The organism is Puniceibacterium confluentis, assembly GCF_007923445.1.
GTDB classification, from domain to species: Bacteria; Pseudomonadota; Alphaproteobacteria; order Rhodobacterales; family Rhodobacteraceae; genus Puniceibacterium; species Puniceibacterium confluentis.
This window is the reverse complement of record NZ_VOJI01000001.1, coordinates 286,506-340,201: the sequence shown is the minus strand read 5'-3', so window position 1 is coordinate 340,201 and position 53,696 is coordinate 286,506. Positions and strand designations below refer to the sequence as shown.

Annotated in this window: 67 protein-coding genes (2 of these 67 cut by a window edge); 41 read left to right on the top strand and 26 right to left on the bottom strand. The window is 64.3% G+C overall.

Annotated features, from left to right (window positions below; all coding sequences use genetic code 11):
- Positions 1 to 478, top strand: partial view of a tetratricopeptide repeat-containing sulfotransferase family protein gene (locus tag FOY53_RS01610; protein WP_146584995.1) — the final stretch only. The gene continues 992 nt to the left of window position 1, outside the view; the window shows 478 of its 1,470 coding nt (coding positions 993-1,470); its start codon lies beyond the left edge, outside the window; its stop codon occupies positions 476 to 478.
- Complete coding sequence (locus FOY53_RS01605; protein ID WP_146584993.1) at positions 469 to 1,122, top strand: YggS family pyridoxal phosphate-dependent enzyme; 654 nt, start codon at positions 469 to 471, stop codon at positions 1,120 to 1,122. The genes FOY53_RS01610 and FOY53_RS01605 overlap by 10 nt, the downstream gene beginning before the upstream one ends.
- A gap of 136 nt (positions 1,123 to 1,258) precedes the next feature.
- Here the strand turns inward: FOY53_RS01605 and FOY53_RS01600 are convergent, their stop codons facing one another.
- From FOY53_RS01600 to FOY53_RS01575, 6 genes are all read right to left on the bottom strand, one after another.
- Complete coding sequence (locus tag FOY53_RS01600; RefSeq protein ID WP_146584991.1) at positions 1,259 to 1,825, bottom strand: F0F1 ATP synthase subunit B; 567 nt, start codon at positions 1,823 to 1,825, stop codon at positions 1,259 to 1,261.
- A 4-nt stretch (positions 1,826 to 1,829) separates the two neighbouring features.
- Positions 1,830 to 2,402 (bottom strand): F0F1 ATP synthase subunit B', encoded by a 573-nt coding sequence (locus FOY53_RS01595; protein ID WP_146584989.1) that lies wholly within the window; start codon positions 2,400 to 2,402, stop codon positions 1,830 to 1,832.
- Between the two features lie 87 nt (positions 2,403 to 2,489).
- A complete protein-coding gene (locus tag FOY53_RS01590; protein ID WP_089271940.1) occupies positions 2,490 to 2,714 on the bottom strand; it encodes a F0F1 ATP synthase subunit C in 225 nt (74 codons plus the stop codon).
- A 79-nt stretch (positions 2,715 to 2,793) separates the two neighbouring features.
- Positions 2,794 to 3,552: a F0F1 ATP synthase subunit A gene (locus FOY53_RS01585; RefSeq protein WP_146584987.1), complete on the bottom strand. Its 759-nt coding sequence runs from the start codon at positions 3,550 to 3,552 to the stop codon at positions 2,794 to 2,796.
- The gene (locus FOY53_RS01580; RefSeq protein WP_146584985.1) at positions 3,542 to 3,886 is read right to left on the bottom strand and encodes an AtpZ/AtpI family protein; all 345 of its coding nucleotides are present in this window, start codon (positions 3,884 to 3,886) and stop codon (positions 3,542 to 3,544) included. Before FOY53_RS01580 ends, FOY53_RS01585 begins: the two co-directional genes overlap by 11 nt.
- A gap of 359 nt (positions 3,887 to 4,245) precedes the next feature.
- A complete protein-coding gene (locus tag FOY53_RS01575; RefSeq protein WP_246107239.1) occupies positions 4,246 to 4,776 on the bottom strand; it encodes an OmpA family protein in 531 nt (176 codons plus the stop codon).
- 288 nt (positions 4,777 to 5,064) lie between these two features.
- Here FOY53_RS01575 and FOY53_RS01570 point away from each other — a divergent pair, with 288 nt between their 5' ends.
- Positions 5,065 to 5,415 carry an ArsR/SmtB family transcription factor gene (locus FOY53_RS01570; RefSeq protein WP_146584983.1) on the top strand — a complete coding sequence of 117 codons (351 nt, stop codon included), beginning with the start codon at positions 5,065 to 5,067 and terminating at the stop codon, positions 5,413 to 5,415.
- 10 nt (positions 5,416 to 5,425) lie between these two features.
- On the opposite strand, the gene FOY53_RS01565 is transcribed toward FOY53_RS01570, so the two are convergent.
- Together FOY53_RS01565 and FOY53_RS01560 are read right to left on the bottom strand one after the other, a co-directional pair.
- Entirely contained in the window at positions 5,426 to 6,325 is a 900-nt protein-coding gene (locus FOY53_RS01565; RefSeq protein ID WP_281289542.1) for a DMT family transporter, read from the bottom strand.
- Positions 6,313 to 7,194 carry a LysR family transcriptional regulator gene (locus tag FOY53_RS01560; RefSeq protein WP_146584981.1) on the bottom strand — a complete coding sequence of 294 codons (882 nt, stop codon included), beginning with the start codon at positions 7,192 to 7,194 and terminating at the stop codon, positions 6,313 to 6,315. The genes FOY53_RS01565 and FOY53_RS01560 overlap by 13 nt, the downstream gene beginning before the upstream one ends.
- 129 nt (positions 7,195 to 7,323) lie before the next feature.
- Here FOY53_RS01560 and FOY53_RS01555 point away from each other — a divergent pair, with 129 nt between their 5' ends.
- Positions 7,324 to 7,905, top strand: coding sequence for an FMN-dependent NADH-azoreductase (locus FOY53_RS01555; RefSeq protein ID WP_146584979.1), 582 nt, complete (start codon positions 7,324 to 7,326; stop codon positions 7,903 to 7,905).
- 98 nt (positions 7,906 to 8,003) lie between these two features.
- Here the strand turns inward: FOY53_RS01555 and FOY53_RS01550 are convergent, their stop codons facing one another.
- The gene (locus FOY53_RS01550; RefSeq protein WP_146584977.1) at positions 8,004 to 8,426 is read right to left on the bottom strand and encodes a hypothetical protein; all 423 of its coding nucleotides are present in this window, start codon (positions 8,424 to 8,426) and stop codon (positions 8,004 to 8,006) included.
- Positions 8,427 to 8,728: 302 nt separating this feature from the next.
- On the opposite strand from FOY53_RS01550, the gene ffh reads away from it, so the two are divergent.
- The 13 genes from ffh (at position 8,729) to rpmE (ending at position 18,901) form a co-directional block, all read left to right on the top strand.
- Complete coding sequence (gene ffh / locus FOY53_RS01545) at positions 8,729 to 10,234, top strand: signal recognition particle protein (protein WP_146584975.1); 1,506 nt, start codon at positions 8,729 to 8,731, stop codon at positions 10,232 to 10,234.
- 211 nt (positions 10,235 to 10,445) lie between these two features.
- Positions 10,446 to 10,973: a GNAT family N-acetyltransferase gene (locus tag FOY53_RS01540; protein ID WP_146584973.1), complete on the top strand. Its 528-nt coding sequence runs from the start codon at positions 10,446 to 10,448 to the stop codon at positions 10,971 to 10,973.
- Positions 10,970 to 11,551 carry a GNAT family N-acetyltransferase gene (locus FOY53_RS01535; protein ID WP_146584971.1) on the top strand — a complete coding sequence of 194 codons (582 nt, stop codon included), beginning with the start codon at positions 10,970 to 10,972 and terminating at the stop codon, positions 11,549 to 11,551. Before FOY53_RS01540 ends, FOY53_RS01535 begins: the two co-directional genes overlap by 4 nt.
- Positions 11,548 to 12,147, top strand: a complete 600-nt coding sequence (locus FOY53_RS01530) for a GNAT family N-acetyltransferase (protein WP_146584969.1) — start codon at positions 11,548 to 11,550, stop codon at positions 12,145 to 12,147. The genes FOY53_RS01535 and FOY53_RS01530 overlap by 4 nt, the downstream gene beginning before the upstream one ends.
- Position 12,148: 1 nt before the next feature.
- Positions 12,149 to 12,451 (top strand): chorismate mutase, encoded by a 303-nt coding sequence (locus tag FOY53_RS01525; protein WP_146585416.1) that lies wholly within the window; start codon positions 12,149 to 12,151, stop codon positions 12,449 to 12,451.
- 50 nt (positions 12,452 to 12,501) lie between these two features.
- Positions 12,502 to 12,882, top strand: a complete 381-nt coding sequence (gene rpsP, locus FOY53_RS01520; protein WP_146584967.1) for a 30S ribosomal protein S16 — start codon at positions 12,502 to 12,504, stop codon at positions 12,880 to 12,882.
- A gap of 404 nt (positions 12,883 to 13,286) precedes the next feature.
- Entirely contained in the window at positions 13,287 to 14,111 is an 825-nt protein-coding gene (locus FOY53_RS01515; protein ID WP_146584965.1) for a MipA/OmpV family protein, read from the top strand.
- A 224-nt stretch (positions 14,112 to 14,335) separates the two neighbouring features.
- Positions 14,336 to 14,842 (top strand): ribosome maturation factor RimM, encoded by a 507-nt coding sequence (gene rimM / locus FOY53_RS01510; protein WP_146584963.1) that lies wholly within the window; start codon positions 14,336 to 14,338, stop codon positions 14,840 to 14,842.
- Positions 14,842 to 15,660, top strand: coding sequence for a hypothetical protein (locus tag FOY53_RS01505; RefSeq protein ID WP_146584961.1), 819 nt, complete (start codon positions 14,842 to 14,844; stop codon positions 15,658 to 15,660). The genes rimM and FOY53_RS01505 overlap by 1 nt, the downstream gene beginning before the upstream one ends.
- Positions 15,661 to 15,824: 164 nt before the next feature.
- Positions 15,825 to 16,982: a hypothetical protein gene (locus tag FOY53_RS01500; protein ID WP_146584959.1), complete on the top strand. Its 1,158-nt coding sequence runs from the start codon at positions 15,825 to 15,827 to the stop codon at positions 16,980 to 16,982.
- A 105-nt stretch (positions 16,983 to 17,087) separates the two neighbouring features.
- Entirely contained in the window at positions 17,088 to 17,888 is an 801-nt protein-coding gene (trmD, locus tag FOY53_RS01495; protein WP_146584957.1) for a tRNA (guanosine(37)-N1)-methyltransferase TrmD, read from the top strand.
- A gap of 396 nt (positions 17,889 to 18,284) precedes the next feature.
- A complete protein-coding gene (gene rplS, locus FOY53_RS01490; protein ID WP_146584955.1) occupies positions 18,285 to 18,668 on the top strand; it encodes a 50S ribosomal protein L19 in 384 nt (127 codons plus the stop codon).
- 11 nt (positions 18,669 to 18,679) lie between these two features.
- Positions 18,680 to 18,901: a 50S ribosomal protein L31 gene (rpmE, locus tag FOY53_RS01485; RefSeq protein WP_146584953.1), complete on the top strand. Its 222-nt coding sequence runs from the start codon at positions 18,680 to 18,682 to the stop codon at positions 18,899 to 18,901.
- A gap of 70 nt (positions 18,902 to 18,971) precedes the next feature.
- Here rpmE and FOY53_RS01480 read toward each other — a convergent pair whose 3' ends face one another.
- Positions 18,972 to 20,090 carry an aminodeoxychorismate synthase component I gene (locus FOY53_RS01480; protein ID WP_146584951.1) on the bottom strand — a complete coding sequence of 373 codons (1,119 nt, stop codon included), beginning with the start codon at positions 20,088 to 20,090 and terminating at the stop codon, positions 18,972 to 18,974.
- A 31-nt stretch (positions 20,091 to 20,121) separates the two neighbouring features.
- Positions 20,122 to 20,415 carry a Dabb family protein gene (locus FOY53_RS01475; protein WP_146584949.1) on the bottom strand — a complete coding sequence of 98 codons (294 nt, stop codon included), beginning with the start codon at positions 20,413 to 20,415 and terminating at the stop codon, positions 20,122 to 20,124.
- A gap of 447 nt (positions 20,416 to 20,862) precedes the next feature.
- Here FOY53_RS01475 and FOY53_RS01470 point away from each other — a divergent pair, with 447 nt between their 5' ends.
- The 3 genes from FOY53_RS01470 to FOY53_RS01460 all read left to right on the top strand — a co-directional run bounded on the left by FOY53_RS01470 (position 20,863) and on the right by FOY53_RS01460 (position 22,962).
- A complete protein-coding gene (locus FOY53_RS01470; RefSeq protein ID WP_146584947.1) occupies positions 20,863 to 21,672 on the top strand; it encodes a division plane positioning ATPase MipZ in 810 nt (269 codons plus the stop codon).
- Between the two features lie 62 nt (positions 21,673 to 21,734).
- Complete coding sequence (locus FOY53_RS01465) at positions 21,735 to 22,508, top strand: aldolase/citrate lyase family protein (protein ID WP_146584945.1); 774 nt, start codon at positions 21,735 to 21,737, stop codon at positions 22,506 to 22,508.
- A 49-nt stretch (positions 22,509 to 22,557) separates the two neighbouring features.
- Positions 22,558 to 22,962, top strand: a complete 405-nt coding sequence (locus FOY53_RS01460) for a hypothetical protein (RefSeq protein ID WP_146584943.1) — start codon at positions 22,558 to 22,560, stop codon at positions 22,960 to 22,962.
- Here the strand turns inward: FOY53_RS01460 and FOY53_RS01455 are convergent.
- Positions 22,950 to 23,663, bottom strand: coding sequence for a GNAT family N-acetyltransferase (locus FOY53_RS01455; RefSeq protein ID WP_342783935.1), 714 nt, complete (start codon positions 23,661 to 23,663; stop codon positions 22,950 to 22,952). The two genes, FOY53_RS01460 and FOY53_RS01455, sit on opposite strands and share 13 nt — an antisense overlap.
- Here FOY53_RS01455 and smc point away from each other — a divergent pair.
- Positions 23,599 to 27,054 (top strand): chromosome segregation protein SMC, encoded by a 3,456-nt coding sequence (smc, locus tag FOY53_RS01450; RefSeq protein ID WP_146584940.1) that lies wholly within the window; start codon positions 23,599 to 23,601, stop codon positions 27,052 to 27,054. The two genes, FOY53_RS01455 and smc, sit on opposite strands and share 65 nt — an antisense overlap.
- 133 nt (positions 27,055 to 27,187) lie before the next feature.
- Complete coding sequence (locus FOY53_RS01445) at positions 27,188 to 28,789, top strand: DUF1217 domain-containing protein (protein ID WP_146584938.1); 1,602 nt, start codon at positions 27,188 to 27,190, stop codon at positions 28,787 to 28,789.
- Positions 28,790 to 28,795: 6 nt separating this feature from the next.
- On the opposite strand, the gene FOY53_RS01440 is transcribed toward FOY53_RS01445, so the two are convergent.
- On the bottom strand, positions 28,796 to 29,968 hold the full coding sequence (locus tag FOY53_RS01440; protein ID WP_146584936.1) for a lytic murein transglycosylase: 1,173 nt from the start codon (positions 29,966 to 29,968) through the stop codon (positions 28,796 to 28,798).
- 213 nt (positions 29,969 to 30,181) lie between these two features.
- Between FOY53_RS01440 and FOY53_RS01435 the strand changes: the two genes are divergently transcribed.
- Complete coding sequence (locus FOY53_RS01435) at positions 30,182 to 30,544, top strand: response regulator (protein ID WP_146584934.1); 363 nt, start codon at positions 30,182 to 30,184, stop codon at positions 30,542 to 30,544.
- Here the strand turns inward: FOY53_RS01435 and FOY53_RS01430 are convergent.
- The 6 genes from FOY53_RS01430 to def (FOY53_RS01405) all read right to left on the bottom strand — a co-directional run bounded on the left by FOY53_RS01430 (position 30,541) and on the right by def (FOY53_RS01405) (position 34,432).
- Positions 30,541 to 31,530 (bottom strand): glutathione S-transferase family protein, encoded by a 990-nt coding sequence (locus FOY53_RS01430; protein ID WP_146584932.1) that lies wholly within the window; start codon positions 31,528 to 31,530, stop codon positions 30,541 to 30,543. The two genes, FOY53_RS01435 and FOY53_RS01430, sit on opposite strands and share 4 nt — an antisense overlap.
- Positions 31,531 to 31,659: 129 nt before the next feature.
- Positions 31,660 to 31,899 (bottom strand): hypothetical protein, encoded by a 240-nt coding sequence (locus tag FOY53_RS01425; RefSeq protein ID WP_146584930.1) that lies wholly within the window; start codon positions 31,897 to 31,899, stop codon positions 31,660 to 31,662.
- On the bottom strand, positions 31,899 to 32,816 hold the full coding sequence (gene fmt / locus FOY53_RS01420; protein WP_146584928.1) for a methionyl-tRNA formyltransferase: 918 nt from the start codon (positions 32,814 to 32,816) through the stop codon (positions 31,899 to 31,901). Before fmt ends, FOY53_RS01425 begins: the two co-directional genes overlap by 1 nt.
- Positions 32,817 to 32,931: 115 nt before the next feature.
- Positions 32,932 to 33,426, bottom strand: a complete 495-nt coding sequence (gene def / locus FOY53_RS01415) for a peptide deformylase (protein WP_146584926.1) — start codon at positions 33,424 to 33,426, stop codon at positions 32,932 to 32,934.
- Positions 33,423 to 33,917: a peptide deformylase gene (gene def, locus FOY53_RS01410; RefSeq protein WP_146584924.1), complete on the bottom strand. Its 495-nt coding sequence runs from the start codon at positions 33,915 to 33,917 to the stop codon at positions 33,423 to 33,425. The genes def (FOY53_RS01415) and def (FOY53_RS01410) overlap by 4 nt, the downstream gene beginning before the upstream one ends.
- Complete coding sequence (gene def / locus FOY53_RS01405; protein WP_146584922.1) at positions 33,914 to 34,432, bottom strand: peptide deformylase; 519 nt, start codon at positions 34,430 to 34,432, stop codon at positions 33,914 to 33,916. Before def (FOY53_RS01405) ends, def (FOY53_RS01410) begins: the two co-directional genes overlap by 4 nt.
- Before the next feature lie 144 nt (positions 34,433 to 34,576).
- On the opposite strand from def (FOY53_RS01405), the gene FOY53_RS01400 reads away from it, so the two are divergent.
- Complete coding sequence (locus tag FOY53_RS01400) at positions 34,577 to 35,755, top strand: MalY/PatB family protein (RefSeq protein ID WP_146584920.1); 1,179 nt, start codon at positions 34,577 to 34,579, stop codon at positions 35,753 to 35,755.
- 16 nt (positions 35,756 to 35,771) lie between these two features.
- On the opposite strand, the gene FOY53_RS01395 is transcribed toward FOY53_RS01400, so the two are convergent.
- The 5 genes from FOY53_RS01395 to FOY53_RS01375 all read right to left on the bottom strand — a co-directional run bounded on the left by FOY53_RS01395 (position 35,772) and on the right by FOY53_RS01375 (position 39,447).
- Positions 35,772 to 36,392: a trimeric intracellular cation channel family protein gene (locus FOY53_RS01395; RefSeq protein ID WP_146584918.1), complete on the bottom strand. Its 621-nt coding sequence runs from the start codon at positions 36,390 to 36,392 to the stop codon at positions 35,772 to 35,774.
- Between the two features lie 114 nt (positions 36,393 to 36,506).
- Positions 36,507 to 36,965 (bottom strand): ribonuclease HI, encoded by a 459-nt coding sequence (gene rnhA, locus FOY53_RS01390; RefSeq protein WP_146584916.1) that lies wholly within the window; start codon positions 36,963 to 36,965, stop codon positions 36,507 to 36,509.
- Positions 36,966 to 37,326: 361 nt separating this feature from the next.
- A complete protein-coding gene (gene ispH / locus FOY53_RS01385) occupies positions 37,327 to 38,277 on the bottom strand; it encodes a 4-hydroxy-3-methylbut-2-enyl diphosphate reductase (RefSeq protein ID WP_146584914.1) in 951 nt (316 codons plus the stop codon).
- Positions 38,278 to 38,374: 97 nt separating this feature from the next.
- The gene (locus tag FOY53_RS01380) at positions 38,375 to 38,830 is read right to left on the bottom strand and encodes a YqaA family protein (protein WP_146584912.1); all 456 of its coding nucleotides are present in this window, start codon (positions 38,828 to 38,830) and stop codon (positions 38,375 to 38,377) included.
- A 41-nt stretch (positions 38,831 to 38,871) separates the two neighbouring features.
- Positions 38,872 to 39,447 (bottom strand): LabA-like NYN domain-containing protein, encoded by a 576-nt coding sequence (locus FOY53_RS01375; protein ID WP_146584910.1) that lies wholly within the window; start codon positions 39,445 to 39,447, stop codon positions 38,872 to 38,874.
- A 150-nt stretch (positions 39,448 to 39,597) separates the two neighbouring features.
- Here FOY53_RS01375 and folK point away from each other — a divergent pair, with 150 nt between their 5' ends.
- The 13 genes from folK (at position 39,598) to recO (ending at position 50,245) form a co-directional block, all read left to right on the top strand.
- Positions 39,598 to 40,167, top strand: coding sequence for a 2-amino-4-hydroxy-6-hydroxymethyldihydropteridine diphosphokinase (gene folK / locus FOY53_RS01370; RefSeq protein ID WP_146584907.1), 570 nt, complete (start codon positions 39,598 to 39,600; stop codon positions 40,165 to 40,167).
- A gap of 79 nt (positions 40,168 to 40,246) precedes the next feature.
- A complete protein-coding gene (gene rpoZ / locus FOY53_RS01365) occupies positions 40,247 to 40,600 on the top strand; it encodes a DNA-directed RNA polymerase subunit omega (protein ID WP_146584905.1) in 354 nt (117 codons plus the stop codon).
- Between the two features lie 39 nt (positions 40,601 to 40,639).
- Entirely contained in the window at positions 40,640 to 42,778 is a 2,139-nt protein-coding gene (locus tag FOY53_RS01360) for a RelA/SpoT family protein (RefSeq protein ID WP_146584903.1), read from the top strand.
- 19 nt (positions 42,779 to 42,797) lie between these two features.
- Positions 42,798 to 43,451 carry a DUF2062 domain-containing protein gene (locus FOY53_RS01355; protein ID WP_146584901.1) on the top strand — a complete coding sequence of 218 codons (654 nt, stop codon included), beginning with the start codon at positions 42,798 to 42,800 and terminating at the stop codon, positions 43,449 to 43,451.
- A gap of 36 nt (positions 43,452 to 43,487) precedes the next feature.
- On the top strand, positions 43,488 to 44,240 hold the full coding sequence (locus FOY53_RS01350) for a pyridoxine 5'-phosphate synthase (RefSeq protein ID WP_146584899.1): 753 nt from the start codon (positions 43,488 to 43,490) through the stop codon (positions 44,238 to 44,240).
- 157 nt (positions 44,241 to 44,397) lie between these two features.
- Positions 44,398 to 44,832 carry a holo-ACP synthase gene (gene acpS, locus FOY53_RS01345; protein WP_146584897.1) on the top strand — a complete coding sequence of 145 codons (435 nt, stop codon included), beginning with the start codon at positions 44,398 to 44,400 and terminating at the stop codon, positions 44,830 to 44,832.
- Between the two features lie 85 nt (positions 44,833 to 44,917).
- Positions 44,918 to 45,754 carry a signal peptidase I gene (lepB, locus tag FOY53_RS01340; protein WP_146584895.1) on the top strand — a complete coding sequence of 279 codons (837 nt, stop codon included), beginning with the start codon at positions 44,918 to 44,920 and terminating at the stop codon, positions 45,752 to 45,754.
- Entirely contained in the window at positions 45,751 to 46,437 is a 687-nt protein-coding gene (gene rnc / locus FOY53_RS01335; RefSeq protein WP_146584894.1) for a ribonuclease III, read from the top strand. The genes lepB and rnc overlap by 4 nt, the downstream gene beginning before the upstream one ends.
- Positions 46,430 to 47,323 (top strand): DMT family transporter, encoded by an 894-nt coding sequence (locus tag FOY53_RS01330; RefSeq protein ID WP_281289538.1) that lies wholly within the window; start codon positions 46,430 to 46,432, stop codon positions 47,321 to 47,323. Before rnc ends, FOY53_RS01330 begins: the two co-directional genes overlap by 8 nt.
- A gap of 25 nt (positions 47,324 to 47,348) precedes the next feature.
- Positions 47,349 to 48,041, top strand: a complete 693-nt coding sequence (locus FOY53_RS01325; protein ID WP_146584892.1) for a dimethylsulfonioproprionate lyase family protein — start codon at positions 47,349 to 47,351, stop codon at positions 48,039 to 48,041.
- A 161-nt stretch (positions 48,042 to 48,202) separates the two neighbouring features.
- Positions 48,203 to 49,111 (top strand): GTPase Era, encoded by a 909-nt coding sequence (era, locus tag FOY53_RS01320; protein WP_146584890.1) that lies wholly within the window; start codon positions 48,203 to 48,205, stop codon positions 49,109 to 49,111.
- Positions 49,104 to 49,442, top strand: coding sequence for a DUF1491 family protein (locus FOY53_RS01315; protein WP_146584888.1), 339 nt, complete (start codon positions 49,104 to 49,106; stop codon positions 49,440 to 49,442). The genes era and FOY53_RS01315 overlap by 8 nt, the downstream gene beginning before the upstream one ends.
- Positions 49,443 to 49,513: 71 nt before the next feature.
- A complete protein-coding gene (recO, locus tag FOY53_RS01310) occupies positions 49,514 to 50,245 on the top strand; it encodes a DNA repair protein RecO (protein WP_146584886.1) in 732 nt (243 codons plus the stop codon).
- On the opposite strand, the gene FOY53_RS01305 is transcribed toward recO, so the two are convergent.
- Positions 50,223 to 50,618, bottom strand: a complete 396-nt coding sequence (locus FOY53_RS01305; protein WP_146584884.1) for an META domain-containing protein — start codon at positions 50,616 to 50,618, stop codon at positions 50,223 to 50,225. The two genes, recO and FOY53_RS01305, sit on opposite strands and share 23 nt — an antisense overlap.
- 138 nt (positions 50,619 to 50,756) lie before the next feature.
- Between FOY53_RS01305 and pgsA the strand changes: the two genes are divergently transcribed.
- The 4 genes from pgsA to FOY53_RS01285 all read left to right on the top strand — a co-directional run bounded on the left by pgsA (position 50,757) and on the right by FOY53_RS01285 (position 52,972).
- Complete coding sequence (gene pgsA / locus FOY53_RS01300; RefSeq protein ID WP_146584882.1) at positions 50,757 to 51,422, top strand: CDP-diacylglycerol--glycerol-3-phosphate 3-phosphatidyltransferase; 666 nt, start codon at positions 50,757 to 50,759, stop codon at positions 51,420 to 51,422.
- Positions 51,422 to 51,667 (top strand): molybdopterin converting factor subunit 1, encoded by a 246-nt coding sequence (gene moaD / locus FOY53_RS01295; protein WP_146584880.1) that lies wholly within the window; start codon positions 51,422 to 51,424, stop codon positions 51,665 to 51,667. The genes pgsA and moaD overlap by 1 nt, the downstream gene beginning before the upstream one ends.
- A gap of 1 nt (position 51,668) precedes the next feature.
- Entirely contained in the window at positions 51,669 to 52,112 is a 444-nt protein-coding gene (locus FOY53_RS01290) for a molybdenum cofactor biosynthesis protein MoaE (protein ID WP_146584878.1), read from the top strand.
- 89 nt (positions 52,113 to 52,201) lie between these two features.
- Positions 52,202 to 52,972 carry an FCD domain-containing protein gene (locus FOY53_RS01285; protein WP_146584876.1) on the top strand — a complete coding sequence of 257 codons (771 nt, stop codon included), beginning with the start codon at positions 52,202 to 52,204 and terminating at the stop codon, positions 52,970 to 52,972.
- Positions 52,973 to 53,010: 38 nt separating this feature from the next.
- On the opposite strand, the gene FOY53_RS01280 is transcribed toward FOY53_RS01285, so the two are convergent.
- Positions 53,011 to 53,696, bottom strand: the 3' portion of a protein-coding gene (locus FOY53_RS01280; protein WP_146584873.1) for a saccharopine dehydrogenase family protein. Its footprint extends 556 nt past the window's final position; the window shows 686 of its 1,242 coding nt (coding positions 557-1,242); its start codon lies beyond the right edge, outside the window — the gene reads right to left on this strand; the stop codon is at positions 53,011 to 53,013.

Genomic DNA, 53,696 nt, shown 5'->3' with positions numbered 1-53,696 from the left:
CGACAAGTCAATCCAGAGTTATCTGATCTATGGCTATCTGCACCGGGCGATGCCGGGGGCACGATTTGTCGTGGTGCACCGGGATCCGCGCGACATCGCGGTGTCAGTCTACAAGAACTATTTCAAGATCGGCACCCATGCCTATGCCAACGACCTGAGCGACATCGCTTTCATGATCAAGGAGTTTCGCCGGGTGATTGAGCACTGGAAAGCCCGCCTGCCCGGCGTGATCCACGAGATCCGGTACGAAGACCTGGTGGCCGACCCGCCGCCACAGGCGCGGGCGCTGATCGCCGCGGCAGGGCTGGACTGGGAAGAGGGCTGCCTTGAATTTCACAAGGCTCAGGGCTCTGTAAAGACGCTGAGCCTGCACCAGGTGCGTCAGCCGATCTATCGTGGCTCGGCCCAGGTCTGGCGCAAGTATGAAACCGAACTGGCCCCGTTCTACGCGGCCTGGGGAGACGATCCATGGGACTGAATGACATCCGCGACCGCATTGCATTGGCCGAGACCGCGGCGGGCCGCGCCTCTGGCTCGGTCCAGTTGATCGCCGTGTCCAAGGTGCAGCCCAACGCACGGGTGGCAGAGGTGCTGGACCAGGGGCACAGGTTGTTCGGCGAGAACAAGGTGCAGGAGGCCGCCGCCAAGTGGCCGGATTTCCGCGACCGCTACGAGGGTGTCAGCGTGCACCTGATCGGCCCGCTGCAAAGCAACAAGGCGCGGCAGGCGATGGGGCTGTTCGAGGCGATCCATTCGCTGGACCGGCCCAAGCTGGCCCAGACCCTGGGGCGGCTCGCCCAGGAGATGGGGCACTGTCCCGACCTCTTCATCCAGGTGAACACCGGCGAGGAAGAACAGAAAGCCGGCGTGTCACCCGCCGGGACCGACGCCTTCGTGGCCGACTGCCGCGCGCTGGATCTGCCGGTACGCGGGCTGATGTGCATCCCGCCGGTGGACGAAGCCCCGTCGCTGCATTTTGCCCTGCTGGCGAAGCTGGCGGCGCGCAACGGGCTGGACGGGCTGTCGATGGGGATGAGCAGCGATTTCGAAGAGGCGGTGAGTTTCGGGGCGACGCACGTGCGGGTTGGCTCGGCCATCTTTGGCGAACGCGCCCACAACTGACCCCCGTAACATGGGGGCGCTGCCCCCGTCCTGCGGTCTCACCCGGGGCTATTTCTCGCCCGAGAAGATGCGGCGCCAGATGCAAAAAACCCGGCGGGTTGCGCCGGGTTTCCTGTCTTTGATCTGGGCCGGAGACCTAGTGCAGCTTGGCACCGACATCGGCGATGGCGTCGTCGATCAGTTTCGACGACTGCTGTTCGGTCATCTGCCGTGCAATCACGTCGCGGGCTGCGGCAACAGCCACGGTCACGGCGCGGTCGCGCACTTCCTTGACAGCCGCGGCTTCGGCCGAGGCGATCTGGTCCTCGGCGGCGGCCATGCGACGCTCGAGCGAGCGGGCAAGATCGGCTTTGGCCTGTTCCGCGGCTTCCTGCGCCTCGGACTTGGCCTGGGCCACGATCCGGTCGGCCTGCTCCTGCACTTCACGCTGCTTGCGTTCGTAGGAAGCAAGAAGCGTCTGCGCCTCTTCACGCAGCGCGCGGGCTTCGTCCAGCTCGCTCTGGATGCCGGCGGCACGCTTGTCCAGCATCCCGGCCAGGAGGCTGGGGATGTTGAAGTAGATCAGCACCACGACAAACAGGATGAAGGCCAGCAGCACGACGAAGTCGGTGTTGCCCAGCGAGAAGAAAGGTCCGGTCGCCGCCAGGGCCGGAGTGGCACCGAGTGCGGAGAGGGTCGCGGCAAGTGTCAGCATATAGCGCATGGCGTTACCCTTTCATCCGGTTGTTGACCGCGTCGGAAATCGCAGTCGCGTCGGCAGATCCCCCCAGAGCCGCAACCAGCGCCTCGGCGGTGTCCTTCGCCACGACTTCGACGTTTTCCATCGCGGTGGCACGGATATCCGCGACGGCCTTGTCGGCCTCGCCGGATTTCACGGCGATCCTGGCGTCGGCTTCGGCCGTGGCCTCTGCGACCTGCACCTTGATCTCGTCGCGGGTGCGCTGAGAAATGGCCTGTGCCTCGGCACGGGCATCTTTCAGCGCCTGCTCGTAGGCGGCTTCGGCCTCTGTCGCCTGACGCTTGAGATCGTCGGCGCGGGCGATGTCATTGGTGATCGTTCCGTGACGTTCGGCCAGAACAGCTGCGATGCGCGGCAGGGCCACGCGCGACAGCACAAAGTAGATCACGACAAGTGCGACCAGCAGCCAGAAGATCTGGTTGCCCCAGGTCGAAAAGTCGAGTTGCGGCATGCCGGGGCCGGCCGTGGCCAGTTCGTGCCCGTCGACGCCTGCGGCATCGGCCAGACCATTGCCTGCGGCACTATGTGTTTCGGTTGCCATGTGGCCGTCCTCCAAGGGTGCTTTTCTTCACAACGGGCGGGGCTGCATCACGCAGCGCCGCCCGAGCGTAAGGATCAGAACCGATGCTTAGACAGCGAACATCAGCAGCAGGGCGACGAGGAACGAGAAGATCCCCAGCGCTTCTGCGAACGCGATACCGATGAACAGTGTTGCGGTCTGACCGGCGGCTGCCGACGGGTTGCGCAGGGCGCCGGCAAGGAAGTTGCCTGCCACGTTGCCCACACCGATTGCGGCTGCGCCGGAACCGATTGCTGCCAGACCTGCGCCGATATGTGCGAGTTCGCCTTCCATGAGAATTCTCCTTACGATTGGAAGTTTGAGTAGTAGGTTGTTTAGAGAGCCGTGGCGCGGGTCGTTCCCGCCGCCGCGTTTAGTGACCCGGATGCAGTGCGTCCTTGAGATACACGCAGGTTAGGATCGTGAAGACGTAGGCCTGGATAAAGGCCACCAGAATCTCGAGACCGTACATCGCGGTGATGGCCACGATCGAGAGAGGCGAGATCACGGCCAGTGCGGCAAAGCCTGCAAACACCTTGATCACCGCGTGGCCTGCCATGACGTTGCCTGCAAGACGAATGGAGTGGCTGACGGGACGCACGAAATACGAGATCAGTTCGATGATCGCCAGCACCGGGCGCAATGCCAGCGGCGCGCTGGAGACCCAGAAAAGCCCCAGAAAGCCGACGCCGTTCTTGATGAAGCCGAGGACCGTCACCGTCAGGAACACCGCCAGCGCAAGAACCACGGTGACCGCAAAGTGCGACGTGGTGGCAAAGGACATCGGCAGCAGTCCGAGGAAGTTGGCCATGACGACGAACATGAACAGCGACATGATGTAGGGAAAATACTTGACCCCGTCCTTGCCGGTCACGTCCTCGACCATCTTGTAGACAAAGCCATAGGCCAGCTCGCCCACCGACTGGCTGCGTGTCGGCACGATGGCCCGGCGCGAGGTGCCCAGCACCATCAGAGCCACCACCGCGAGCACTGTCAGCGCCAGCCACAGGGTTGCGTTCGTCAGCGTGAACATGCCGATCGGGCCATCGCCGAACAGCGGCTTCACGATGAACTGGTCCATCGGGTGGAACACCAGACCGCCGGTTTCGGCGCCATTGGCTTCAGTCGCCATGCTTTGCCCTCTCGTTCTCTTGGGCCATGTCGGCCAGTTTCTTGTTCTGGATCTCGGCGGCCGAACGCATCATCGTCTTGATGCCGGCCACCAGACCCAGCAATGTGAACAGCATCATCATCCAGGGCAGCGTACCCAGAAGCACATCCAACCCGTATCCGATGCCAAAGCCGATCCCCAGACCGGCCACCATCTCGATCACCATCCGCCAGGCCAGATGCGCCTGGGAATAGTGCTCCTCCTGGTGCGACTTTCCGGGTGCCCGCGCTGCTTTCGCAGCGGCGATCCGCGCTTCCAGTTCGGCCATTTGCCGCTTTGGATCGGGTTCACTCACGCCAGTCGCTCCTCTCGGACCTTGGCCCTGTGCTAAGCGGCGGCGATGCCTGAGTCAAGCGCAGGGGGTGCGGCAGGTTGCGCAAGACAACATGCTGATTTTGCTTGGCTTTACATAGGACACCGTAACGGCGATCCGAGGTGCTCGACTTTCCGGGCGGGTTTTTCGGCCAACGGGCATATTCAACTTGGCGGTTGAATGACACTCTGCACGGGGCGGGCCGGAAACGGAAAAGGGCGCGCCTTGGCTCGGCACGCCCTCAACACTCGGCAGAAGCCGCGCGGCGCAGTCTGGAGAACCGGCGCGCGGCGTTCTGTCAGACCTCGGGAAACAGCAGAGAGGTCCGGTCTGCAGACAGCTTAGTTGGTGGTGCCACCACTGCTGTCGTTGTCGATGAACGCAACGCCAAGCGCAAGAGCGCCAACACCGGCTGCGACCGCAAGGCCGGTGCCGTCAAACGGGCCGGTCCGCGTCACAGTTGTCGTCTGGTAGAGGCCACCAGCACAGGCGTCGTTCACAACTTCCACCCGGCGGTTGGCCGGATCGTTCGGGCCGGTGGTGCCGGGGCGCGTCGCCTCGCCGCCACCAACCACGGATGACACGTTGGTCGCGGTCATCGCCGCGGCCACCGATTGAGCGCGACGCTGCGACAGCGCTGCGTTGGCTGCGGCACTGCCCGGCGCGTCGGTGTAACCGGTGACCGTAAAGGACGCACCCGGGTTCGCACTGGCGAATGCCTGAACCGCGGCGCTGGCCGACGGACCCAGCGCGTTCTGACCGGACGGAAAGAATATGACCACGCCGCACTGCAGATTCTGCGCGGCGGCGGGAAGAGCAAGGCCAGTGACCAGGGCCGAGGCGAGAAGCGCAGATTTAGTGAAAATTTTCATAAGTGATGGTTTCCTTCCGTAAAGATGCATCGGCATAGCGACGTAGCGGCGCAAACAACCAAATCAACAGGCCCGGGGAAAGATAAACTTGGGCGGACCCCAGACTCAGGCCAAAAACAGCCGAACAGGCGCGCGCACATGCGCGGAAAGTTGCCTGACCCGAACGGTCTCGTGCCTGCCATGGAACATAGCGGCCATCTCAGGTGTTTACACCCTTTTGTCGCACCTCTCAAGCTTGATCATCGGCACCTTGACGCTGACTGTTCTTTGTCGCCTTTATGGATCGACATGACCCCAACCCTCGACACCGTCTTTGCCGCGCTTGCGGACCCGACCCGCCGCCGCATCCTGTCGATGCTGCTCGAAGACGACATGGCGGTTACCGATGTGGCGGACCCGTTCGAGATGAGCCTGGCCGCCATTTCCAAACACCTGGGCATCCTGGCCGCCGCGGGGCTGATCAGTCAGGAAAAGCGCGGCAGGGTGAAGTGGTGCAAGCTTGAGCCGGATGCCCTGCGTGCCGCCTCGGTCTGGATGCAGGGATTCGGACAATTCGAACCGGTGCATCTGGACGATTTCGAACGTTTTCTCGCGCAGGAACTGCCAACGTCCTGCGCGGACAGCCCTACCGGCGAATAGGTTCCCCGCGTCAGGCCGGGGCCTCTTCGTCCTTGAGCAACAGCAGCAGCGCAAGAAGCGTCAGCGCGACGCCGACGAGCTCGCGCGCCGCCGGAGCGCCATGACCCAGCGCCAGCTCCCAGATGAGCACCCAACAGGGCGTGAGATAGGTATAGGCCATGACCTTGGCGGCCGGCAGCCGCAGCGTGCTGTAGCGGATGATCACAAATGTCAGCCCGGTCGCCGCCAGCGCGGTATAGACGATGGTGACCCAGACAATCCCCGGCAGCGCCAGCCAGTCCGTCGCCAGAATTGCAGGGGCGCCATAGACCCCGAGCAGGGCGGCCCCGGACCACAGGATGCCCGCATTGAAGATCAGCTGCGGCTCGCCCCGGCTGAGAAGGCGCAGGAGCGGTACATAGAGGGCGTGGGCAACGCAGCCCCAGAAAAAGATCGCCTCGCCACCACCGATCCGGAACGCGGCCAGCGCCGCCATATCACCACGAAACACCACCCAGAGCGCGCCCGCGCACCCCACACCCAATGCCAGCGCCATGCGCGGCGTGGTGATCTGGCGCATCAGTATCCAGCCAAAGCCGCCGGCCAGAATCGGGTTCAGCGTGAACACCGCGGCCAGGCTGACCGGTGCGGCGGTTTTCAGCCCGGTGAACATCGTCACGAAATAGAAGACGAACAGCCCGGCCAGCACCACATAGCGCCAGGGCGCGGCGTAGGCGCTGCGCGCCACCGGCCCACGCAGCGCCACCACGACTCCGACGACCAGCGCCGCCAACAGGAAACGTGCGGCGTTCAGCGCTTCGGGGGCGATGTGGGGTGCTGCCATTGCGCCCAGCGAAAACGACCCGGCCACCAGCGCGGAAAAGCACAGCATCGCCAAATGGCCGCGTCCGGCCTCGCTCACTTCGGGCAGCACTGTGCCGAGAAATCCTTGAGATGCTTCAGAAAGGCCTGGACCTTTGCCGTGCGGTGCAGATCGACGTGGGTCACCAGCCACAGCGGCACCTGCCAGTCCGGCCTTGGTGCAAAGACTTCGACCAGGTCCGGATAGGCATCGACTTCGCGGGCATTGAAAAACCCCATGCCGGTGCCGGCCAGCACCGCCCGTTCAAGCACCCGCGCGTCGGTGCTGCGGAACACAACACGGTCGTAACTCACCACCGTGCGCAGCCAGCGCTGGAACGGGGCCCGGCTGTCAGGATTGTCCATCGCCACAAACCGGTGCCCGTCGAGATCGTCCTCGCTCTGCGGCATCCCGTAACGCGCGACATAGGCCCGGCTGGCGTAAAGACCTATCTGCAGGGGATCGAAAGGCTGCACCACGTTGTCGGGTTCCTCGGGCGTGGATCCGGCGCGCAGAGCGACATGCGCCTCGCCATATTCCAGCCGGAACACCCGGTCGTCGGTCAGGTACCGCACCACGACGTCCGGATAGGTCTCCTGAAAGGACACCAAAGCCGGCACCATGATCGGCGCAAAGGAAATCAGCGACGTGACCAGCAATTCGCCCGACACTTCGGCGCCGCGCCCCTTGATGCGCCCGACCAGTTGGTGAAACTGGTCGTCCGTGGTCTGTCCGACCCGCGCCAGATCATGCCCGGCCTCGGTTGCCGTGTAACCGCGCGCGTGGCGCTGGAACAGTTTCACCCCCAGCCGGTTTTCCAATGCGTCGATGTGCCGGATCACGGTCGCATGATGTACGCCCAGCACCTCGGCCGCGCCGCTGACCGTGCCCAGACGCGCCACCTGAAAGGCGGTTCTGATCTCATCCCAATTGTCCATCACGCCCTCTGTGCGCCGATTCACATGTTGTGTGTATTTGGGTGGATTGAGTGCGGATTTGCAATAGCCATATTGCGGACATCACACCCGTTCCAGCAACTGGAACCCTGTTTCCGAAAGGACCCGACCATGACCAGCCACGTTCTGCGCATCGACGCCTCTGCCCGCCACGAGGGCTCTGTCTCGCGCTCGCTCACCGAAAAGGTGATCACACGCCTCTCCCCCGCCAAAATCACCGAGCGCGACCTCTCTGACGTTCTGCCGCTGATTGACGCCACCTGGATCGGCGCCAACTTTACGCCGGCGGATGACCGCAGCCCGGAGCAGAAGGCCACGCTGGACCTTTCCGACGCGCTGATTGCCGAGGTTCAGACCGCCGATACACTGGTGATCGGGCTGCCGATCTACAACTTCGGCGTCCCCGCCGGCTTCAAGGCGTGGATAGATCTGATCGCCCGCGCCGGCGTCACGTTCAAATACACCGAAACCGGCCCGCAAGGCCTGTTGTCCGGCAAACGCGCCATCCTCGCCGTCGCCTCCGGCGGTACCGAAGTCGGGTCGAGCTATGATTTCGCCACCGGCTACGTCCGCCATGTTCTGGGCTTTATCGGCATCACCGATGTATCCGTGGTTGCGGCGGACCGCCTGATGGTTGACGCCGACGCATCCCACAAGGCCGCAAACGACCAGATCGCCGCTCTGGCAGCCTGAGTTACCGAAGCGCCGACACAGCCTGTCGTCGTCGCCAAATCCGCGCCCGCCGGCGCGCCCCGGAACAGGGCGCGCCGTTTCCCGTTTTGTCCTCCGGGCTAACCCGGACGCAACAGAGTCGCCGCACCATGCGCCAGCGGATCGACCCCCACAAAGCGCAGCGCCTCTCCGGCGGTCCGGAACACCTCGATGGAAAAGCCTGCCGACTCCTCGGCGATGGCCTTGTACATCCGGGACATGCCATAGGCGATATCGCCCGGCGCGAAAAACGCCGTGCGCGAACTCGGGTGCCGCGCCGCGTAATGTGGACGCAGGCGGTAGGCAAGCTGCCTGTAGTCGTCATAACACCCCACTGGAAAGCTGCACTCGGCCTGATCCATCAGCACGCTGTAGCGGCCATCAAAATCCGGGTGCTGCTGATAATCCATGAACGCGTCTCTGATATGCTCGACCGTCACCGACCCGTGGAAGAGCGCCACCATGACGCCAAGTTCCGGCCTGATCGCATAACTGACAGGCATCACACCCCCACCGTTTTTCCCTGAGACGAGATTCGGCAACTTCACGCCCCGACACAAGCAGACTTTGCCCCGGCTTGACTCTGCGGCCCCTGTCGGGTAGCCCGGCCAGAACCCCGGAAGCTTGCTTTGAGCCTCCGGTCCCATGGGCATTGCCCGGGATCGCCCTCCGTCAGCGCGTTGCGCCCACGGGGGCATCTCTGCTTTGCCCACCGCCCGGACCCGGCGTCCGGAGATTTGAAGATCGCGCTGCCGGCCCTTACCTTGGGCTCAGCACATGGAAACAGGCACAAGGAGCCGAAGGCATGTTTGAAAATCTGTCTGACCGCCTGTCCGGCGTCTTCGATCGCCTGACCAAACAGGGCGCCCTGTCCGAGGACGACGTCAAGACCGCCCTGCGCGAAGTCCGCGTCGCGCTGCTCGAGGCCGACGTCTCGCTGCCCGTGGCCCGGGATTTCGTCAAGGCGGTGCAGGACAAGGCCACCGGCCAGTCCGTCACCAGGTCCATCACCCCCGGCCAGCAGGTCGTCAAGATCGTGCATGACGAACTGATCCACGTCCTGCGCGGCGAGGGTGAGCCGGGCGCGCTGAAGATCGACAACGCCCCGGCGCCGATCCTGATGGTCGGGTTGCAGGGCGGCGGCAAGACGACGACCACCGCCAAACTCGCCAAGCGCCTGAAAGAACGCGACGGCAAGAAGGTGCTGATGGCGTCGCTGGACGTCAACCGCCCGGCCGCGATGGAACAGCTGCAGATTCTCGGGCGCCAGATCGGCGTCGACACCCTGCCCATCGTCAAGGGCGAAGACCCGGTCGCCATCGCCAGACGCGCCAGGACCCAGGCGGCTCTGGGCGGCTATGACGTCTACATGCTCGACACCGCCGGGCGGCTGTCGATCGACGAAGAACTGATGCAGCAGGTCAAGGCGGTGCGCGATGTCGCCAACCCGCGCGAGACGCTGCTGGTGGTCGACGGCCTCACCGGGCAGGACGCGGTCCACACCGCACAGAACTTCGACGACCGCATCGGCATCTCCGGCGTGGTGCTGACCCGGATGGACGGCGACGGACGCGGCGGCGCGGCCCTGTCGATGCGCGCCGTCACCGGCAAGCCGATCAAGTTCGTCGGCCTCGGCGAAAAGCTTGACGCGCTGGAAACCTTCGAGCCCGAGCGTGTGGCCGGCCGGATCCTCGGCATGGGTGACATCGTGGCGCTGGTCGAAAAAGCCCAGGCCACGATCGAGGCCGAACAGGCCGAGCGGATGATGCGCCGCTTCCAGAAAGGTCAGTTCAACATGAACGACCTCAAGATGCAGCTGGAACAGATGATCAAGATGGGCGGCATGGAGGGCATGATGTCGATGATGCCCGGCATGGGCAAGATGTCCAAGCAGATGGAAAGCGCCGGCGTCGACGACAAGGTCCTCAGCCAGCAGATCGCCCTGATCAACTCGATGACCAAAAAGGAGCGCGCCAACCCGGCACTCCTGCAGGCCTCCCGCAAGAAGCGCATTGCCAAGGGTTCCGGCATGGAGGTCAGCGATCTGAACAAACTGCTGAAAATGCAGCGTCAGATGGCCGACATGATGAAGAAAATGGGAAAGATGGGCAAAGGCGGCATGCTGAAGCAGGCCATGAAGGGCATGCTTGGCGGCAAGGGCGGCGCCAACGCCTCCCCCGAGGAAATGTTGCAGGGCATGGACCCCAAGGCGCTTGAGGCCGCCGCCCGCCAGATGGGTGGCAAAGGTCCCGGCTTCGGCGGCGGCATGGGCCTGCCCCCCGGCCTCAGCGGCTTTGGCAAGAAGAAATGAACCACGCCCGCGCCCTTGGTCCTCTCCACATCCCGCCCCCTTTCCAGGTGGACGGACCCCAGGCGCATGCCCTGATTTCTTCTCTTCAGAAATACTCAAGGTCCGCCGCTGCAATCCGCACCGCCGCCGGGCGGTCTCGTCGTCGGCTGGCCGTCGCCGGCACCCCGGCCGCGCATTCGCGCGCCCGCCGACACACCGCGGGACCGACGGCATGAGTCTGACCAATGCCCCCGTCCTGCAGGCCGACAGCCTGATCCTGCGTGGCCCGGAGATGTCCGATTTCGACGCCTTCGCCGAATTCCATGCCGACCCCGTGCGCGCGCCCGGATTTGGCCCGGTCTACCGCCGGGATGAATCCTGGCGCTGGTTCGCCTGCAACATCGGCCACTGGCATATCCACGGCTACGGCTATTTTGTCATTGCCGACCGCCAGAGCAACGACGCGATGGGTCTGTCCGGAATCTGGAACCCCGAGGGCTGGCCCGAGCCGGAACTTGGCTGGGTGGTCTTTGCCGGCCACGAAGGCAAGGGGCTGGCCTACGAAGCCGCCCGCCGCGCCCGGCAATGGGCCTACGAAGAGCTGGGCCTGAAAACGCTCACCTCGAACATCTACGGCTCCAACACCCGCTCGATCAAGCTGGCCCAGCGGCTCGGGGCCACCTACGAGCGGACCTACGACAACGTCTACATGGGCGAGGACCAGCTCTGGCGCCACCCCGCCCCCGAGGCGCTGGCATGATAGCCCCGGTGGAAAAGCACCGGCCCGGCCCGGCCTCGCGGCAGGCCGCCCGCATGGGCGGGCACATCCCTTCGTTTGACACCCGTCGGTTGCAGATCCGGGCGCCGCGCATCTATGACTTTGCGTCCTATGCCGAAATCTTCTGCTCTGACCGGGCCGTCCACATGGGCGGGCCTCTGACCCGCAAGGCGGCATGGAGCGAGTTCACCCAGTATGTCGCGCTCTGGCTGCTGCACGGTCACGGTCTCTGGACCATTGATGCCCAGACCCAGCCGTCCGCGGGCTTTGTCCTGCTGGGCATGGAGTATGACGATCCCGAACCGGAACTCGGCCTGTTCCTGACGGCAGAGGCCGAAGGTCAGGGCTATGCGACCGAGGCGGCCGAGGCGGTGCGCGCCTACGCCTTCGACACCCTGAAATGGGACTCGGTCGTCTCGTATGTGGCACCGGACAACACCCGCTGCTCTGCGCTGATGCAACGGCTCAAGGCGTTCCGCGACAGCACCGCGGAAAGCGAAATCCAGGACGGCACGCAGGTGTACCGGCATATCCCCCTCGCCGAAGAGGTGCCCGCATGACCCGGATTCCGCAACTGGACACCCGGCGCCTGATCCTGAAGGGTCCCGAGGCCGTGGATTATCCGGATTTCAAGGCCTCCTTCAGCTCGTACCGGTCGCGCTTCATGGGCGGCCCGCTGAACGGCTATGAAGCATGGATGCTGTATGCCGCCGAAATCGGCCACTGGGAAATCCGCGGTTTCGGTATGTGGATGGTCCACCTGCGCGACACCGGTGAAACTGTCGGCATGGCCGGCGGCTGGTTCCCGGCAAAATGGCCGGAACGCGAAATCGCCTGGATCATCTGGCCCGACAAGGCAGGCAACGGATTTGCCCTCGAAGCCACGTCGCGGGTGCGGAGCCACTTGTATGACGACCGGGGCTGGGACACGGCGGTCAGCTATATCGACCCGAAGAATCTCGATTCGATCCGCCTCGCCGAGCGGCTGGGGGCAAAGCGGGAGGCCGCCGCCGCGACGGTCGACGGCTCGGACGCCTGTTATCGCCATCCCTCTCCGGCAGCGCTGCGGGGCAGCCAGATCGCCCACGGGATCGAGATGGAGATCGAGAACTACATCAATCCGCTGTTCAAACCGAAAGGCTGGGCCCTTGACTGAAATGCAAACCCAAGACCCTGTTGCCCGCGCGGCCCAGATCCTGAAAGGTCACCGCGAAAGCATCGACCGTCTGGATGCGATCCTCGTGTTCACCCTGGCCGAGCGGTTCAAACACACACAGGCCGTAGGTGTGCTCAAGGCACAGCACGACCTGCCCCCTTCTGATCCGGCGCGCGAGGAAAAGCAGATCGCGCGCCTGCAGGACCTGGCAACCCAGGCCGATCTTGACCCGGACTTTGCCACAAAATTCCTGAACTTCATCATTCAGGAAGTCATCCACCACCACGAACAACACCAATCCTGAGGGTCGCACCCCGACACCTCTGATCCACGCCATTACAAGGAGAACTCAAAATGGCCATCAAACTTCGTCTCGCCCGCGGCGGCTCCAAGAAGCGCCCCCACTACCGCATCGTTGTCGCCGACAGCCGCATGCCGCGCGACGGCCGCTTTATCGAGAAGCTGGGCACCTACAACCCGCTGCTGGCAAAAGACAGCGAGCACCGCGTTGTCATGGACCTCGAGCGTGTGCAGTACTGGCTCGGCCAGGGCGCGCAGACCACCGACCGCGTGTCGCGCATGCTCGAAGCCGCCGGTGTTGTCCCCAAGAAGGACCGTGCCAACCTGAAGAAGGGCACCCCGGGCAAGGCCGCCCAGGAACGCGCCGAGTCCAAAGCCGCAAAGGCAGCCGAAGCTGCCGAGGCCCCCGCTGCTGAAGAAGCATCGGCAGAATAATCCGCGCCTCAGGGCCGGAACAGGCGGCGCGCGGGACATCCCCGCGCGCCGTTTTGCGTTTCAGCACAGTGGGCCAGCCCCGCAACAAACGTCGGCGGATGCCGCGTAACGATGCCAGTCGCGATCGCGCCCTCAGGTCGCAGGCAAACGCGCACGCCAAAATCCTGCCCGGCGCCTTCAACCGGAACCGCGGCGCGCCCCTCGTCCCGCACCTCGTCCGGAATCGGCCGGTCCTGCCTGGACGGCCCAACGGTCCGCCCCGGAAACACGCGCCATTTTCGTCACGTTCTGACGGTTTCCAAACAGCCCGCCTTGTTCCATGGCGCAGTCCTACTATTACATCGGCACACCAACCCGCCCGGAATCACCCGTGCTCCGGACGCCTGTCAGCAAAGGTTACTGCCATGACCCTCAGCCGCGCCGCACTTGCCCTATTCTGCCTTTCCGGCGTACCCGCGCTTGCCGCCGGTCCCGAGGTGACGCAGTCACCGCCCGCGATGATGGCGCCTGCGCCGGTGGTTGCAGAACGCCCGGTCCTGCTGTTCTCGCTGCGCGGTGGCGTGGCGGCCAACCCGGACTATTTCGGGTCGGATGACTACGAAACCGGTGCAGACGTCGGGTTCAAGTTCCACTTCCTGCGCCTGCCGGGCGGTCGCGAGATCGGCAACCCCGATCCCTGGGCCGATGCGCTTGGCTTCGGCGTGCACGGATCGGCGCGTTATATCGGTCAGCGCGATCCCAAGGATTACGATGACCTCAAAGGCATGGATGATGTCGACGGCGCGCTCGAACTGGGCGGCGGCATCGGTTATACCGCGCGCAACTTCGATGTCTTCGCGGATGTGCGCCGCGGCTTTGGCGGCCACGAAGGCTGGGTTGCCGAGGCCGGTGCCAACCTTATCCTGCATCCGACCGAGCGCTTGCGCCTGAATATGGGCCCGCGGCTGCTTTGGGGCGACGACACCTATGCCGACACCTATTTCGGCGTCGATGCCTCTTCGGTTGGCGTGAACCGGCCGTTCTTTGACGCCGATGGCGGTCTGGTCAGCGCCGGCCTCGAATTCGGCGCCCGCTACCAGCTCAGCGATCTGTGGGGTCTGGAAGGTGCCGTCACCTATGACGTGTTGCAGAACGACGCCGCCGACAGCCCCATCGTCAAGAACCTGGGCGACGCCGACCAGTGGGGCATCCGCTTTGGCCTGACCCGCGTGTTCCAGATCGGCGGCTGATCGACGACCGTTTGCGGAATTGACGGCGGCACCCGCAGTGCCGCCGTTTTGCGTGCCGCCGCGCAGGCATCCACGCAAATCCATCCCCGCAGGGACACCCGCGCTCTGGCGCGGCGGCACCCGCGCGGCCGACATTCGCATTCCGATGAGCGCTTCCATTGCCTTTGTGCTCTGCCCCGGGCTATGCCTGAGCATCAACAGCCAACCGGATGGGGTAAGTTTCCGTGAGTGATCAGATCTGTGTCGGCGCCATCGCAGGCGCCTTCGGCGTGCAGGGCGAGGTGCGGCTGAAAAGCTTTACCGCCGATCCCGAAGCCATTGCCGATTATGCCCCCCTCAGCACCGAGGATGGTTCGGCCAGTTTCGAGGTTCAGATCACCCGCGCCATACCGCAGGGATTTGCCGCCCGCCTGACCGGCATCCGCAGCAAGGAACAGGCGGATGCCCTGCGCGGCACCCGCCTGTTTGCACCACGGGATCGGTTGCCGTCGTTGCAGACGGACGAATATTACCACGCGGACCTGATCGGCGTCGCAGTGTTTGACACCGGCGGTGTCGAACTGGGACGCGTGAAGGCGGTTCTCAACCATGGCGCATCGGACCTGCTGGAAATCCTGGTTCCGGGGCAAAGCGCGACGATCCTGCTGCCCTTCACCCTTGCCGCCGTGCCTACCGTGGACCTTGGCGCCGGGCGGATCGTTGCGGATCCGCCTGAGGGGCTGTTCGACTGATGCGCCGGATGGTGATTCATGCCGGTTTCCACAAGACTGGCACCACCAGCGCCCAGACCATGATCCGCATCAACCGCACGGCACTGGACGCGCATGTCAGGTGTTATCTGCGCGATGACTTCATGCCACTCACCCGCGCGGCGCGCACGTTTTCCACCCGCCCCGACGCCGATACGCTGGACGCGGTCCGCACCGCCGCCATCGCGTTTTTCGACACGATCGACCCCGAGGACCCGCGCGACATCCTGATGTCCTCGGAGGATCTGTCCGGCCACCTGCCCGGGCGGCACGGGCTTGACCGTTACGACGCCGCCGGGTTGATCATGTCGCAACTGGCCGACACCGCGCGGGCGCGGTTCGGTGCCGGATTCGACCTGGTCTTCTACTTCTCGACCCGCAGCCGTGACGCCTGGCTGCGCAGCACCTGGTGGCAGAACCTGCGTGTCACCCGGCTGACCCTGGATCAGACCGACTATGCGGACAAGATCACAGCCGCCGCCGATTTGCCCGCGGTGCTGCAAGAGGTCGCCGAGGCAGTGGCCCCCGAGACCGTCACCTTCCAGGCGCTCGAGGACATAGCGGCCCTGACCTTCGGTCCGCTGACCCCGTTGCTGGACCTGCTCGAAATCGGCGAGGAAACCCGCGCCTCTCTGACAGCGGTGGCACCTGAAAATGTGCAGCCTGAACTGGGACTCGATGCGGTGTTTCTGGCGCTCAACCGCAGCGGTCTCAACGCCAAGCACCTGAGCGAAGCCAAACGCGGGCTGCTGCAACTGGCCAAGCGCGCCCCGGCGCGCAAGTCGCGCAAGACCGGCTAGCCTGGGCCGAAACGCCCGCCGCGGCAGCAACTGTTGATTCCAACAGTACAACACCGACGCAAACCAACAGATTCCACCGCTTCACCCTCTCGTGACCTGCGTTTCGCCGTATTTCGGCGACAGTGTGCGGGTCACAGAATCTGAGAGGCGCGTGGATGCATGTCTTGAGCTACAGGATCCTCTGGTCCAGCCTCGGTCTCAGCCCGGCGCTCGCATCGCTGTTGCTGCCTCCCGAATTTGCCGCGAGCCTGTTTTCGGCACTCGGCGTGCCGACCACGCTGGCGGTCTTCCTGGGGCTGGCCCTTCTGGTCACGCACGCAGCCCGGCGCGCCCCCGCCACCCACGGCCAGCCGCCCCTGCCCGAACAGGGCCTGCTGTTACGCTCGGCTCATGTGCGCCCCCCCGTCGACCTGCCCGCTCCGGATGACCAGCGCCGCCATCTGATCCGGCGCCTGTCCTCGCACCATGATCGCCCGGCGCCGGGTCAGGACCTGAGTGAACCGGAATCGGAGGGCAACGCCATTTCCGCCACCCTGTCGCGGGTCATCGAAATCTGGAACGGCACCGCCCCGGGGTCGCTGACTCCGGAGCAGGTCACAGAACTCTACCTGCTGGAACAGGTGATCAGCGGCTCTGCGGACCGTGCCGGCGCATTGGCGCAGCTGTTTCGCAAGCCGGATGTTGTGCTGGAAATCCGGGACCGGATCGGCGAGATACGACGCCGGCGCAGCGCGTTCGAACATCAGCGCAGCATCTATGACGCCACGCTCCGCCTCTGGCGGAACCAGTCCGACAAACGCTGCCCCGCGGCGTTGCTGACCGCGCTGCGGGCGCTGGATGCTCCGGATCCGGACCTGTGGCACAGGGTAATCCTGGAGCACGACGCGACCTGTCCGGCTCAGCGCGCCGCCGCCCTCTGGTGCGCGTCGCAACCGTCCTGCGATCGGGCGAGTGTTGCCAGCTATCTCGGCGCGCTGGCCGCGGACTGCCAACTTGATGACGCGGTGCTGCGTGGCGACAATTCCTGGCTCGACGGAGTCCGCTCGGTGATCGAGGCGTGGAATTCCGGCAGGTATCCGCAGCGGAACCTGGCGCTGGCCCCCGCTGATGCCGTGCTGAACGCCGGTCCGGCCCTCAGCGCCATGCTGGACCGGCTGGCCGAACAAACCGGCACCGCACGCTGGCCGGATCCGCGCGGCGTCTTTGCCGAATATCACGGGCGCATGCCACGCCCCCGTGCGGCGTGGTCACTGGAAAAAGGCCGGCTGACGGCGCCGCCGGATCTGGCCGACTACGTCGACTTTGACTCGGTTGCGGCCTGAGCCGGTCGCACGCGGCAGCGGGACCAAGGACACGCAGCCCCCTTTACCCGCCGCCGCCGCACGCCTATGCACAGGGCCCGGAACCCCAGCAATCAGGCCGCCGAGATGACAGATGAGCCAACGCCCGACCGCTTTACCCGCTCGCATGGGCGCAAGTCGATCTCGGCCAACCTGAAACCACAGGCCCTGCTGACGCCGACACCCGATCTGGTCCGCGCCTGGAAGGCCCAGGTGATCACCCTGTTCCCCGAGGCGTTCCCCGGCGTGCTTGACCTGTCGCTGACCGGGCGGGCGCTTCAGGACGGGTTGTGGCAACTGGATGCCATCGACCTGCGCCCCTTTGGCGAAGGGCGACACCGAAATGTCGACGACACGCCCTCGGGCGGCGGCGCCGGAATGGTGCTGCGCCCCGACATCATGGGCCGTGCCATCGACCACGCCCGCGCGCGGATCTCTTCCGAGGCACCGCTGATCTATCTCTCGCCCCGCGGCCGCCCCTTTACCCAGGCAATGGCGCAGGACCTGGCCACCAAACCCGGCGTCACTCTGATCTGCGGCCGGTTCGAGGGCATGGACCAGCGTGTCATTGATCACTACGGCATCACCGAAGTCTCGATGGGTGATTTTGTCCTGACCGGCGGAGAAATTCCGGCTCTGGCGCTGCTCGATGCCACCCTGCGGTTGATCCCCGGCGTGCTGGGCAATGCGGCCTCGACGCAGGAGGAATCCTTTTCGGACGGGCTGCTGGAGCATCCGCAATATACCAAACCCGCTTCGTGGCTGGGCCACGAGATCCCGCCGGTCCTTCTCTCGGGCAACCACGGAGAAATCGCCCGCTGGCGGCAGGAACAGTCCGAGGCACTGACCCGGGACCGCCGCCCGGACCTGTGGGCCAAGCGCAGGTAAACCCAAGGGCCGGGGCCGCCGATACCGCGCACCGGGCAGGCACCTGACAGGCGCGCCACCTGGTGATGCCGGACAGACGCCTGACGCAGCACGGCCCTGGCAAAACATACCCGGACCATCTGGTGACACGGCCCCACGGCACCGCGTCAAACACCTTGATCTTGCATCCCACATCTGCTTTACCCCGCCCATTCCGGTCCGCGCCCGACTCATTGCTGCCTCGTCTCCTTCGGACGGATCTGCTGCAGGCGTCACCAAGGGCGCAAAGGCCGGAATGTGAAACAACGACGACCTGATCTCTGGCGGGCGCATTTGCGGACCCGGACGAAGACCAAGAGCTCTGAGGACGCGCACACCTTTGCGGGCATAACCGCAAGCAGCATAGGAGATGATCAGATGAACCTGATCGAACAACTGGAGGCGGAACAGATCGCCTCCCTCGGGAAGACCATTCCTGACTTCAAGGCCGGCGACACCGTCCGCGTCGGCTACAAGGTGACCGAAGGCACCCGCACCCGTGTGCAGAACTACGAAGGCGTCTGCATCGCGCGCAACAACGGCCACGGCATTGCCGGTTCGTTCACCGTCCGCAAGATTTCCTTTGGCGAAGGCGTGGAACGTGTGTTCCCGCTGTTCTCGACCAACATCGACACGATCGAAGTGGTCCGCCGTGGCAAGGTCCGTCGCGCCAAGCTGTACTACCTGCGCGCGCGTCGTGGCAAATCCGCCCGCATCGCCGAAGTCGCAAACTACAAGGCGCCCAAGGGCGCCCAGGCATAAGGATCGGACCGATGAGAAAAGACATTCACCCCGATTACCACGTCATCGACGTCAAGATGACCGACGGCACCATCTTTCAGATGCGCACCACCTGGGGCAAGGAAGGCGACACCATGACGCTGGACATCGACCCGACCGTGCACCCGGCCTGGACCGGTGGCTCTTCGCGCCTCATGGACGCCGGCGGCCGCGTGTCGAAGTTCAAGAAAAAGTACGAAGGCCTGGGCTTCTGAGCTCACGCCTTTGGCGCAAGACCAGAACGCCGCCCCCCGGGGCGGCGTTTTTCGTGGCGCAGATTGGCGCTCAGTCCAGCAGCGCGAACCGCGCCTTCAGCAGTGCTTCGGCATATTCATCTTCGGCCGTGCTGTCGTAGACGATGCCGCCGCCGACATTCAGCCGCGCGGTGCCGTCCGCAAAACAGGCCACTGTGCGGATCGCCACGTTGAACGACATCGCCCCGTCCGGCGCGATCCACCCGATCGCCCCGCAATAGGCATCCCGTGCCGCCCCCTCCAGGCCGCGCAGTATCTGCATCGCCCGGATCTTGGGTGCGCCTGTGATCGACCCGCAGGGAAACAGCGCCGCAAAGATCTCGGCCAGCCCGACGTCACCGCGCAGCTGCGCCACCACCACCGACACCATCTGGTGCAGTGTCGCATAGGTCTCGACTTCGAACAGCTGCGGAACCTGCACGCTGCCGACCTCGGCGATCCGGCTCATGTCATTGCGCAGCAGATCCACGATCATCAGATTTTCGGCCCGGTTCTTTTCTGAACCGCGCAGCCACGCCACCCTCTCGGCGTCCGCCGCCGCACCTTCGCCGCGCGCCACGGTGCCCTTCATCGGCCGCGCCTGCATGCGCCCCGCCGCATTCAGGGCAAAAAACAGCTCGGGCGAGCGGGACAGCAGCACCGGGCCACCCAGATCCACCAGCGCCCCGTGCGGCGCCGCCTGCCGCGACCGCAACCGCGCATACAGCGCCTCGACAGAGCCGGACCACCGCGCCCGCATCGGGAAGGTCAGATTGGCCTGGTAGATCTCGCCCCGCGCGATGTCGTCGTGCAGCGCCCGGAAGGCAGCCGCATAATCGTCAAACGACCACTCGGGCTCGGGCGCACTCAGCCCCGCGGCGCCCGTGTCCAGCGTCCCATCCTCCGATGGCGCCGCGAACACCCCGAACAACAGCAGAGGCATCTCGCGGGCCGCAGGCAGCAAGGGCCGCAGTTTGGCCGAAAACACATAGCCCAGCTCGTAGGATCCATAGCCCGCCAGCCACAGCCCCTGCGCCTGCGCCGCCTGCATCTGCGCCAGGGCGCCGGGCACCTCATCGGGCACGTCCGCACGGATCAGCCGCAGCGGCGCGCGGAACGCGGTGCCGCCCAGCAGCGGACCGGTGTCAAAGATCACCCGGTGTTCAGCCATGCGACTCTCTCCCGGTGCACGTGGTCGTGTTTCAGATGTCCGCCGCAATACGCAGATCACGCAGCGGGCGGACCAGGTCGATGGATTTCTGGTACAGCGGATCCGCCTTGTAGGCCGCCATCGCCTCGGCCGAGTCGAACTCGGCGTAGACCACCACATCCACCTCGCTTGACAGCGCGTCGGACTGGGTGTTGCGCTGCACTTCGAAAAAGCTCGAATGCGGGATCTGCGCCAGCAGCGACAGGCCCTCGACGATTCGGGGAATGTCGGCCTTGTCGCGGGCGGAGAAGAAGACGATGTGGCGAAGGGTCGGTCTCTGTGTCACGTGTATGTCCGTCGTCTGAGGTGTCCGGCCAGGACGGGCCGGGGATCCGCGCGAAACAACCACAGACTTGGGCAAGGGGCAACGGGGCGGATCGGCGCGGGTGCGGCGATCTGAACGGCAGTCCTTCGGATTTCCGCCAATGGCATGAGCATGCCGCCGGTGTCGCGCAGTGATCGCCGGAAGTTGTCGGCAAAAGGACCGTCCGTATCTGGCCCCCTAATAGCCCCGGCCAACCGGTCCCCCGGGGTCAGAGCCTCGGCCACTCGCCAAATCCGCGCCGTCCGGAAATCATCCGGACAGCCTCTGCGCTCCTGCCGGGGTCTGCGGCAGGCACGACACAAACCGCAAGTGTCAACCCGTCGAGTCTTTTCAGGGGGGATCACACCAGATACGGTATCCGCAAATGCACCACAGACAAACATGTGGGCTAGGATCAAGGGTAAACCAGTGGCACATATCATCGTTGTCGGGAACGAAAAGGGCGGCGCGGGCAAGTCCACCGTCTCAATGCATATCTCCACCGCCCTGGCCCGTCTTGGCCACCGCGTCGGGACGCTGGACCTGGACCTGCGCCAGCGCACCATGGGACGCTATACCGATAACCGCTCGAAGTTCCTCGCCTCGCAGAATCTCGATCTGCCGAGCCCGACCTATATGGAACTGCCCGAAGTCGACCCCGCTGCCTTGCAGCCAGGCGAAAATGCCTATGACCACCGCCTGTCGGCCGCCGTCGCGCAGCTCGAGCAGTCCTCGGACTTCATCCTCATCGACTGCCCCGGCTCGCACACCCGTCTGAGCCAGGTCGCGCATTCGCTGGCGGACACGCTGGTTACGCCGCTGAACGACAGCTTTGTCGACTTTGACCTTCTGGCGCATGTGGACGCCAGCGGCGACAAGATTCAGGGCCCTTCGGTTTATTCTGAAATGGTGTGGAATGCCCGGCAGTTACGGGCGCAGGCTGGGTTGCAGCCGATCGACTGGATCGTGCTGCGCAACCGGCTTGGTGCCCAGAACATGGTCAACAAGATGAAGATGGAAAAGGCGTTGGAGCGGTTGGCCAAGCGCATAGGGTTTCGCATCGCGCCGGGCTTTAACGAACGTGTGGTGTTCCGCGAACTGTTTCCGCGCGGCCTGACCCTGCTGGATCTCAAGGACCTTGGCGTGAAGCAGCTCAACATCTCGAATGTCGCCGCGCGTCAGGAGTTGCGCGATTTGATCAAGTCCCTGAACCTGCCCGGCGTGACGGTCAAGTTCTGACGGGCGCGTGCAGCGCCCCTGCCCCGAAGGGCTGATGACCCATCTCACGCAAAGGAAACCCGATGGCCGCGCCGATCAATCGTTTCAAAGCCTCGCTTGCAGAGGGCCGACGCAGCATCGGCTGCTGGATGGGGTTGTGTGACCCCTATGCAGCCGAAGCCACGGCACGGGCCGGGTTCGACTGGGTTCTGATCGACGGCGAACACGCGCCGAACGACCTGGCGGCCATTGCCCGCCAGCTTCAGGTGCTGGAACCGCATACATCGCCTGTTGTCCGGTTGCCGATGGGGGAACCCTGGCTGATCAAGCAGGTATTGGACGCCGGCGCCCAGTCACTGTTGATTCCAATGGTCAATTCTGCCGAAGAAGCACGGGCGCTGGTGCGCGCCGTGCGCTATCCGCCGCATGGCATCCGGGGGGTTGGCCACGCATTGGGGCGCGCTTCGGGCTTTGGGACCGTCGAGGATTATGCCGCCACCGCTAACGACCAGATCTGCCTGATCGTGCAGATCGAAACCCGCGCAGGTCTGGCGGCACTGGATGACATCCTGCTGGTCGATGGCGTAGACGGTGTGTTTGTCGGCCCCGCCGACCTCGCCGCGGATCTGGGCCATCTGGCCACGCCCAAAGCGCCGGAAATGCAGGACCTTGTGGCACAGACACTGGGGCGGATTGCGGCGTCGGACAAGGCCGCCGGGATCATCGACTTTTCCGATGATGCGCTGGCGCGGCATTTCAAAGACGGCGCCCAGTTCGTGGCCGTCGGTGCTGACGTCGTATTTCTGGCGCGGGGCCTGATGGCGCTGGCGCAGAAATGGCAGGATCATATCGCCTGACGGCGGGATCTTAGCAAAATCTTAAAGAACGTCCTGCTCTACTCGCGGCATGAAACTTGTGTTCCTGCTGGCCCTGACCCTGCTGATGGCGTGCAACACCGGGGGCCCCGGGTTCCGCGGGATTGTGCCGGTCGAACGGCAGGTGGACGGCAGCCGGTTCCTGTTGCGCGTCAACGGCCCGCTGGTCGAAGCGATCCGCATCAACCCCGAAGCCTTTCCCGCGTTTCACGACATCGTCCGAAAGGCCGGTATCGCTGCACAGGAGGTGACCGGCTGCACCCCACAATGGGCGCGAGGTGACCCGGCACTGGTGGTCCTGGGCCTGGCTTGCGAAGGTGCGCCTGCACCGCCCAAGCCGAGGCGCAGGGCCGGTTTCACGTGTAACATCCTTGACACCTATGCGACGCCGCCCCGCAGGCCGCGCGATCTGACGCTGGATTGTTACCGGGACTGAACAAGCGACTTTTCAAAAAACAGGCTGGCGGCACTCGCCGCATACTGCCCGAACGGGCCACTAGGGACAAAACCGTTTGCGCGGTAAAGACGCGCCGCCGCGTCCAGTCCGACACCGGTTTCCAGTCGCAGGACCTGCACCCCACCGGCGCAAGCCACCGCAAAAAGGTGGTCCAGCAGCGCTTGGCCGATTCCGCGTCCGCGCGCCGCAGGATCGACAAAGAACGACTTCACCTCTGCGCAACGCTCCCCTGTCCGGAGCGCGATGCAGCCAAGCGCCTGCCCGTCTTCCGCAGCAAGGAACAACGTGATATCCGGCGCGCACAACGCGTCGACATCCAGAAAATGGCTGTCTTCCGGGGCGTACAGACTGCGCATCAGCGCGTGGCTTTTCAGCAGCAGCGCCTCTGCCTGCGGATCACGCGGTGACGCGGGTTTAATCGTGACGGCCATATCGCCCCCTGCTGCGAAAAACCCGGCGATCCTGCCGGTTCCTGCCGCAAAGACAAGCTGGTAATTCCGCAATATCTTGTGGATAAAGAGGCGAGCCCAACCAGATGCGGCGCAAACCCGTTGACTTGACCGCGCGCCCCCCGGCACAGTGCGTGTCACCCAAGGAATCACAAGGCCCGCCCCCGTGCAGTTTTCAAAACTTCGACTGACCGGCTTCAAAAGCTTCGTGGACCCCACCGATCTCATCATCGCGGATGGGTTGACGGGGGTAGTCGGGCCGAATGGCTGCGGAAAGTCCAACCTGCTCGAGGCGTTGCGCTGGGTGATGGGGGAAAACCGCCCCACAGCCATGCGCGGCGGCGGGATGGAGGATGTGATCTTTGCCGGCGCCGCGTCGCGCAACGCCCGCAACTTTGCCGAAGTCTGCCTGACCATCGACAATTCAGAACGCCTCGCGCCGGCCGGGTTCAACGATCAGGACCAGCTCGACATCGTGCGCCGCATCACCCGGGATGTCGGCTCGGCCTACAAGGCCAATGGCAAGGACACCCGCGCCCGCGATGTGCAGATGCTGTTCGCCGATGCCTCCACCGGGTCACATTCGCCGGCGCTGGTGCGGCAGGGCCAGATCAGTGAGCTGATCAGTGCCAAGCCGAAGTCCCGGCGCCGCATTCTCGAGGAAGCGGCCGGCATTTCCGGGCTGTACCAGCGACGGCACGAAGCCGAGCTGAAGCTGAACAACACCGAGGCGAACTTGCTGCGGGTCGATGACGTGATCGAACAGCTCGCCGTGCAGCTGGCCACGCTGGCCAGGCAGGCGCGGCAGGCGGCCCGCTATCGTGCCATCGGCGCCGATCTGCGCCGGGCCGAGGGGCAGTTGCTCTATCGCCGCTGGCGGGACGCCGAAGAAGCCAGGCTGCTGGCCGAAGAGTCGCTGCGCAACAAGACCGCCGAGGCCGCCCGCGCCGAAACCGCCGCCAGGGACAGCGCAAAACTGCGCGCCGACAGCGACGAGGCGTTGCCACCGCTGCGCGAAGAAGAGGCCATTGCGTCGGCGATTCTGCAACGGCTCACCGTGCAGCGCGATTCCCTGAGCGAGCAGGAAAAGCGCGCCGCCGACACCATCGCCACCCTGCGCCGCCGCATCGACCAGATGACAAGCGACATGGGGCGCGAAACCGGCCTCAACCACGATGCCATCGAAACGATCGAACGGCTTGAATGGGAAGAGCGCGAACTGGCCAAGGCCGCAGAAGGTCATGACGAAAAACTGGCTGACGCCGCCGAGGCTGCCTCGGAAGCGGCGAGCGTTCTGCAGGAACGCGAAGGTGATCTGACCCGCCTGACAGAGGATGTCGCCCGACTGTCGGCGCGTTATCAGTCTGCCCACCGCCTGCTGTCGGACAGCCAGAAAACGTTGCAACGCAGCGAAGACGACGCCGCCCGCGCCCGGTCTGCGGCAACCGAAGCGCAGGGGATCGTGGCGGCGGCCGGGGCCACCATGGCCGAGGCCGAGAAAAAGGCCGCAGCAGCACAGGAAATGACGATCCGGGCGGAAAACCTGTTGGCCGAAGCCGAAACCGCCCGCGCCGACACCCAGGCCCGCGAGGCCGATGCCCGGGCCGAACGCTCCGAAGCCGAAGGCGAGGCCAACGCCCTGCGTGCCGAAGTCTCGGCCCTGGCCCGTCTGCTGGACCGGGACACCGCCGAAGGTGGCCAGATCCTCGACCGGCTTCAGGTGCAGCAAGGGTTTGAAAAGGCACTTGGCGCTGCGCTTGCCGACGATCTGCGCGCGCCGCAGGTCGATACCGACGGCCCCTCCGGCTGGGCGATCCTCCCGGCTTACGACGTATCGCAACCGCTGCCCCGAGGTGTAACCGCGCTGTCGCAGCACGTGTCGGTCCCGGAGGTGCTGGAGCGTCGGATGAGCCAGATCGGGCTTGTCGACGCGGACGAGGGCCCCCGCCTGCAGATCGCCTTGAAGCCGGGCCAGAGGCTGGTCAGCGTCGAGGGGGATCTCTGGCGCTGGGACGGCTTCCGCGCCTGGGCCGAAGATGCGCCTTCGGCGGCCGCCTTGCGCCTCGAGCAACTCAACCGGCTGGAAACACTCAAGCAGGAAATGACCCGTGCCACCGCGCGCATGGAAGGCGCACGCGGTGCTCACGAGTCTCTGACAGCCCGTCTTGCCGACCTCACCCGCGCCGACAAGGCCGCCAGAGAGGCGCGTCGCGAGGCGGACAGCGACCTGACCCAGGCGACCCGCGCGGTATCGCGTGCCGAAGCCGACCGCAACATGGCGGCAAGCCGTCTTGAGAGCCTTGGGCTTGCGGTATCCCGACACGAGGACGAAGCGACACAGTCCCGCAAACTGGTGATCGAAGCAGAGCGCGCCATCACCGAACTCGGCGACCTTGACGCCGCCCGCGGCGAGGTCGAAGACATCAAGATGACGGTCGAAGCCGCGCGCATGACCATGATGGCCCGCCGGTCCGCGCACGACGAACTGCGCCGCGACGGCGATGCACGCAAGGCCCGCGCCCAGCAGGTGACCAAGGACCTGAGCGGCTGGCGTCACCGGCTAGACACCGCCAAGTCCAGAAGCGCCGAACTGGCCGACCGCAAGGCCGCCGCCGAAAACGAGCTGGAACAGGCGGCGCGTGTCCCCGAAGAACTGGCCGAAAAGCGCGAAGACCTGAACGACGCCATCTCTGATGCCGAAACCCGGCGCGGCAGCGCCACCGAGGCTCTGGCATCCGCCGAAGTCGCCTTGCGTGACGCAATCGCTGCCGAACGGGAATCCGAGCGTGCGGCCTCGGATGCCCGCGAAGCCCGGGCCGCTGCGCAGGCACGCGCCGAAGCCGCGCGCGACACGGTCACACAGGCAACCCAGCGCATTGCCGACGATCAGGAGTGCACGCCGCAGACGCTGCTCAAGACACTTGCCGTCGACCCCGACGAGATGGCCGCCTCGGACGAGATCGAGGCGCAGGTGAACCTGCTGAAACGCCAGCGTGACGCCCTGGGGGCGGTCAACCTGCGCGCCGAAGAAGACGCCCGCGAAGTGCAGGAGGAACACGACACCCTCGTTTCCGAAAAGTCGGATCTTGAAGAGGCGATCAAAACCCTGCGCGCCGGGATCGCCAGCCTCAATCGCGAAGGACGCGAGCGTTTGCTCACGGCGTTCGAGCAGGTCAATTCCAACTTCCGCTTGTTGTTCACACATCTCTTCAACGGCGGCGAAGCGAACCTGGTGATGGTCGAATCCGACGACCCGCTGGAGGCCGGCCTCGAAATCCTCTGTCAGCCGCCGGGCAAGAAGCTGTCGACCCTGTCGTTGTTGTCCGGCGGCGAGCAGACGCTCACCGCCATGGCGCTGATCTTTGCGGTGTTCCTCGCCAACCCGGCGCCGATCTGCGTGCTCGACGAGGTCGACGCGCCGCTGGACGATGCCAACGTGACCCGTTTCTGCGACCTGCTCGATGAAATGTGCCGCCGCACCGACACCCGCTTCCTGATCATCACCCACCATGCGGTGACCATGAGCAGGATGGACCGGCTGTTTGGCGTGACCATGCAGGAACAGGGCGTGAGCCAGCTGGTTTCGGTCGATCTCAAACGGGCCGAAAAGATGGTGGCGTGACGCCGCGGCCGTTGTCGGCAGGATTTTCTTAACATTCCCGGGCTATGCCGGTGCATGGGCAGGGACAGCTCTCGCCAGCGCGATAGCCGGTGTCACAGCCCGTTCTGGTTGGTTGATTGGCATCGGAGAATTCATGGGTTTCTCTCCTATCGTAAGTGGGACCGGTCTCATCGGCTGGGAATTCCTGAACCGGACCCGCGAAAAGCAGCAGGCCGCTTTTGCCCAGTCGCCTTCGATCGCGCGCGACTCCACCCGGTTCGCCGAACAGATTCAAGGCGTTCAGACGTCAGAGCAATTGATGGACAACCACACGCTGTTGCGCGTGGCCCTTGGCGCCTTTGGCCTGGACGAAGATGTCAACAATCGCGCCTTCATCAAGCAGGTGCTCGATTCGGATTTGACCGACGGTGCGTCACTGGCGAACCGGTTGGCCGACAAACGCTATCTCCGTCTGGCCGAGGCTTTCAATTTCGCTGGCAGCGACGGGCCAAAAATCGGCGGCGCGGGCATCGAATCCGAACTCATCGCAAAGCTGGACAACCTCAGCAGCGCCGAGGATTTGCTTCTCGACCGGAAACTTCTGCGCGCAACCCTGGCGGGCTTCGGTCTCGACACCAATCTGAGCAATGCATATTTCCTGCAGCAGGTTCTGGAATCCGATCTTGCCGACCCTGCTTCGTTTGCCAACCGGCTGTCCGACAAACGCTATGTCGAATTGGCCAGGACTTTCGATTTTCACAGCAAATCGCAGGCAGGGGACGACCTTTACGGCTTTTCCCGAACCTTCACCGACAGGCTGGCCGACCTTGAAACAGCCGAGGATCTTCTGGACGATCCTGACCTGCTGGACAGCGCGCTGCGGATTTTCGGACTGGAAAAGGATTTTGCCAACCTGGACCGGCCGGATTTCCTGTTGAACGTCCTGAACTCTGATCCCTACGACGGAAATTCCTTCGCCACGCAGCTGGAGGACAAGCGCTATCTCGCCTTGTCCAATGCCTTTGGCTTTGGTGACTCCGGCACCGAAACCAGCAAAGCGGAAAAGTTGATCTCGCGGCTGAACGCCCGGACGGACACGGTGGAACAGGTTAGCGATCTGTTCAACGATATCGGTCTGACCCTGGCGGTCATGGACTTTTTCAACTTGCCGCAGGGCGAGGGCAAGATCACCCTTGCCCGGCGCATCGTTGGCGCGGACCGCAGCGATCCGAATGCCCTGATCAATGTCTATCCGGACCGGCGATACCACGCCTTTGCAAATGCATTCGATTTCAAGGAAAAGTCAGACACAAGAAGCTATTCGCAGGGCTTCGTCGCTGCGATCGTAGGCAGCTATCACGACCGGCAGTTCGAAAACGAAATCGGTGAAAGCGATACCAACATGCGCATTGCGCTGTCGATGGAACGCGATCTCAGTCTGTTGGTCGATCGCGGCGGCAGCGGCGATACCCAGTGGTTTTCGGTCATGGCTTCTGCGCCGCTGCGCTCCGTGTTCGAGACCGCCTTTGGCCTGCCGTCAAGCTTCGGGGCGCTGGATGTGGACCAGCAGCTTGTGGTGTTCAAGGACCGGTCCGAACGGATGTTCGGAACGGATCGGGTGGCGGATTTCGCGGACCCGGACATGCTGGACCAGCTCAGGCGTCGTTTTCTGCTGATCAGTGATCAGAACAGCGCGCAGTCCCTGTCGTCCGGCGGTGGTGTCGTACTTGCGCTGCTGTCAGGAGCCGCCGGCTGACCCCTGTCACAACTGCTGCAACAGGGCGGCGGTCGGCCAGGCGTCCGCCGGCAGACCCAGTTCGCGCTGCACGTCGCGCACTGCGGCGCGGGTCCCTGCCCCCAGAATTCCGTCGATCTTGCCGACGTCATAGCCCCGCGCCGCCAGTTTGCGCTGCAACTCCTGCATCTGGGCGGCGGTCAGACCGGGCTCTGGAGCACCCGCGTCGTAGATCTGTCCGCCGGCCAGCCGGTTCGCAAAATAGGCGGCCGTCAGGACATAGGTGAAACTTTGGTTCCATTCAAAATAGACGCGAAAATTAGGGTAGGCGATGAACGCCGGGCCATCCTTGCCCTCGGGCAAGAGTATGGACGCATCCAGAGTTTCCGTCAGGGTTCCAGAGCGTGCCCGCACCCCGAGCCCGGCCCACTCGGCGCCCGACTTCACGGTTTCAAGCCCGGTCAGGTACAGGTCCAGATCGCCAGGCAGCTCCACCTCTTGCAGCCAGGGTTCGCCCGCCCGCCAGCCCAGTCCCGAAAGCATCCGCGCGCCGGACAACAGCGCGTCGGGCGCCGACGTCTTGAGCGTCACACGCCCGTCACCATCCCCATCCACGCCATTGGTGAGAATGTCCTCGGGCAGCATCTGCACCATGCCGATTTCCCCGGCCCAGGCCCCCGTGGTGCGGGCCGGATCGAAGTCGCCGCGCTCGAACAGTTCGAGCGCCGAAAACACCTGTGGGCGAAAGAGCTCGGGCCGACGGCAGTCATGCGCCAAGGTAACCAGCGCATTCAAGGTGTTGAAATCCCCCTGGTAGGTTCCGTAATCGGTCTCGAACGCCCAGAAGGCGAGCAGGACACCGCGCGCTATGCCGTACTCGGATTCGATCCTGTCAAACACCGCGTTGTATTTCGCGGCCATGGCCCGCCCGCGTTCGATGCGGTCCTGACTGATCAGCTTGCGCGAAAATGCCACGAACCCGGATTGAAAGATGCCCTGCGAGCGATCCGCCTTCAGCACCGCCTGATCCTGGCGTACCGCACCAAAGAAGCTCTGTACCTGGCGCGCATCATGGCCACGTTCCACGGCCTCGGCGCGCAGGCCGTCGACAAACTCCGGAAAACCACCGCCACATTGCGCCGCAGCAGGGGCCGCTGCCAGGACGGTCAATGCCGTCGTCAGTGCCGCCAGTTGTCTCATCCAAGGCTCCCTGCCATGCCAATTTTGCGATCGACGGCAACCTAACATGCGGATTGTGCTGTACAACCGGGCGGAACCAGCGAATCATCGTTTTATTCAAGCAGCCGGACCGCGGTAACGGTGTTGTCACAATTGCGCGGTCCCTCGTTTTGTACAAATGTGTTAAACAAAGACTGGTGCCGACACTGGCGGACACCGAAACGGAGCATGCAGGTGACCGTTCTGATCGTCGAAAGCAGCACGGACCTTGGCTCAGTTTGGCTGCGCCACCTGCAACGTGCCGGTATGACCGCCATTCTGGTGACCGACGCGGAATCGGCCATGTCGCTCCTGCAGTCAGAGCCGATCCACGTCATCATTCTTGATCTTGTACTGGACCAGGGCAATGCCCTGACGGTCGCGGATTTTGCCAGCTTCCGGCAGCCCGACTGCCGGGTGATCTTTGTCACCAACACCACGTTCTTTTCCGACGGCTCGATCTTCCAGCTCTGCGCCAATGCCTGCGCCTTTGTGCCCAGCGCCACCAGGCCGGACGATCTGACGGCGATCGTCCAGCACCACGCCCCGCGCGCCTAACGCACCGCCATCCGGTCGCGCCCGTGCGGTGCCATCAGGTCAAGCTGCGGCCCGATCGGCACAATCCGGTGTGGATTGATCGTTTCGTGGCTGAAGTGGTAATGCCGCACGATATGTTCAAAATTCACGGTCGCCGCGACCCCCGGCCATTGATAGAGTTCGCGGGACCATGCCCAGAGGTTCGGATAATCGACAATGCGGCGGCGGTTGCATTTGAAGTGCCCGTGATAGACTTTGTCAAAGCGGATGATCGTGGTGAACAGCCGCCAATCCGCTTCGGTGAGTGTTGCCCCCAGCAGGTAGCGCCGCGTGGACAGAAGGTCTTCTATCCAGTCCAGCGTGTCGAACAGCGGCACAACCGCCTCGTCATAGGCATTCTGGCTGGTGGCAAACCCGGCCTTGTAGACCCCGTTGTTGAGGGTGTCGTAAATCCGGGCGTTTATCGGCTCGATCGCGGCGCGCAGCGCTTCGGGCCAATAGTCGGCGTCGTTGCCGGTGATGGCGTCGAACGCCGCGTTGAACATCCGGATGATCTCGGAACTCTCATTGGACACGATGGTCTCGCTGGCGCTGTCCCAGAGAATGGGGACGGTGACCCGGCCCGACACCTTCGGATCCGCGCGCAGATAGATGTCACGGGCGAATGGCAGCCCATAGAGCCTGTCCCCTGTTGCACCGGCAAAATCCGTGTCGAACGTCCACCCATCGCCGAGCATGTCGGGGTGCACGACCGACACCGGGATGTGGGGTTCCAGCCCCTTGAGACTGCGAAAGATCAGCGCCCTGTGCGCCCAGGGGCAGGCATAACTCACATACAGGTGATAGCGCCCCGACTGGGCCGCGAAACCGCCCGTTCCGCTCGGGCCCGCGCTGCCATCGGCGGTGATCCAGTTGCGGAATGCCGCCGTCGAGCGCACGAATTTGCCGCCGGACTTGGCGGTGTCATACCATTGGTCCAGCCATTTCCCGTCAACCAGAGCGCCCATGTCCGTCCTCCCGCTTTCCGGAGACGAGCATAGTGCCCTGAGGTCAGAGGGCAATCGCGACCGGATGCGCAGCCCCTCCGCGCCAGTGCACACCACGCTGTCGCAGTGGGGCCCGTCGCAAGGCGGCCTCTAGCGTCGGCGCCAGTGCGTCGGGACGATGATCAGCGCCCCGACCGAGGCAACGATCGCGTTGACTCCCGGCAGGCGAAAGCCAAACCCGAACATCCGCTGCACAAAATAGGCAAGGAAGGCACCGCCGATGCAGATGATGATGCTCTGCAGAATGCCATTGCGGGTAAACCCTGTGCGCTCCGAGGCATAGCCCACTATCCCGGCTATCACCACCGTGCCGATCATCACTGGAAACATCAGTCAGGCTCTCCCAGAACAGTGCCGGCAGGCAGCGCCATGCCGCGCAGGAACTCCGCGGCTTCCTGGGCCCCGCGTCCGGCCCGCTGCGCCCGTGTCACCTGCACCGCACCCTGCCCGCAGGCGACGGTAAAGGCACCGTCCAGCACCACGCCGGGCACCCCACCGCCCGCCGCCAGCCGCGACCCCAGCAACTTGACACGCTCGCCGCCGATCTGCGTCCAGGCGCCGGGAAACGGCGACAGTCCGCGAATCTGCCGGTCGATCACCTCCGCATCGCGCGACCAGTCCACCGCCGCCTCGGACTTGTCGATCTTTGCCGCATAGCTCACACCGTCTGTCGCCTGCACTTCGGGCACCAGCTGGTCCAGGCGTGACAGCGCCCGGACGATCAGCCCCCCCCCCCGCAGCGACAGCCGGTCGTGCAGCGTGCCGGTGGTGTCTTCCGCATTTATATCCACCTCCTCGCGCAGCAGCACCGGGCCGGTGTCCAGTCCGGCCTCCATCTTCATGATGCACAGGCCGGTCCGCGTATCCCCGGACAGGATCGCCCGGTGGATGGGCGCCGCCCCCCGCCAGCGCGGCAGCAGCGACGCATGGATGTTCAGGCACCCGAGAGGCGGCGCATCCAGCACCGCTTGCGGCAGGATCAGCCCATAAGCCACCACGACCGCCACATCGGCGCGAAGCGCCGCAAAGTCATCCTGTTCCTGCACGCCTTTCAGCGACACCGGATGCCGCACCGGCAGCCCCATCGCCTCGGCCCGCGTCTGCACCGGCGACGGGCGGTCGCGCTTTCCGCGCCCGGCGGGACGCGGCGGCTGACAATAGACCGCGGCAATCTCGTGCCCGGCCGCCACCAGCGCCTCCAGCACCGGCACCGAAAACTCCGGCGTCCCCATGAACACGATCCGCATGCCGCCCCTTCCCTTCTGTGCAGGGACATCGCCCTGCGTCTTCGGGTCACAAATATCCCAGAGAGCGCGAAAGAAAGCGTCTCTCGCAGCCCCCGCCGGGGGCTTGCCTGCAAACCTAGACTGCCTTGCGCGCCCTGCGCAGCAGCATATCGCGCTTTGTCTTGCTCAGGTGGTCAAAATACATCCGCCCCTGCAGATGGTCGATCTGGTGTTGAACCGAGGTGGCCCAGAGGCCGACAAAATCCCGGTCCTCGACCGCGCCTTCCGCGTTCAGGAACCGCACCGTCACCGCCCTCGGGCGCTTCACCTCGGCCCAGACCCCGGGCAGATTCGGGCTGCCCTCGTCGTGGGCCCGCAGATCGACGCTGGCGTGCAGCACTTCGGGGTTTGCCAACAACACCGCCTGCCCACGCTGTTGCGACGCATCAACAACCGCCAGCCGCAGCAGAACGCCGATCTGCGGCGCCGCCAGACCCACCCCCGGCATTGCCTCCATCGTGTCGACCATGTCGGCCCAGAGCGCCCGGATCTCGTCAGTAATTTCGCTCACGGGCTGCGCCACCGCGCGCAACCGCCGATCGGGCCAGGGTATGCAGCGCCGTGCGGTCACAGGGCACCATACTCGGCCATCAGCGCATCCCGCGCCTGCGGCTCCAGCCGGTCAAAGGTCACCAGACCATCAAGGTGATCCAGCTCGTGCTGCGCACAGCGTGCCGCCGGTCCCGACAGGGCCTGCGACTGCAACGCGCCGTCCAGATCCAGAAATTCCAGGGTCACGCTCTCCGACCGGGCCACCTCGGCGACCACCCCGGGAATCGACAGACAGCCCTCGCCCCCGACCGCCACCTCGCCCGACGTCGCCGTGATCCGGGGATTGATGCAGACCACAGGTGTCCTTGCGCCCGTCTTCCAACCGACATCCATCACAAACAGCCGCTGCAGGGCCCCGATCTGAGGCGCGGCAAGTCCCCGACCCGGCGCGTCATACATCGTCTCGAACATGTCCGCGACCAGACTGCGCACCGCCGCGACATCCTCCACCGGATCACAGACCCGGGACAGCCGCGGATCGGGCCAGCGCAGGATCGTCAGCACTGTCATCCGCGCGCCATGTCCCGCTTCATCTTCACCATCTTGCGGGTGATCATCTGACGGCGCATCGGTTTCAGATAGTCGATGAACAACTTGCCCTCGAGGTGGTCGATCTCGTGCTGCACACAGGTCGCCCAGAGGCCGGAAAACTCTTCCTCCCGCGGCGTGCCGGTCTGGTCGATCCAGCCCACACGCACCTCGGCGGGCCGCTCGACATCGGCGAACTGCTCGGGGATCGACAGGCAGCCTTCTTCATAGATGTTGCGCGCATCCGACACCGCCAGCACTTCGGGATTGAACATGATCAGCGGCCGCGGCGACTCGGTCTCGCCCTTGACACAGTCCAGCACGATCAGGCGGCTCAACACGCCGATCTGCGGCGCCGCCAGCCCGATGCCCGGCGCATCATACATCGTCTCGAGCATGTCCGAGGCCAGGGCGCGCAGCTCATCCGTCAGGTCCGCCACGGGGGCGGCCACTTTCTTGAGCCTTGGGTCGGGGTGCAGGATGATCGGGCGTTTCATGCGCCTGCATGTAGGACAACACCGCAGCGCGCGCAATATCCCGGTGCGGGATACCGCCCCGCACGCTCCTGCCCTTGCGGCCACCGGCCCATGCGTTAGCTTCCGGATCAACCGACATCCACGACCCAGGAACGCATCCCCACCATGACCTTCAGTTTTGACCAGCAGATCGACCGCCGCGGCTCCCATTGTTCCAAGTGGGACCTGATGGAAACGCTTTATGACGTCTCGCCGGACGACGGACTTGCGATGTGGACTGCCGACAGCGAATACCCCACCGCCCCCTGTGTCATCGACGCCCTGCGCCGCGCCGCCGACCATGGCATCTTTGGCTACACCAGCGCCTATCCGGAGTACCTGGACGCCATCCAGTGGTGGATGCAGACCCGGCACAACTGGCAGATCGACACCGGTTGGATCCTGACCACCCAGGGCCTTGGCAATGCCATCGCCCTGAGCCTGGATGTCTGGAGCGCGCCCGGCGACGGCGTTGTGACCTTCAGTCCGGTATACCACGAGTTCCGGCACAAGATCGAACGCGCCGACCGCCGTCTCGTCGAATGCCCGCTGAAACGCACGGGCGACACCTACGCGCTCGATCTCGACGACGCCCAGTCCCGCCTGGACGGCAGCGAAAAGATCCTGATCTGGTGCTCGCCGCAAAACCCTTCGGGCCGGGTCTGGACCCGGGACGAGCTGCGCGCCGTGGCCGATTTCGCCACCCGCAACGACCTGTTGCTGATTTCTGACGAAGTCCACCAGGATCTGGTCTACCCGGGCCAGACCTTCGTGCCGATGCATGTGGCGGCCCCGGAGGCGCAGGACCGGCTGGTGGTGCTCACAGCGGCATCGAAAACGTTCAACATTGCCGGTCAGCGCACCGGCAACATGATCATCCCGGACTCCTCGCTGCGCGCGGCGATGGCCAGACGCCTGAACACGCTTGACTACAAGCCTGCGGCCCTGTCGCTGACGATGATCGCCGCCGCCTACTCTCCCGCGGGGGCTGCCTGGGCGGATGCTCAGCTGGAGCACCTTGCCGGCAACCGTGCCGTGTTCGATGCCGCTGTCAACGCCATCCCGGGCGTGCACTCGCTGCCACTGCAATCGACCTATCTTGCCTGGGTCGATTTCTCGGGCACCGGAATGACCTTTGACGAATTCGACACCCGCATCCGCAAGGCCGCCCGCATTGCCCCCAGCGCCGGCCCCGGCTTTGGCGCGGGCGGCGAAAGTTTCGAGCGCTTCAACCTCGCGATGTCCCGTGCGCAGATCATCGAGGCGGGAAACCGGTTGCAGGACGCCTTTGGCGACCTGCAGTGAGTCTGCCCCCGCCGCCTCAGCGCGGCGGGCGGCTGCGGTAGACCGGCAGGCACCAGCCATAGTGGATGGATCCCGCCCGCAGCGTGAACGTCATTGCGGCACAGGCCAGAGCGGCCAGGCCCGGGCCGAAACCAACCGCGGCGGCAATCACCGTGGCTGTGGATCCGGCAAAGGCGCAGGTGACATACAACTCGCCCTGACGCAGCACCAGCGGCACTTCGTTGGACACGACATCGCGCATCAACCCGCCGAGACAGCCGGTGATCATGCCCATGACTACCACCACCGCAGGCCCCTGGTCCAGCGACAGCGCCACCCCCGAGCCCGCCGCCACCGCAACGGCCAGCGCGCAGGCATCCAGCCAGAGCAACAGGCGATAACGGCTCTCGAACAGATGTGCGGTGAAAAACACCCCCAGTGCCGCACCGCAGGCCACCAGCAGATAGGTCGGCTCGGCGATCCAGAACACCGGGTTGCGATCCAGCAACACATCCCGCACCGTGCCCCCGCCGACCGCCGTCAGACAGGCGAGAAAGAAGAAGCCCACGATGTCCAGCTGCGCCCGGCTGGCCACCAGCGCGCCGGTCAAGGCAAAGACCAGCACCGAGGTATAGTCGAGCAGGGTCATCAGGCTCATGGCTCACGGCTCCGGTCAGGGTGCGGGCAGGATGCCGCACCGCTGCCTATCGCGCCGACCTGTCGCTGTCACTCGAAAGCCGCGCACACTGCCAGGCAGGCAACCGCCCGGACGTCAGCGTGCAGATTTGAACGGCGCCATGCCGGCACGGGCCAATTCGTCCGCCCGTTCATTCTCGGGGTGGCCGGCGTGGCCCTTGACCCATTCCCAGATGACCTTGTGACGTTTCTGCGCCGCGTCCAGACGCTGCCACAGCTCGACGTTCTTGACCGGCTTTTTCGCGGCCGTCATCCAGCCATTGCGCTTCCAGCCATGGATCCAGCTGGTGACGCCGTTCTTCACATAGGCGCTGTCGGTCACGATGGTGATTTCGCTGTCCCGGGCCAGCGCCTCGAGCGCGTGGATCGCAGCCAGAAGCTCCATCCGGTTGTTCGTCGTCGCAGCTTCGCCGCCGGACAGTTCGCGCTCCTTGACGGTCTTTCCACCTTCGGTCGCGCGCATCAGCACGCCCCAGCCACCCGGTCCCGGGTTTCCGCTACAGGCGCCATCGGTATATGCATGAAGTTTGGCCATGCCCGCCATGTCGCCTTACCGGCCGCGGGCGTCAAGAGCTATGCCACGGCAGGATGCGGATTTCGCACGACAGGTTGCCCCCCGCCGCCCGCCAGGGCGCGGACACCGGACGCCGCCATCCGGTACGACCGGCGGACGCCAGCGCCCAGGCGCAACCTTCCGACTGTGCAGTCTGCGGAACATCCACCATGGGACCACCCCAGGTCGCGCGCCCTTCTTCTCTTCAAAAATACTCGGAAAAAGACCGCTCAGCCACCCCTGCGGTTACAGGAAGCGCCGCCAGAGCATCCTGCGCCAGCGCACCGCCGGACACCGCGCCACCCGGTCTGGCTCGGAAGCGGTGCGGCCCGCGGTGCCGGTTTCAAACCGGTTCGCGCAGGATGCGCGGCACCTTGAACTCGACATTCTCCTGTGCGGTCTCGACCATCTGGACCCGCACATCATAACGGGCCCGGAAGGCGTCGATCACCTCATTGATCAGCACTTCGGGCGCCGAGGCACCGGCAGTGATCCCGACCGAGCGAATGCCCTCGAGCGCGCGCCAGTCGATATCCGTGGCGCGCATCACCAATTGTGAATACGCACAGCCCGCGCGCCTTCCAACCTCGACCAGCCGCTGCGAGTTGGACGAGTTCGGCGCCCCCACCACCAGCAACGCGTCGCAGTCGGGCGCCATCGCCTTCACCGCTTCCTGACGGTTTGTCGTGGCGTAACAGATGTCTTCCTTATGTGGCCCGACAATCGCCGGGAACCGGCGCTGCAGGGCGGCAACGATACCGGCGGTGTCTTCGACCGACAGCGTGGTCTGCGTCACAAAGGCCAGCCGGGACGGATCACGCACGTCGACGCGGGCAACATCCTCCACAGTCTCGACCAGCAACACGTCCCCGTCGGGCAGCTGCCCCATGGTGCCCACGGTTTCCGGGTGTCCCGCATGGCCGATCATGATCATCTGCAACCCGTTCTCGCCATGACGGGCCGCCTCGATATGGACCTTGCTGACCAGCGGGCAGGTCGCATCGACATAGACCATCTCCCGGCGCGCCGCTTCGGCCGGAACCGCTTTCGGCACACCGTGGGCCGAAAAGATCACCGGCCGGTCTGGCGGGCACTCGTCCAGCTCTTCGACAAAGACCGCGCCCTTGTCGCGCAGACCGTCGACGACGAACTTGTTGTGCACGATCTCGTGGCGCACATAGACCGGCGCGCCCCATTTTTCCAACGCCATCTCGACGATCTTGATCGCCCGGTCCACGCCGGCGCAGAAGCCGCGCGGCGCGGCCAGATACAGGGTAAGGGGTGTGTGTTGCATCAGGCTGTCTCCTGCCGTCAGACGTAAGACCTGCGGCGTCCGGGGTCCAGTGCCCGGCGGCAGGAATGTGCGCCCGAGAATTTTCGGACGAAAATTCTCAGGACGCCCCAAAGGCGGCCCGGGTGGCCCAGGCCAGGGCGATGTACCGCCCGGTCTTGGCGATGAAAACCAGTGGCAGAAAGACCCGGAGCGGCGTGCGCAGGACCCCGGCAACCACCGTGATCGCGTCCCCCAGCGGTGCCCAGCTGAGCAGCAGTGACCAGACGCCCCATCGCTGATACCACTCCTGGGCGCGGCGCAGCTGCGGTTCGGACACCGGGAACCAGCGCCGATCGCGGAACCGTTCGATGCCGCGACCCATGGCATAATTCACCACCGATCCGGCGGTATTGCCGATACTGGCCACCGAGACGATCATCCACAGGGGCACCGTGTCCCGCAGCTGCAACGCCACAAAGACGATTTCGGACTGAAACGGCAACAGGGTCGCCGCCCCGAATGCTGCGGCGAACAGCACGGCCAGAGCCGTGATCTCGGTTCCGAGCCAGGTCATCAAAGTCGCGGGCCAGTCATCCCCTACGGGCCCGCGCCATGTCAGTTGCCGTTGCTGGCGACTTCAAAGCTGCGCTCGACCGGCACTTCGCGCGGCGGCCGACCGATCACGTCCTTCAGCTCGTCGAGCTCGATGAAGTTGTCGGCCTGGCGGCGCAGCTCGTCCGCGATCATCGGCGGCTGGCTGCGGATCGTCGAGACCACGGACACCCGAACGCCCTGACGCTGCAGGCTTTCCACCAGCGGGCGGAAATCGCCATCGCCCGAAAACAGCACGATGTGATCGACCCGCGGCGCCAGCTCCATGGCGTCCACGGTCAGCTCGATGTCCATGTTGCCCTTTACCTTACGGCGGCCCTGACTGTCGGTGTACTCTTTCGCCGGCTTCGTAACCATCGTGAAGCCGTTGTAATGCAGCCAGTCCACCAGGGGGCGAATCGGCGAATATTCGTCATTCTCCAGCAGGGCGGTATAGTAGAACGCGCGCAGCATCTTGCCGCGACGCACGAATTCCTGACGCAGAAGCTTGTAATCGATGTCAAACCCAAGTGCCTTTGCAGCGGCATAAAGGTTGGATCCATCAATGAACAGCGCCAGCCGTTCGTCCTTGTAAAACATCAAATTTCCTTTCGATAATGTCCGACCCGCCGCCCGTGAGTTGAAGAGTGGCGTGTGAGTGTCTGAATGCAACGGCGGATCTACAGGCGATAAAAGTAGATAATTCTACACGGTGTTCAACCCGCAGGTTGTGTGCAAAAGGATAGTCCCATGAGAGCAATTGAACAAGACAGCTTGATCGCGCTAGGATCAAATCTGGGTGCGTTGACCCGTAACCCTACGGAAACTCTGGATTTGGCGATACAGAAAATCGCCAGATCCGGCCTGAAGGTGCGCAAAATTAGCCGTTTTTATTCAACGCCTTGTTTTCCTGCAGGCGCTGGCCCCGATTACGTTAATGCCGCTATGGTTGTGCGCTGCGCCGACATTCCCGGCATAATATTGCAGCGCTTGCATGCGGTCGAAAATTCCCTTGGCCGCAGGCGGACAGAGCGTTGGGGCATGCGCACCCTGGATCTTGATCTGCTTGGAGTCGGCAATATCGTGCTGCCGGATGCTGCAGAACAGGCAAAATGGCGCGCATTGCCACCCGAAACCCAGGCCCGGATCGCCCCCGAGCAACTGATCCTGCCGCACCCGCGCCTGCAGGACCGTGCTTTCGTACTTGTGCCACTGGCCGAAATTGCGGCACAATGGGTTCATCCGACACTGGGACGCACCGTCGCCCAGCTCTGCGATGCGCTCGACCCGGCAGCGCGCGCCGAGGTCGTGCCTTTGTGAGCAATCCTGCCTTGTCATCCGCCCCGGCCCACGCTAAAGCTGCGGTTTCCAAGGCGAACCGACAGAACTGGAGTGTTCCATGGCACGCGTCACCGTAGAAGATTGCGTCGACAAAGTCCCCAACCGCTTCGAGCTGGTAATGCTCGCAGCACACCGCGCCCGCGAAATCGCCGCAGGCGGGGCGATTACCGTGGACCGTGACAACGACAAGAACCCGGTCGTCGCCCTGCGCGAGATCGCGGATGAGACCCAGTCCGCCGATGAGCTGCGCGAGCGTCTGATCGAGAGCAACCAGACCCAGATCGAAGTCGACGAGCCGGAAGATGATGCCATGGCGCTGCTGATGGGCTCCGAGCCTGACAAGCCCGCCGAGGACGACATGTCCGAAGAGAAACTGCTGCGCGCGCTGATGGAGGCGCAAGGCCAGGGCTGAGGCCCGCATCAGATGCGGGCCAGTTAAGGAGAGAGTCGCATGATCGCGGCCGAAGATCTGGTTGCACTGGTCCGCAACTATAACCCCAAGACCAATGCCGATCTGATTCGCGCCGCCTATGCATATGGCGACCGCATGCACGACGGCCAGGTGCGTCATTCCGGCGAACCCTATTTCACCCACCCCGTGGCCGTCGCCGCGATCCTGACCGAACAGCAGCTCGACGATGCCACGATCATCACCGCGCTGCTGCACGATACGATCGAAGACACCAAATCCACCTATTCCGAAGTCTCGCGCCAGTTCGGCCCCGAGGTCGCGATGCTGGTCGACGGCGTCACCAAGCTGACCAATCTGCAACTGTCGAGTTCGGAGACCAAGCAGGCCGAGAATTTCCGCAAGCTGTTCATGGCCATGTCCAAGGACCTGCGGGTGATTCTGGTCAAGCTGGCCGACCGTCTGCACAACATGCGCACGATCAAGGCGATGCGTCCCGAAAAGCAGCACCAGAAAGCCCGCGAAACCATGGACATCTACGCCCCCCTCGCGGGGCGGATGGGCATGCAGTGGATGCGCGAAGAGCTTGAGGATCTCGCCTTCCGGGTGCTCAACCCCGAGGGCCGCGCCAGCATCATCCGCCGCTTCATCACCCTGCAGAAAGAGGCGGGCGACGTGATTCACCGGATCACCTCGGACATGCGGCACGAGCTGGAAAAGGCCGGGATCGAGGCCGAAGTCTTTGGCCGCGCCAAGAAGCCGTATTCGGTCTGGCGCAAGATGCAGGAAAAGGAGATGGGCTTCTCCCGTCTGTCGGACATCTACGGTTTTCGGGTCATCACCCGCACGGAACAGGACTGCTATCAGGCTCTGGGCGCGATCCATCACCGCTGGAAATCGGTGCCGGGCCGGTTCAAGGACTACATCAGCCAGCCGAAGTCGAACGGTTACCGGTCGATCCACACCACGGTGTCGGGCCGCGACGGCAAGCGGGTCGAAGTGCAGATCCGCACCCGCCAGATGCATGATGTCGCCGAGACCGGCGTGGCGGCGCACTGGTCCTACCGCGACGGCGTGCGCTCGGAAAACCCCTTTGCCGTGGACCCGGTGCGCTGGATCGCCTCGCTCACCGAACAGTTCGACGGAGAGGACGACCACGACGAATTCCTCGAGGCGGTCAAGCTCGAGATGTACACCGACCAGGTGTTCTGCTTCACCCCGAAAGGCGACGTGGTCAAGCTGCCGCGCGGCGCCACACCGCTGGATTTTGCCTATGCGATCCACACCCGGATCGGCTCGGCCTGCGTCGGGGCCAAGATCGACGGACTGCGGGTGCCGCTCTGGACCCGGATGAAGAACGGCCAGTCCGTGGACATCATCACCGCAGAGGGCCAGACCCCGCAGGCCACCTGGCTCGACATCGCCACCACCGGCAAAGCCAAGACCGCCATTCGCCGCGCCCTGCGCGAGGCAAATCGCGAGAGGTTCGTGAAACTCGGTCAGGAACTGGCCCGCTCCGCGTTCGAGAATGTGGGCAAGAAAGCTTCGGACAAGGCGCTGGAAAAAGCCGCGCGCACCCTTCGCCTCGGGGATCGGGAAACGCTTCTGGCCCGCCTCGGCAGCGCCGAGATCACGGCCCGGGAAGTGGTGCAGGCGGTCTACCCTGACCTTGCCCCGGCCAAGGCCGGAGACATCGACCTCAAACGCGCCGTGGTCGGCATCACCGAAGGTCAGAGTTTTGAACGTGCGCCCTGCTGTCAGCCGCTGCCCGGCGAACGCATTGTCGGCATCACCCAGCGCGGGCGCGGCGTCATCGTGCACTCGATCGACTGCGCCGCGCTGGCCACTTTCGAGGATCAGCCGACCCGCTGGCTGGATCTGCAATGGGCCACAGGGAACCATGCACCGATCTACGCCGTTTCACTGGATATGACCATTGGCAACGACGCCGGAGTTCTGGGACGGATTTGCACATTGATCGGAGAGCAGAAGGCCAATATCTCGGATCTCAAGTTCGAAGACCGGAAGCCCGATTTCTACCGGGTGCTGCTGGACATCGAATTGCGGGACGCAGAGCACCTGCATTCGGTCATCTCGGCGCTCGAGGCGGAACGTGACGTTGCAACAATAGACCGACGGCGCAATCCGTCACTCAGCGTGGCGCAGGCAGCCGCGGAATAGAACGGGAAGGACGGGCAGCGTGGTCTTCAAACGCCGGGACAGGCGACCGATCTGGAAGCTGGCGCTCGAAGCCCTCTGGCCCCGCGGCGGATGGGGACGGGCGGCCCGCTATGTCCAGCACCGCCTTCACCGTCTGCCCGATCCGCCGGAACGCATCGCCCGCGGGATCTTTGCCGGGGTTTTCACCACGTTCACCCCCTTCTACGGCCTGCACTTCATTGTCGCCGGCAGCCTGGCATTCATCATGCGCGGCAACATTATCGCCTCGCTGCTGGCCACGTTCTTTGGCAATCCTTTGACCTACCTGCCGATCGGCATCGTGTCGATGAAGACCGGCTACTGGCTTCTCGGGCTGAACCGCGATCCGTCCCTGCATGGCTCGCTGGGGGAAAAGTTTGCCGAAGCCGGCGAGGAGTTGTGGCGCAATCTGCTGACCCTCTTCAACGGCGGCAACCCCGACTGGCACGGGCTGTCGATCTTTTACCACGAAGTGTTCTTTCCCTACATGGTGGGCGGGATCATCCCCGGCATCGTCACCGGACTCATCGCCTACTACCTGTCCGTTCCGGTGATCCGGGTCTATCAGAACCGCCGCAAAGGCGCGCTGAAAGCCAAGCTTGCTTCTCTGAAAAAAAAGAAGAAACAGGCTGACGGCAGCCCCGCGGGCGACTAGCCTGCGGCCAGTGACTGAAACAGCCGGAAGACCGCAATGACCACCCCGACAGGACCCCTGCGCCTTGGCGTCAACATCGACCACGTGGCCACGGTGCGCAATGCCCGCGGCGGCGCCACCCCCGACCCGCTGCGGGCCGCATTACTGGCACAGGAAGCCGGCGCGGACGGCATCACCGCCCATCTGCGTGAAGACCGCCGCCACATCTCCGATGCCGATATCGAAGGTCTCATGGCGGTGCTGAAGGTGCCCCTCAACTTCGAGATGGCCGCAACCGACGAGATGCAGAAGATTGCCCTGCGACATAAACCGCATGCCGTCTGCCTGGTGCCGGAAAAGCGCGAGGAACGCACCACCGAGGGCGGGCTGGACGTCGCACAGGACGAAAACCGGCTGGCGCATTACATCGCGCCGCTGCGCGAAGCGGGCTGCCGGGTCTCGATCTTCATCGCCGCCGACGCGCGCCAGATTGATGCCGCACACCGCATCGGGGCGCAGGTGATCGAACTGCATACCGGCGCCTATTGTGATGCCCATTCCGGCGGCGACTTCACGGCCCGTGACGCGGAACTGGACAAGCTGCGGACAATGGCCGCCCATGCACATGCCCTTGGACTCGAAGTGCATGCGGGCCACGGACTTACATATGAGACCGTGCACCCTGTTGCCGCGTTTCCGGAGGTGATGGAACTCAATATCGGACATTTCCTGATCGGCGAGGCGATCTTTCGCGGATTGCAGCCGGCAATCGCCGAGATGCGCCGCCTGATGGAGGACGCCCGGCCGTGAGCCCGCCCAAGACTTTTGCAAAAAAGTCTTGGCAAAAGTTTTTTTTAAAACTTTTGCGCCCTCCGGCACCCTCCTCCTGTGGCACCGGATTTCGGGGTTCCATCGCCGGGATCCGGCGCGTCACCGGTCCTCGATTTCTGCCGCAGGGAGTATGCGGATGATCCTTGGCATCGGCACCGATCTTGCCAACATCGACCGCATCGCGGCAACGCTGGACCGTTTTGGCGCGCGTTTTCGCGACAGGGTCTTTACCGAGACGGAACAACGCAAGGCCGAGCGGCGCAGGGACGTCGCCGGGACCTATGCCAAGAGATGGGCCGCGAAGGAGGCCTGCTCCAAAGCCCTGGGCACCGGCTTGCGCATGGGCATTTCCTGGAAAGACATGGCTGTTTCGAACCTGCCGACCGGTCAGCCGGTCATGGCGGTGAGTGGCTGGGCCGAGAAGCGGCTTGCCGAGATGACGCCGCCGGGTCACGAGGCGCTGATCCATGTGACCCTGACGGACGATCACCCCTGGGCGCAGGCTTTCGTGGTGATCGAGGCGCTGCCGCTCCGGACGGCGGCGGCGCCGCCGCCTCGTCGCGGGACATGACCTCCCAGCCCCGGGAGCCTTGTCCTTGACACGCCCTGCCCACGGCAGCATGTAGCGCGGGAACGTCAGGCAGAGGGCATGCGCAATGGCATCCGACAGCGGCAAGGGCAACGGTTTCGTCGAAACCATCAAGACGGTGGTCTACGCGCTGCTGATCGCAGGTATCTTCCGCACCCTGTTCTTTCAGCCGTTCTGGATTCCGTCCGGGTCGATGAAGGACACATTGCTGATCGGCGACTTCCTGTTCGTGAACAAGATGGCCTATGGCTATTCCTATGCGTCCTGCCCCTCGGTCTATCTGCCGGGAATCGGCATCGACATAGATGCCGCCGACATCTGCGGATTTCTCGATGGAGACAACAGCCGTATTCTGGGCGGCGAGCCGCAGCGCGGCGACGTGGTTGTCTTTCGCCACCCGGTTTCGGGGCGCGATTTCATCAAGCGGCTGATCGGCCTGCCCGGCGAAACCATCCAGGTCAAGGACGGCCTGCTGTACATCAACGGCACGCCGGTGCAGATCGACCCCGCCGGCACCTTTGAGGAAACCGCCGAGCCGCAGGGCCCCCAGGGGCTGCGACCGCGCTGCGCCAATGGACCGGTCGGCGACGGCGGCATCTGTATCAAGGAACGCTTTACCGAAACCCTGCCCAACGGCGTCAGCCATGACATTCTCAACATCGGGACACAGGGGTCCGACAACACGACAGTCTATACCGTGCCCGAGGGTCAGTACTTCTTCATGGGTGACAACCGCGACAATTCGTCCGACAGCCGCGTGCCTGCCATCACCGGCGGCGTCGGGTTCGTGCCCTATGAAAACATCGTCGGCCGCGCCGACCGCATCGTATTTTCGTCCGCCGGCCGTTCCATGCTGTACTTCTGGACATGGCGCGCCGATCGTTTCTTCAAGGGAATCCATTGAAGTTATCGGCTGATCTGAAGGCGCTGCAGCAGCGACTGGGCCATGACTTCTCGCGCCCGGAGCTGCTGTTGCGCGCAGTGACACATGCCTCGATGTCGGGCCCCAACAGGGATGACAACCAGCGGTTGGAATTTCTTGGCGACCGGGTGCTTGGCCTCGTCATGGCCGAGGCGCTGCTGGCCGGAGACCGCAGCGCGTCCGAAGGCCAGCTCGCCCCGCGGTTCAACGCCCTTGTGCGCAAGGAAACCTGCGCCGACGTTGCCCGCGAGATCGACCTTGGCGCGGCGTTGAAACTTGGCCGGTCCGAGATGCTCTCGGGCGGGCGGCGCAAGCTGGCCTTGCTGGGTGACGGAATGGAGGCGGTCATCGCCGCCGTCTACCTTGACGCCGGGTTCGAGGCCGCCAGGGCAATGATACTCCGTCACTGGGGCGAGCGGATCTCCCGGGTCGACGAGGATGCGCGCGACGCAAAGACCGCATTGCAGGAATGGGCACAGGCGCGGGGTCAGCAGCCGCCGCGCTACACCGAAACCGCCCGCTCGGGTCCGGATCACGCCCCTGTCTTCACCATCCGCGCCGAACTGGACGACGGCGCCTTTGCCGAAGCGACAGCCGGGTCAAAGCGGCAGGCCGAACAGATGGCAGCGAAGGCTCTGCTGGAACGCGTCGAGCAACGTGGCTGACGCCGCCTCCCGCGACAACCTGCGCGGCAGCGCCTTCATGGTCGCGGCGATGATCGGATTTGGACTCGAAGACGCTTTCTTCAAGGGCGCGACCGCCTCTGGCGGAATCAGTCCCGGCGTCGCCACGGTTCAGTTCGGACTGCTGGCCATGGCGCTCTTTGCCGCGCTGACACGGGTTCAGGGCCGCCGCCTTTGGAATCCCGCCTATGTGCAGCGCGCGTTGCTGATCCGGACCGCCTTTGAAATTGTCGGTCGGCTGTTTTTTGCCCTGGCGCTCGCCTACACACCACTGTCCACTACAACTGCAATCCTGCAGGCCGCGCCGCTGGCGGTGATGGCAGGTGCCGCGCTCATTCTGGGTGAAAAGATCGGCCCCCGCCGCTGGGCCGCCATGGCCGTCGGTTTTGTCGGCGTGCTGCTGATCGTGCGCCCGTCGCCTGCGGGGATCGAAGCCAATGCCATCTTTGCGCTGCTCGGCATGATCGGGTTTGCAGGCCGGGACCTGGCCACCCGCACCAGTCCGGCGCAGGTTCACAGCAGCCAGCTCGGCCTGCTCGGCTTTGCCGTGGTGACGTTCGCGGGCCTGGTGATCATTGCCTTTGAGCCCGGCGCTCCCGGTCTTCCGACCACCTCCGCCGCTCTGGCGATCTGCGGCACCGCGGTGTGCGGGGTGCTCGCCTACTCCGCCCTCACAGCGGCGATGCGCACCGGCGAAGTCTCGGTTGTCGCTCCGTTCAGGTATTCCCGCCTGATTGTCGCGCTGGTGCTTGCCGTCACGCTGTTCGGTGAACGCCCTGATATGATGACCCTGGTCGGTGCTGCCATTATCGTGCTCAGCGGCCTGTACACTCTGTTGCCCGCCCGCTGGCGTCGCCTGCGCCCCTGATCCGCCTTCAACCACGGACCCTGCCATGCCAGACCCGCTCGACCAGACCATGCCGCGGCTGAACGACCACCCGAACTGGGTCTACCTGCTGCGCGAATTCGAAACTCTGTACCGGCACGGCTCTGCCGGTGGCAGCAAAGCCATTCGCGCCCATCGCAAGAAGGTGCGCGAGACCCTGACGGCGGTGATCGACCGCAACCCGGAACTGATCCCCCGCGCGCCTGCGGCAAAACCCGTGACCACCCACCTGGACCACGCGCTGGATCTGGCAGAACGCGACTCACTGCGTGGACTCGCCCGCGCGCTCAGCCGCGTCTCGCAGGATCTCACCTGGGAATTCGGTTACGAAACCATGCCGAAGACGCTCGAACGCAAATACGCCTATTGCGAGGTGCTTGGCCCTCAGGGACCGATCCGCGCCGAACGGCTGATCCTCGGGTTTGTCCTGTTCGCGCCCAGCACCACCTACCCGCAGCACAGCCACAAAGAGATCGAGGAAAGCTATATTTCGGTCGCCGGCGCCTGGTCCGAAAATGATGGCGCCGTCTACGCCCCGGGGTCACTGATTCTGAACCGCCCCGAACACGAACACCGCATCACCACCGGCGAACGCGATCCCTGCCTGCTGGCCTATGCCTGGGTCGGCGCCGAAGACCGCCTTGCTGCGCCGGGGATGAAACTGTCGTACCGGCGCAGACCCCGGATTCCCCCGGGCTGAGCGGGTCTCCGCTCTGGTGTGGCGGCGGCGCGCGCGGGTGCGAGGCCCGGACCCGGCACGGTGTCCCGGCAAGGTGCTTTCCGGCCTGCCCCAATCCACCTCTGGCCCTGCCCCGGATTTTCGCCTATAGCCCCTGACTTGCAACCACGGGAAAGCCCGCCATGAGCCAACGCGCCGGATTCGTCGCCCTGATCGGAGAGCCCAACGCGGGCAAATCCACCCTGACCAACCGCATGGTCGGGGCCAAGGTCTCTATCGTGACCCACAAGGTCCAGACCACCCGCGCCCGCATCCGTGGCGTGGCCATCGAAGGCGAGACCCAGATCGTCTTTGTCGATACCCCGGGTCTCTTTGCCCCCAAACGCCGGCTGGACCGGGCGATGGTCGCCGCCGCGTGGTCCGGTGCTTCGGATGCCGATATCGTGGTGCTGCTGATCGAGGCGCACCGGGGCATGTCCGAGGGCGTGAAAAACATTCTCAAGGGTCTGGGCGACATCGGCGCCAACCGGAAAATCGCCCTGGCGATCAACAAGATCGACAAGGTCAAGGCCGAGACTTTGCTCGATCTCAGCAAGCAGATGAACGAGGCCTATGCCTTTGCGGAAACCTTCATGATTTCCGCCGAACGCGGCTATGGCGTCGACGATCTGAAGAAATGGCTCGCCGGCGAGTTGCCCGAAGAGCCCTGGCTGTACCCCGAGGATCAGATCGCCGACCTGCCGATGCGCATGATCGCCGCAGAGATGACGCGCGAGAAACTGACCCTGCGTCTGCATCAGGAACTGCCGTACCAGCTGACGGTCGAAACCGATCACTGGACCGAGCGCGAAGATGGCACCGCCCGCATTGACCAGGTGATCTATGTCGCCCGCGACGGTCACAAGGGCATCCTGCTCGGGCACCGGGGCGAGACGATCAAGGCGGTCTCCAAAGCGTCGCGCGAAGAGCTGGAAGAGTTTCTGGGTCGCAAGGTTCACCTGTTTCTGCAGGTGAAGGTCCGCGAAAAATGGCTTGAGGAATCAGAGCGTTACTCTGAAATGGGCCTGAATTTCAAAGACGGGAATGTCTGAGCCGCGCCTTGCCGCCGCGTTCTGGGTTCAGGCCTATATGCGCCGCCTGTCGCTGCACGACATTCCTGCCTTCGTGGTGCATCGCGGCGACGACACCGCCGGTGCTGTGCTGGTCAAGCTCAACAGGCTCGACGGCACGGCGCAGGCGTACACCCGCAGCTTTGATCTGATGACCGACACGCGCAAATGGTCCGAACTGGCCAGCGGCCCGGACCGCGACGTCGAGGACACCGTTGCCCGCCAGCGCAGCTTCGATTCGGATCTCTGGGTGATCGAAGTCGAGGACCGTCAGGGCCGCCACCTGCTGGACCAGCCCGGCCTCGACAGCTGAGGGCTGCACCGGCATCTGCGGCCCCGCCCTGGTCCCTTGCGTCTGCCGCCCTGCGGGCCCACTCTTGGGGAATGGACTGGCGCGACACCGGCATTCTTCTCACCACCCGCAGGCATGGCGAATCCTCGGCCATACTCGAGGTGTTTACCCCGACGCGGGGCCGTCACGTCGGTGTGCTGCGCGGCGCCACGTCCCGCAAGATTGCCCCAAGCCTGCAACCCGGCGCCCAACTTGATCTCAGCTGGCGCGCCCGGCTCGAAGATCACATCGGCAGCTTCACGATCGAACCACAGCGCTCGCGTGCCGCGCTCGCAATGACCGACCGGCTGTCACTCGCCGGACTGAACGCCGTGGTCTCCCTGCTCGCCTTCTGCCTGCCGGAGCGCGAAGCCCATCCGGCCCTCTATCAGCGCACCGAATCGCTGCTGGATCTGCTTGGCCAACCGCAGATCTGGCCACTGGCATACCTGCGCTGGGAAATGGCCCTGCTCGAGGAAATGGGGTTTGGCCTCGACCTTTCGGCCTGCGCTGCCACCGGCGCCAATGATCAGCTGATCTATGTCTCGCCCCGCACCGCCCGCGCCGTGTCAGCCTCGGGTGCCGGGGAATGGGCGGATCGTCTGCTGCCGCTGCCTGCCGTCATGCTGGGTCAGGGCGACGCCAGTGATAGCGAAATCTGTACCGCCCTTGGCACCACCGGGCATTTCCTGGCCCACCACCTTGCCCCGGCGCTGGGGGACCGACCGCTGCCCTCTGCCCGCGCCGTGTTTGTCGACCGGCTCAGCCGGGGGCGACGCGGCTGAACACCATCTGTTCGCCGTCATCATTCGACAGTGTCAGGCTGAACTCTTTGACGATCGCCACCGTCATCCGGCCCAGCGCCGACAGGAAGGCCGCCTCCTGGTCCTGCTGCGGGCAACTGCGCTTGGTCACAGTCAGCGGGCCCGGCGCAAACCACGGATAGGGCGCAGTCTGGGGGCCGGAAAACGTGTTGCATGGCCCTGCGCCGACAATCTGCCAGGCGCGGGGAAACGAAACCGATGCCCGGGCGTTGAATGCCTGCCCGTTGAGCGTCTGAAGGGCAAAGACATCGTCATCGGCCCCATAGGCGCGCAGCGATTCGTCCCGGGCACAGGCGGACAGGAACACCAGAATGGCGACGGACAGAAATTTCATGCGCTGCACCGTGCCAGCGCCCCGTTGCGAACGCAAGGCAACCCCGGGGCAGGGCACCGGGCAGGATGCGTCAACGGGAACAGTCGGTTGACCGCGCGGCATCTTCCCTGTGGCCACAAAGCAAGATAGGAACGGCTTATGAGCTGGACCATACCAAATATCCTCACCGCCCTGCGCCTGCTGGCTGCCCCAGGCGTTGCCGTGATGTTTCTGTATTTCACCCGGCCCTTTGCTGACTGGTACGCCCTGACCCTGTTTGTCAGTGCCGCCATCACCGACTGGTTCGATGGCTATCTGGCCCGGGCCTGGGGTCAGCAGACCAAGCTCGGCACCATGCTGGATCCGATCGCGGACAAGGCCATGGTGGTGATCGCCCTGATGGTGATCGTCGGATATTCTTCGATGTCCCCCTGGCTGGTGCTGCCCGCGACGTTCATCCTGTTCCGCGAAGTCTTTGTTTCGGGTCTGCGCGAATTTCTCGGGGATACCGCCGGGACGCTCAAGGTCACGAAACTGGCCAAATGGAAAACCACGTTGCAGATGATCGCCATTGCGGTGCTCTTTGCCCAGGGGGTGTTCGAGCATTATCTTGGCATGTCGGTCTGGGGCATGGACCCGCAGATGGTGGGCGACATCCTTGACGGACGCATCGAGGACCTGCACGGGTTGTGGTGGAAAGAAGCGGGCATGGTCTGGTCGGGGCAGATCGGGCTTGTCCTGCTTTGGGTCGCCGCCGCGCTGACCATGGTCACCGGCTGGGACTACTTTCGCAAGGCGATCCCCCATCTGAGAGAGGAACCCTGATGGATATTCTCTATTTTGCCTGGGTGCGCGAACGCATCGGTCTGCCGAAAGAGCGTGTGACGACAAAAGCCGCCACCGTGGCAGAGCTTGTCACCGAGTTGCGCGCCCGCGAAGACCGCTATGCCGCAGCCTTTGCCGACCTTTCCGCCCTGCGGGTGGCGGTTGACCAGGAGCTGACCGATTTTGACGCCTCGCTAGAAGGGGCGCGCGAAGTGGCGTTTTTCCCGCCGATGACCGGGGGCTGACATGCGCATCGTCGTCCAGGAAGAGCCGTTTGATCTAGGCGCCGAGGCCGAGGCTTTCGCAGCCTCGCGCAGTGACATGGGCGCCATCGTGACCTTTACCGGCGTGGTGCGTGACCTTTCCGGCAAGGATCTCGAGGTGATGGAGATCGAACATTATCCCGGAATGACGGAAAAGGCCGTGGAGAAGATCGCCTCCGAGGCCGCGCAGCGCTGGTCGCTGGGTGATGTACTGGTGATCCACCGGTATGGACGTCTGGTGCCCGGCGACAGGATCATGATGGTCGCGACCGCCGCGCCGCACCGCCGTGATGCGTTTGAAGCCGCTGATTTCCTGATGGATTATCTCAAATCCCGCGCGCCGTTCTGGAAGAAAGAGCATACCGCCGCCACCGCGGGCTGGGTCGCGGCCAAAGACGAAGACGAGGATGCCTTGTCGCGCTGGTGAGCCCCTGACCCGCGCAGGACTCTTGCCATGCTTCCCCAGCGGTCATAATCATTGACCAATTCACCCCTCGTTCTTCGGTAGTTTCGCTCATGCCCTTTCGCCAGATCCAGCCGGAAAAGCTGTCGACCGCCGTCACCCGGCAGATCGAAAAGCTGATCCTGCGCGGCATCCTGCGCCCGGGCGAGCGTCTGCCGGCCGAACGCGAGCTGGCGGAACGTCTGGGTGTGTCGCGCCCCTCTCTGCGCGAGGCGGTGGCGGATCTGTCCGAACGCGGGTTGCTCAACAGCCGCGCCGGTGCCGGAATCTATGTGGCCGACGTCCTTGGATCGGCCTTTTCCGACGCACTGATCGCCCTGTTCGCCGACCATGACGAGGCGGTCTTTGACTACCTGTCCTTCCGGCGGGACATGGAAGGACTGGCTGCAGAACGCGCGGCGCGGCTGGGATCCGACACCGACCTTCAGGTGATCAAGGAAGTGTTCGAGCAGATGGAAGCCGCACACCAAAAGCGCAACCCGGCGGACGAGGCGCGGCTGGACGCGGATTTTCACCTGTCGATTTTCGAAGCCAGCCACAACGTGGTGATGCTGCACATGATGCGGTCAATGTACCAGCTGCTGCATCAGGGGGTGTTCTACAACCGCCAGATCATGTTCAAACAACGCACGACCCGCGACATGCTTCTGGGCCAGCACCGCGCGATCAACGACGGGTTGCAATCACGTGATCCCGTCGCCGCCCGCGCCGCAGTCGAAGCGCATCTCGACTATGTCGAGGCCTCTTTGGCCGAGAACCGCAAGGCCGAGCGCCACGAGGAAATCGCGCGGCAGCGGTTCGAGAGGGTCAAAGGCCGGACCTGAGTCCCCCCGAACAGCTGACGGCAGAGCCTGTGACTGGCCTAGGCCCGGTGCCATTCCCGATCGCCATCCGCGTCCTGCACCCGTGTCGGCAGGCCGAGGGTATCCAGCAGGGTGAACAGCGGTTTCGGGTCCAGCTCTTCGACGTTGACCATGGTGCCCAGATCATAGGTGCCATCGGCAATCAGCATCGCCATCGCGACCGGCGGCACGCCTGCGGTATACGAGATGCCCTGGCTGCCGACTTCGTTGTAGGCGTCCTTGTGATCGGCGACATTGTAGACAAAGACCTCGACCGGCGCGCCGTCGCGGGTGCCTTTGACCAGATCGCCGATGCAGGTCTTGCCGGTGTAATCCGGCGCCAGCGTTGACGGGTCCGGCAGCACGGCCTTCACAACCTTCAGTGGCACCACTTCCAGTCCCTCGGCGGTCACCACCGGCTGTTCCGACAGCAATCCGAGATTTTGCAGCACGGTGAACACGTTGATGTAGTGATCGCCAAAGCCCATCCAGAACCGGACATCGGCCTGCGGGTAATTTGCCGCCAGCGAATGCACCTCGTCATGGCCTGACAGATAGGCCCTTTGCTTGCCCACCACCGGCAGATCCCAGTCGCGCCCGACTTCGAACATGGCGTTGCTCTGCCAGGCCCCGTCCTGCCAGCTGTAGACCGTGCCGGTAAATTCGCGAAAGTTGATTTCCGGATCGAAATTGGTCGAAAAATACC

Bases quoted from the DNA above. Each gene is read 5' to 3' on its own strand.
- FOY53_RS01605 (WP_146584993.1), top strand. From the start codon at position 469: ATGGGACTGAATGACATCCGCGACCGCATTGCATTGGCCGAGACCGCG.
- FOY53_RS01600 (WP_146584991.1), bottom strand. From the start codon at position 1,825: ATGCGCTATATGCTGACACTTGCCGCGACCCTCTCCGCACTCGGTGCC.
- FOY53_RS01595 (WP_146584989.1), bottom strand. From the start codon at position 2,402: ATGGCAACCGAAACACATAGTGCCGCAGGCAATGGTCTGGCCGATGCC.
- FOY53_RS01590 (WP_089271940.1), bottom strand. From the start codon at position 2,714: ATGGAAGGCGAACTCGCACATATCGGCGCAGGTCTGGCAGCAATCGGT.
- FOY53_RS01585 (WP_146584987.1), bottom strand. From the start codon at position 3,552: ATGGCGACTGAAGCCAATGGCGCCGAAACCGGCGGTCTGGTGTTCCAC.
- FOY53_RS01575 (WP_246107239.1), bottom strand. From the start codon at position 4,776: ATGAAAATTTTCACTAAATCTGCGCTTCTCGCCTCGGCCCTGGTCACT.
- FOY53_RS01570 (WP_146584983.1), top strand. From the start codon at position 5,065: ATGACCCCAACCCTCGACACCGTCTTTGCCGCGCTTGCGGACCCGACC.
- FOY53_RS01560 (WP_146584981.1), bottom strand. From the start codon at position 7,194: ATGGACAATTGGGATGAGATCAGAACCGCCTTTCAGGTGGCGCGTCTG.
- FOY53_RS01555 (WP_146584979.1), top strand. From the start codon at position 7,324: ATGACCAGCCACGTTCTGCGCATCGACGCCTCTGCCCGCCACGAGGGC.
- FOY53_RS01550 (WP_146584977.1), bottom strand. From the start codon at position 8,426: ATGCCTGTCAGTTATGCGATCAGGCCGGAACTTGGCGTCATGGTGGCG.
- ffh (WP_146584975.1), top strand. From the start codon at position 8,729: ATGTTTGAAAATCTGTCTGACCGCCTGTCCGGCGTCTTCGATCGCCTG.
- FOY53_RS01540 (WP_146584973.1), top strand. From the start codon at position 10,446: ATGAGTCTGACCAATGCCCCCGTCCTGCAGGCCGACAGCCTGATCCTG.
- FOY53_RS01535 (WP_146584971.1), top strand. From the start codon at position 10,970: ATGATAGCCCCGGTGGAAAAGCACCGGCCCGGCCCGGCCTCGCGGCAG.
- FOY53_RS01530 (WP_146584969.1), top strand. From the start codon at position 11,548: ATGACCCGGATTCCGCAACTGGACACCCGGCGCCTGATCCTGAAGGGT.
- FOY53_RS01525 (WP_146585416.1), top strand. From the start codon at position 12,149: ATGCAAACCCAAGACCCTGTTGCCCGCGCGGCCCAGATCCTGAAAGGT.
- rpsP (WP_146584967.1), top strand. From the start codon at position 12,502: ATGGCCATCAAACTTCGTCTCGCCCGCGGCGGCTCCAAGAAGCGCCCC.
- FOY53_RS01515 (WP_146584965.1), top strand. From the start codon at position 13,287: ATGACCCTCAGCCGCGCCGCACTTGCCCTATTCTGCCTTTCCGGCGTA.
- FOY53_RS01505 (WP_146584961.1), top strand. From the start codon at position 14,842: ATGCGCCGGATGGTGATTCATGCCGGTTTCCACAAGACTGGCACCACC.
- trmD (WP_146584957.1), top strand. From the start codon at position 17,088: ATGACAGATGAGCCAACGCCCGACCGCTTTACCCGCTCGCATGGGCGC.
- rplS (WP_146584955.1), top strand. From the start codon at position 18,285: ATGAACCTGATCGAACAACTGGAGGCGGAACAGATCGCCTCCCTCGGG.
- rpmE (WP_146584953.1), top strand. From the start codon at position 18,680: ATGAGAAAAGACATTCACCCCGATTACCACGTCATCGACGTCAAGATG.
- FOY53_RS01480 (WP_146584951.1), bottom strand. From the start codon at position 20,090: ATGGCTGAACACCGGGTGATCTTTGACACCGGTCCGCTGCTGGGCGGC.
- FOY53_RS01465 (WP_146584945.1), top strand. From the start codon at position 21,735: ATGGCCGCGCCGATCAATCGTTTCAAAGCCTCGCTTGCAGAGGGCCGA.
- FOY53_RS01460 (WP_146584943.1), top strand. From the start codon at position 22,558: ATGAAACTTGTGTTCCTGCTGGCCCTGACCCTGCTGATGGCGTGCAAC.
- FOY53_RS01455 (WP_342783935.1), bottom strand. From the start codon at position 23,663: ATGATGAGATCGGTGGGGTCCACGAAGCTTTTGAAGCCGGTCAGTCGA.
- FOY53_RS01445 (WP_146584938.1), top strand. From the start codon at position 27,188: ATGGGTTTCTCTCCTATCGTAAGTGGGACCGGTCTCATCGGCTGGGAA.
- FOY53_RS01440 (WP_146584936.1), bottom strand. From the start codon at position 29,968: ATGAGACAACTGGCGGCACTGACGACGGCATTGACCGTCCTGGCAGCG.
- FOY53_RS01430 (WP_146584932.1), bottom strand. From the start codon at position 31,530: ATGGGCGCTCTGGTTGACGGGAAATGGCTGGACCAATGGTATGACACC.
- FOY53_RS01425 (WP_146584930.1), bottom strand. From the start codon at position 31,899: ATGTTTCCAGTGATGATCGGCACGGTGGTGATAGCCGGGATAGTGGGC.
- fmt (WP_146584928.1), bottom strand. From the start codon at position 32,816: ATGCGGATCGTGTTCATGGGGACGCCGGAGTTTTCGGTGCCGGTGCTG.
- def (WP_146584924.1), bottom strand. From the start codon at position 33,917: ATGACAGTGCTGACGATCCTGCGCTGGCCCGATCCGCGGCTGTCCCGG.
- def (WP_146584922.1), bottom strand. From the start codon at position 34,432: ATGAAACGCCCGATCATCCTGCACCCCGACCCAAGGCTCAAGAAAGTG.
- FOY53_RS01400 (WP_146584920.1), top strand. From the start codon at position 34,577: ATGACCTTCAGTTTTGACCAGCAGATCGACCGCCGCGGCTCCCATTGT.
- FOY53_RS01395 (WP_146584918.1), bottom strand. From the start codon at position 36,392: ATGAGCCTGATGACCCTGCTCGACTATACCTCGGTGCTGGTCTTTGCC.
- rnhA (WP_146584916.1), bottom strand. From the start codon at position 36,965: ATGGCCAAACTTCATGCATATACCGATGGCGCCTGTAGCGGAAACCCG.
- ispH (WP_146584914.1), bottom strand. From the start codon at position 38,277: ATGCAACACACACCCCTTACCCTGTATCTGGCCGCGCCGCGCGGCTTC.
- FOY53_RS01380 (WP_146584912.1), bottom strand. From the start codon at position 38,830: ATGACCTGGCTCGGAACCGAGATCACGGCTCTGGCCGTGCTGTTCGCC.
- FOY53_RS01375 (WP_146584910.1), bottom strand. From the start codon at position 39,447: ATGTTTTACAAGGACGAACGGCTGGCGCTGTTCATTGATGGATCCAAC.
- folK (WP_146584907.1), top strand. From the start codon at position 39,598: ATGAGAGCAATTGAACAAGACAGCTTGATCGCGCTAGGATCAAATCTG.
- rpoZ (WP_146584905.1), top strand. From the start codon at position 40,247: ATGGCACGCGTCACCGTAGAAGATTGCGTCGACAAAGTCCCCAACCGC.
- FOY53_RS01360 (WP_146584903.1), top strand. From the start codon at position 40,640: ATGATCGCGGCCGAAGATCTGGTTGCACTGGTCCGCAACTATAACCCC.
- FOY53_RS01350 (WP_146584899.1), top strand. From the start codon at position 43,488: ATGACCACCCCGACAGGACCCCTGCGCCTTGGCGTCAACATCGACCAC.
- acpS (WP_146584897.1), top strand. From the start codon at position 44,398: ATGATCCTTGGCATCGGCACCGATCTTGCCAACATCGACCGCATCGCG.
- lepB (WP_146584895.1), top strand. From the start codon at position 44,918: ATGGCATCCGACAGCGGCAAGGGCAACGGTTTCGTCGAAACCATCAAG.
- FOY53_RS01325 (WP_146584892.1), top strand. From the start codon at position 47,349: ATGCCAGACCCGCTCGACCAGACCATGCCGCGGCTGAACGACCACCCG.
- era (WP_146584890.1), top strand. From the start codon at position 48,203: ATGAGCCAACGCGCCGGATTCGTCGCCCTGATCGGAGAGCCCAACGCG.
- FOY53_RS01315 (WP_146584888.1), top strand. From the start codon at position 49,104: ATGTCTGAGCCGCGCCTTGCCGCCGCGTTCTGGGTTCAGGCCTATATG.
- recO (WP_146584886.1), top strand. From the start codon at position 49,514: ATGGACTGGCGCGACACCGGCATTCTTCTCACCACCCGCAGGCATGGC.
- FOY53_RS01305 (WP_146584884.1), bottom strand. From the start codon at position 50,618: ATGAAATTTCTGTCCGTCGCCATTCTGGTGTTCCTGTCCGCCTGTGCC.
- pgsA (WP_146584882.1), top strand. From the start codon at position 50,757: ATGAGCTGGACCATACCAAATATCCTCACCGCCCTGCGCCTGCTGGCT.
- moaD (WP_146584880.1), top strand. From the start codon at position 51,422: ATGGATATTCTCTATTTTGCCTGGGTGCGCGAACGCATCGGTCTGCCG.
- FOY53_RS01290 (WP_146584878.1), top strand. From the start codon at position 51,669: ATGCGCATCGTCGTCCAGGAAGAGCCGTTTGATCTAGGCGCCGAGGCC.
- FOY53_RS01285 (WP_146584876.1), top strand. From the start codon at position 52,202: ATGCCCTTTCGCCAGATCCAGCCGGAAAAGCTGTCGACCGCCGTCACC.